At 64.7% G+C, this 57,671-nt stretch carries 45 protein-coding genes; 17 read left to right on the forward strand and 28 right to left on the reverse strand.

All coding sequences use genetic code 11. The features are described 5' to 3' along the window. Positions 1 to 279 precede the first annotated feature (279 nt). Both ABID44_RS09685 and ABID44_RS09690 read right to left on the reverse strand, forming a co-directional pair. Positions 280 to 3,369, reverse strand: coding sequence for an efflux RND transporter permease subunit (locus tag ABID44_RS09685; protein WP_354151507.1), 3,090 nt, complete (start codon positions 3,367 to 3,369; stop codon positions 280 to 282). Next, positions 3,366 to 4,571 (reverse strand): efflux RND transporter periplasmic adaptor subunit, encoded by a 1,206-nt coding sequence (locus ABID44_RS09690; protein WP_354151508.1) that lies wholly within the window; start codon positions 4,569 to 4,571, stop codon positions 3,366 to 3,368. Before ABID44_RS09690 ends, ABID44_RS09685 begins: the two co-directional genes overlap by 4 nt. A 122-nt stretch (positions 4,572 to 4,693) precedes the next feature. Between ABID44_RS09690 and ABID44_RS09695 the strand changes: the two genes are divergently transcribed. Further along, complete coding sequence (locus ABID44_RS09695) at positions 4,694 to 5,248, forward strand: TetR/AcrR family transcriptional regulator (RefSeq protein ID WP_354151509.1); 555 nt, start codon at positions 4,694 to 4,696, stop codon at positions 5,246 to 5,248. Between the two features lie 183 nt (positions 5,249 to 5,431). Here ABID44_RS09695 and map read toward each other — a convergent pair whose 3' ends face one another. Continuing rightward, positions 5,432 to 6,184, reverse strand: coding sequence for a type I methionyl aminopeptidase (gene map, locus ABID44_RS09700; RefSeq protein WP_354151510.1), 753 nt, complete (start codon positions 6,182 to 6,184; stop codon positions 5,432 to 5,434). Positions 6,185 to 6,257: 73 nt separating this feature from the next. Continuing rightward, a complete protein-coding gene (mutS, locus tag ABID44_RS09705; RefSeq protein WP_354151673.1) occupies positions 6,258 to 8,909 on the reverse strand; it encodes a DNA mismatch repair protein MutS in 2,652 nt (883 codons plus the stop codon). 206 nt (positions 8,910 to 9,115) lie between these two features. On the opposite strand from mutS, the gene ABID44_RS09710 reads away from it, so the two are divergent. Then, positions 9,116 to 11,395, forward strand: coding sequence for an NADP-dependent malic enzyme (locus tag ABID44_RS09710; RefSeq protein WP_354151511.1), 2,280 nt, complete (start codon positions 9,116 to 9,118; stop codon positions 11,393 to 11,395). A 226-nt stretch (positions 11,396 to 11,621) separates the two neighbouring features. After that, positions 11,622 to 12,992: a dicarboxylate/amino acid:cation symporter gene (locus ABID44_RS09715; RefSeq protein ID WP_354151512.1), complete on the forward strand. Its 1,371-nt coding sequence runs from the start codon at positions 11,622 to 11,624 to the stop codon at positions 12,990 to 12,992. A 77-nt stretch (positions 12,993 to 13,069) separates the two neighbouring features. Here ABID44_RS09715 and ABID44_RS09720 read toward each other — a convergent pair whose 3' ends face one another. The 6 genes from ABID44_RS09720 to ABID44_RS09745 all read right to left on the reverse strand — a co-directional run bounded on the left by ABID44_RS09720 (position 13,070) and on the right by ABID44_RS09745 (position 19,714). Next, a complete protein-coding gene (locus ABID44_RS09720) occupies positions 13,070 to 14,029 on the reverse strand; it encodes a DUF1402 family protein (RefSeq protein WP_354151513.1) in 960 nt (319 codons plus the stop codon). 165 nt (positions 14,030 to 14,194) lie between these two features. After that, positions 14,195 to 15,040 carry a dipeptide ABC transporter ATP-binding protein gene (locus tag ABID44_RS09725; protein ID WP_354151514.1) on the reverse strand — a complete coding sequence of 282 codons (846 nt, stop codon included), beginning with the start codon at positions 15,038 to 15,040 and terminating at the stop codon, positions 14,195 to 14,197. Next, entirely contained in the window at positions 15,037 to 15,885 is an 849-nt protein-coding gene (locus ABID44_RS09730; protein WP_354151515.1) for an ABC transporter ATP-binding protein, read from the reverse strand. The genes ABID44_RS09725 and ABID44_RS09730 overlap by 4 nt, the downstream gene beginning before the upstream one ends. Continuing rightward, positions 15,885 to 16,805, reverse strand: coding sequence for an ABC transporter permease subunit (locus tag ABID44_RS09735; protein WP_354151516.1), 921 nt, complete (start codon positions 16,803 to 16,805; stop codon positions 15,885 to 15,887). Before ABID44_RS09735 ends, ABID44_RS09730 begins: the two co-directional genes overlap by 1 nt. Positions 16,806 to 16,815: 10 nt before the next feature. Further along, positions 16,816 to 17,820: an ABC transporter permease subunit gene (locus ABID44_RS09740; RefSeq protein ID WP_354151517.1), complete on the reverse strand. Its 1,005-nt coding sequence runs from the start codon at positions 17,818 to 17,820 to the stop codon at positions 16,816 to 16,818. Between the two features lie 298 nt (positions 17,821 to 18,118). After that, positions 18,119 to 19,714, reverse strand: a complete 1,596-nt coding sequence (locus ABID44_RS09745) for an ABC transporter substrate-binding protein (RefSeq protein WP_354151518.1) — start codon at positions 19,712 to 19,714, stop codon at positions 18,119 to 18,121. Positions 19,715 to 20,253: 539 nt separating this feature from the next. On the opposite strand from ABID44_RS09745, the gene ABID44_RS09750 reads away from it, so the two are divergent. Further along, a complete protein-coding gene (locus ABID44_RS09750) occupies positions 20,254 to 22,341 on the forward strand; it encodes a long-chain-fatty-acid--CoA ligase (RefSeq protein WP_378226864.1) in 2,088 nt (695 codons plus the stop codon). Positions 22,342 to 22,370: 29 nt separating this feature from the next. Here the strand turns inward: ABID44_RS09750 and ABID44_RS09755 are convergent, their stop codons facing one another. Genes ABID44_RS09755 through pgi form a run of 3 tightly spaced genes read right to left on the reverse strand, consistent with a single transcriptional unit; the run spans position 22,371 to position 25,577 of the window. Next, a complete protein-coding gene (locus tag ABID44_RS09755) occupies positions 22,371 to 23,168 on the reverse strand; it encodes a glutamate racemase (RefSeq protein ID WP_354151520.1) in 798 nt (265 codons plus the stop codon). A 4-nt stretch (positions 23,169 to 23,172) separates the two neighbouring features. Then, the gene (locus ABID44_RS09760; protein WP_354151521.1) at positions 23,173 to 23,910 is read right to left on the reverse strand and encodes an HAD family hydrolase; all 738 of its coding nucleotides are present in this window, start codon (positions 23,908 to 23,910) and stop codon (positions 23,173 to 23,175) included. A 14-nt stretch (positions 23,911 to 23,924) separates the two neighbouring features. Beyond that, entirely contained in the window at positions 23,925 to 25,577 is a 1,653-nt protein-coding gene (pgi, locus tag ABID44_RS09765) for a glucose-6-phosphate isomerase (RefSeq protein ID WP_354151522.1), read from the reverse strand. 309 nt (positions 25,578 to 25,886) lie between these two features. On the opposite strand from pgi, the gene pdxR reads away from it, so the two are divergent. Beyond that, positions 25,887 to 27,377: a MocR-like pyridoxine biosynthesis transcription factor PdxR gene (pdxR, locus tag ABID44_RS09770; protein WP_354151523.1), complete on the forward strand. Its 1,491-nt coding sequence runs from the start codon at positions 25,887 to 25,889 to the stop codon at positions 27,375 to 27,377. 105 nt (positions 27,378 to 27,482) lie between these two features. Continuing rightward, positions 27,483 to 28,973 carry a trimethylamine methyltransferase family protein gene (locus ABID44_RS09775; protein ID WP_354151524.1) on the forward strand — a complete coding sequence of 497 codons (1,491 nt, stop codon included), beginning with the start codon at positions 27,483 to 27,485 and terminating at the stop codon, positions 28,971 to 28,973. Positions 28,974 to 28,980: 7 nt separating this feature from the next. Here ABID44_RS09775 and pyrC read toward each other — a convergent pair whose 3' ends face one another. The 4 genes from pyrC to aceA all read right to left on the reverse strand — a co-directional run bounded on the left by pyrC (position 28,981) and on the right by aceA (position 32,554). Then, positions 28,981 to 30,075, reverse strand: a complete 1,095-nt coding sequence (gene pyrC, locus ABID44_RS09780; RefSeq protein WP_354151525.1) for a dihydroorotase — start codon at positions 30,073 to 30,075, stop codon at positions 28,981 to 28,983. A 210-nt stretch (positions 30,076 to 30,285) separates the two neighbouring features. Then, positions 30,286 to 30,660, reverse strand: coding sequence for a response regulator (locus tag ABID44_RS09785; RefSeq protein ID WP_354151526.1), 375 nt, complete (start codon positions 30,658 to 30,660; stop codon positions 30,286 to 30,288). 329 nt (positions 30,661 to 30,989) lie between these two features. After that, on the reverse strand, positions 30,990 to 31,232 hold the full coding sequence (locus ABID44_RS09790) for an SMc00767 family acetate metabolism repressor (protein WP_354151527.1): 243 nt from the start codon (positions 31,230 to 31,232) through the stop codon (positions 30,990 to 30,992). Between the two features lie 35 nt (positions 31,233 to 31,267). Next, the gene (gene aceA, locus ABID44_RS09795) at positions 31,268 to 32,554 is read right to left on the reverse strand and encodes an isocitrate lyase (protein ID WP_354151528.1); all 1,287 of its coding nucleotides are present in this window, start codon (positions 32,552 to 32,554) and stop codon (positions 31,268 to 31,270) included. 248 nt (positions 32,555 to 32,802) lie between these two features. On the opposite strand from aceA, the gene ABID44_RS09800 reads away from it, so the two are divergent. The 6 genes from ABID44_RS09800 to ABID44_RS09825 all read left to right on the forward strand — a co-directional run bounded on the left by ABID44_RS09800 (position 32,803) and on the right by ABID44_RS09825 (position 39,684). Further along, entirely contained in the window at positions 32,803 to 34,221 is a 1,419-nt protein-coding gene (locus tag ABID44_RS09800; RefSeq protein WP_354151529.1) for a helix-turn-helix domain-containing protein, read from the forward strand. A 110-nt stretch (positions 34,222 to 34,331) separates the two neighbouring features. Beyond that, positions 34,332 to 35,285: a DMT family transporter gene (locus ABID44_RS09805; protein WP_354151530.1), complete on the forward strand. Its 954-nt coding sequence runs from the start codon at positions 34,332 to 34,334 to the stop codon at positions 35,283 to 35,285. Between the two features lie 235 nt (positions 35,286 to 35,520). Next, the gene (locus ABID44_RS09810; RefSeq protein WP_354151531.1) at positions 35,521 to 36,618 is read left to right on the forward strand and encodes a polyamine ABC transporter substrate-binding protein; all 1,098 of its coding nucleotides are present in this window, start codon (positions 35,521 to 35,523) and stop codon (positions 36,616 to 36,618) included. 129 nt (positions 36,619 to 36,747) lie between these two features. After that, positions 36,748 to 37,887: an ABC transporter ATP-binding protein gene (locus ABID44_RS09815; protein WP_354151532.1), complete on the forward strand. Its 1,140-nt coding sequence runs from the start codon at positions 36,748 to 36,750 to the stop codon at positions 37,885 to 37,887. Positions 37,888 to 37,895: 8 nt separating this feature from the next. Further along, positions 37,896 to 38,861 carry an ABC transporter permease subunit gene (locus ABID44_RS09820; protein WP_354151533.1) on the forward strand — a complete coding sequence of 322 codons (966 nt, stop codon included), beginning with the start codon at positions 37,896 to 37,898 and terminating at the stop codon, positions 38,859 to 38,861. A gap of 1 nt (position 38,862) precedes the next feature. Beyond that, complete coding sequence (locus tag ABID44_RS09825) at positions 38,863 to 39,684, forward strand: ABC transporter permease (RefSeq protein WP_354151534.1); 822 nt, start codon at positions 38,863 to 38,865, stop codon at positions 39,682 to 39,684. 15 nt (positions 39,685 to 39,699) lie between these two features. Here the strand turns inward: ABID44_RS09825 and ABID44_RS09830 are convergent, their stop codons facing one another. Continuing rightward, positions 39,700 to 40,101, reverse strand: coding sequence for a ketosteroid isomerase-related protein (locus tag ABID44_RS09830; protein ID WP_354151535.1), 402 nt, complete (start codon positions 40,099 to 40,101; stop codon positions 39,700 to 39,702). An 87-nt stretch (positions 40,102 to 40,188) separates the two neighbouring features. Here ABID44_RS09830 and ABID44_RS09835 point away from each other — a divergent pair, with 87 nt between their 5' ends. Further along, positions 40,189 to 40,776 (forward strand): GNAT family N-acetyltransferase, encoded by a 588-nt coding sequence (locus ABID44_RS09835; RefSeq protein WP_354151536.1) that lies wholly within the window; start codon positions 40,189 to 40,191, stop codon positions 40,774 to 40,776. Next, positions 40,776 to 41,651 (forward strand): carbon-nitrogen hydrolase family protein, encoded by an 876-nt coding sequence (locus tag ABID44_RS09840; protein WP_354151537.1) that lies wholly within the window; start codon positions 40,776 to 40,778, stop codon positions 41,649 to 41,651. Before ABID44_RS09835 ends, ABID44_RS09840 begins: the two co-directional genes overlap by 1 nt. On the opposite strand, the gene ABID44_RS09845 is transcribed toward ABID44_RS09840, so the two are convergent. From ABID44_RS09845 to hutI, 5 genes are read right to left on the reverse strand one after another with little or no spacing between them, the layout of a single operon-like run. Continuing rightward, positions 41,635 to 42,228, reverse strand: a complete 594-nt coding sequence (locus tag ABID44_RS09845) for a HutD/Ves family protein (RefSeq protein ID WP_354151538.1) — start codon at positions 42,226 to 42,228, stop codon at positions 41,635 to 41,637. The genes ABID44_RS09840 and ABID44_RS09845 overlap by 17 nt on opposite strands. Positions 42,229 to 42,236: 8 nt before the next feature. Continuing rightward, the gene (gene hutU, locus ABID44_RS09850; protein WP_354151539.1) at positions 42,237 to 43,910 is read right to left on the reverse strand and encodes a urocanate hydratase; all 1,674 of its coding nucleotides are present in this window, start codon (positions 43,908 to 43,910) and stop codon (positions 42,237 to 42,239) included. Between the two features lie 11 nt (positions 43,911 to 43,921). Next, positions 43,922 to 44,728, reverse strand: coding sequence for an N-formylglutamate deformylase (gene hutG / locus ABID44_RS09855; protein WP_354151540.1), 807 nt, complete (start codon positions 44,726 to 44,728; stop codon positions 43,922 to 43,924). A gap of 1 nt (position 44,729) precedes the next feature. Further along, on the reverse strand, positions 44,730 to 46,265 hold the full coding sequence (gene hutH, locus ABID44_RS09860) for a histidine ammonia-lyase (protein WP_354151541.1): 1,536 nt from the start codon (positions 46,263 to 46,265) through the stop codon (positions 44,730 to 44,732). Positions 46,266 to 46,285: 20 nt separating this feature from the next. Then, on the reverse strand, positions 46,286 to 47,527 hold the full coding sequence (gene hutI, locus ABID44_RS09865; protein WP_354151542.1) for an imidazolonepropionase: 1,242 nt from the start codon (positions 47,525 to 47,527) through the stop codon (positions 46,286 to 46,288). 137 nt (positions 47,528 to 47,664) lie between these two features. Between hutI and ABID44_RS09870 the strand changes: the two genes are divergently transcribed. Further along, complete coding sequence (locus tag ABID44_RS09870) at positions 47,665 to 49,008, forward strand: formimidoylglutamate deiminase (RefSeq protein ID WP_354151543.1); 1,344 nt, start codon at positions 47,665 to 47,667, stop codon at positions 49,006 to 49,008. Between the two features lie 75 nt (positions 49,009 to 49,083). Continuing rightward, a complete protein-coding gene (gene hutC, locus ABID44_RS09875; RefSeq protein ID WP_354151544.1) occupies positions 49,084 to 49,809 on the forward strand; it encodes a histidine utilization transcriptional repressor HutC in 726 nt (241 codons plus the stop codon). A 15-nt stretch (positions 49,810 to 49,824) separates the two neighbouring features. Here hutC and nadE read toward each other — a convergent pair whose 3' ends face one another. The 4 genes from nadE to asnB are packed head-to-tail and all read right to left on the reverse strand — an operon-like array spanning position 49,825 to position 54,558. Further along, positions 49,825 to 50,805: an NAD(+) synthase gene (gene nadE, locus ABID44_RS09880; protein ID WP_354151545.1), complete on the reverse strand. Its 981-nt coding sequence runs from the start codon at positions 50,803 to 50,805 to the stop codon at positions 49,825 to 49,827. A gap of 3 nt (positions 50,806 to 50,808) precedes the next feature. Next, entirely contained in the window at positions 50,809 to 52,341 is a 1,533-nt protein-coding gene (locus ABID44_RS09885; protein WP_354151546.1) for a class I adenylate-forming enzyme family protein, read from the reverse strand. A gap of 8 nt (positions 52,342 to 52,349) precedes the next feature. Beyond that, the gene (locus ABID44_RS09890) at positions 52,350 to 52,610 is read right to left on the reverse strand and encodes an acyl carrier protein (protein WP_354151547.1); all 261 of its coding nucleotides are present in this window, start codon (positions 52,608 to 52,610) and stop codon (positions 52,350 to 52,352) included. A gap of 43 nt (positions 52,611 to 52,653) precedes the next feature. Further along, entirely contained in the window at positions 52,654 to 54,558 is a 1,905-nt protein-coding gene (gene asnB, locus ABID44_RS09895) for an asparagine synthase (glutamine-hydrolyzing) (protein WP_354151548.1), read from the reverse strand. A 278-nt stretch (positions 54,559 to 54,836) separates the two neighbouring features. On the opposite strand from asnB, the gene ABID44_RS09900 reads away from it, so the two are divergent. Further along, positions 54,837 to 55,559 (forward strand): L,D-transpeptidase, encoded by a 723-nt coding sequence (locus ABID44_RS09900; protein ID WP_354151549.1) that lies wholly within the window; start codon positions 54,837 to 54,839, stop codon positions 55,557 to 55,559. Between the two features lie 83 nt (positions 55,560 to 55,642). Here ABID44_RS09900 and ABID44_RS09905 read toward each other — a convergent pair whose 3' ends face one another. Next, a complete protein-coding gene (locus ABID44_RS09905) occupies positions 55,643 to 57,505 on the reverse strand; it encodes an AsmA family protein (protein WP_354151550.1) in 1,863 nt (620 codons plus the stop codon). Positions 57,506 to 57,671: the final 166 nt, after the last annotated feature.

The raw sequence follows: 57,671 nt of genomic DNA on the forward strand, positions 1-57,671 counted from the left end.
AAATCGCCGTCCTTCATGCCCGTCGCACGCCACAAACCACGGGCCCCGGCCATGTTGCGGCCATGCGTCGTCGTACGAGAGCGATAGGGAGGCATTCAAATTTCCTTGGCTGTTTTGGCTGCAGCGCCTTGCTTGCTGTCTGACCCTGTAAAATAGGGCGGCGGCACTCCATATGCCATCTTTTTCTGCCGCGCCGCCGTTGCGCCACAAGGACGCGGGACTTTCAAAAGAAACAGCCCGGACCGGGCCGGGCTGTTTCTTTTTCGTGCGAACCGCGCCTCAGTGGGAGGGGGCGGGCTCGGTCTGCGGCTGCGGGGCGTCATGGGCATAGGCGTCGCCATGATCCCTGCTGGCCAGGAAGGTGTAGAACATCGGCACGACGAACAGCGTGAACATGGTGCCGATGAGAATGCCGGAGAAGATCACCAGACCCATGGAGTAACGGGCCGCGGCGCCGGCGCCCTGGGCGGTGATCAGCGGCACCACGCCCAGCGCCATCGCCGCCGTGGTCATCAGGATCGGACGCAGGCGCACCTTGGCCGAGGCCACGATGCCCTCGCGCCGCGACAGTCCCTGTTCGGCGCGCAGCTGGTTTGCGAACTCCACCAGCAGGATGCCGTGCTTGGTGATCAGGCCGATCAGCGTGATCAGGCCGACCTGAGTGTAGATGTTGAGCGTGCCCAATCCCAGATTAAGCGGTATGATGGCTCCGAAGATCGACAGCGGCACCGACATCATGATGATGAGCGGATCCCGGAAGCTTTCGAACTGGGCGGCCAGCACCAGATAGATCACGACCACGGCCAGCGCGAAGGCGATCATGATGGTGTTGCCCTGCTCCTTTTCGAGACGGGACTGGCCCGAATAGTCGATGAAGAAGCCGTTCGGCAGCGCCGCCTGGGCGATCTGCTCGATCGTCTGCACGCCCGTGCCGGTGGTTACGCCCGGCACCGGAAGAGCCGCGATGGTCGCCGAGTTCAGCTGGTTGAACTGATCGATCGAAGCCGGCGACGAGTTGGTGGAAATCTTCACCACGGTCGACAGCGGAACCATCTCGCCAGTGGAGGCGCGCACGAAGAAATCGCCGAGACGTTCGGGATTGTTGCGATACTCCTGCGGCACCTGCGGAATGATGTCGTAGGAATTGGAGTCGCGGTCGAACTGCGCCACCTCGGCGCCGCCGACCAGCAGGCCGAGCGTCTGGCCGATCTCGCTGATCGGGATGTTCATCGCGGCGGCGCGGTCCCGGTCAATGGTGACGGTGATCTGCGGCGCGTCGAAGGACAGCGAATTCTGGACGATGATGAACCGGCCCGAAGCCTGCGCTTCCCGCCTGATCTGCTCGGCCACCTCGTACACCTGGCTGGCTTCGCCCGTCGACTGGATGACGATCGAGATCGGCAGGCCGCCGCCGGCGCCCGGCAGCGAGGGCGGCGCGAAGACCAGAGCCTCGACGCCCGCCACCTTGCCGAGCCGACCCTGAATATCGGTCTGAAGCTCCTTTTGCGAACGGGCGCGTTCGGCCCAATCCTTGAAGGCCCAGATGGCGAAGCCGCTGTTGGTGCCGCCGCCGATGCCCACCACGGAGAAGGCCGCGCGCAATTCCGGCAGGTCCTTGGTCAACTCATACGCCTGATCCAGATAGAGGCTGGTGTAGTCGGAAGTCGCATAGCGCGGCCCGGTCACCAGTGAGAACAGCGCGCCCACATCTTCTTCAGGCGCCAGCTCGCTGGACGTCTTGAAGAACATGAAACCCGTGACCGACACCAGCGCGATGACGATCATCAGCGTCACCGGCCGATAGTTCAGCGAGCCGGAAACCAGCCGCTCGTAGCGGTTGGCGATACGGTCGAAGGTGCGGTCGACGAAGGCTGCGAAACGGCTGGGGTTGCCGGACTTGAGCAGGCGCGCCGACATCATCGGCGTGACTGTCAGCGCGACAACGCCCGAAATCACCACCGCCCCGGCAAGCGTCACCGCAAACTCGCGGAACAGCGCGCCTGTCAGGCCGCCGGTGAAGGCCAGCGGCGCGAACACGGCGGCCAGCGTGATCGTCATCGACACCACCGGCCCGGTGATTTCGCGCATGCCGACGAAGGCTGCGTCCATCGGACTCAACCCCTCCTCCATGTGGCGGTGGATGTTCTCCACCACGACGATGGCGTCGTCGACCACCAGGCCGATGGCCAGAACCATGGCCAGCAACGAGAGCAGGTTGATCGAATAGCCCATCAGGAAAAGGAAGAAGCCGACGCCGATCAGCGACAGCGGGATGGTGATGACCGGCATCACCACCGACCGCAGCGAGCCGAGGAACAGCAGGATGACGAGGATGACGATGATCACCGCTTCGCCGATGGTCTTGAAGACTTCCGTGATCGAGGCGCTGATCTGGTCGGTCGCGTCATAGACCAGCGTGATGTTCATGTCCTGCGGCAGGCTGGCCTGAATGTCGGGCAGTTCGCGCTCGACCGCCGAGGCGGTGTCCAGCGGGTTGGCCGACGGCGTCGGGAAGATGCCGATGAAGGTGCCGGGCTGACCGTTGAACACCACGCGCGTGTCGGTGCTTTCGGCAGCCAGCTCGACCCGCGCGACGTCGCCCAGTCTCACCACGCCGTTCTTGTCGTCGGATTTGAGCGGCAGGGTCGCGAAGGATTCCGGCGTCTGCAAGGTGGAGCGCAGCGTGATCGACTGCGCCACATACTCGTTTTCGGTCTTGCCCGGCGCGGCCAGGAAGTTCGAGCTGTTGATCGCGCCCACCACATCGGCGGCGGTCAGCCCGCGCGCGGCGAGGCGGATGGGGTCGATCCACACACGCATCGAATAGTTCGCGGCGCCCAGAACCTGAACCTGTGCAACGCCCTCGATGGTCGACATGCGCGGCCGCAGCACGCGTTCAATATATTCGGTGAGCTGCTCCGAGCTCATGTGCGGGTTCTGCACGGCCAGATACATGATGGCGAACTGCTGGCCGGTGCCCTTGACGATGGTCGGGTCCTTGGCCCCGCTCGGCAGTTGCCCGCGCACCTCCTGCACCTTGGACATCACCTCGGTGAGCGCCGTGTCGGGGTTGGAGCCGAGCTTCATCTGCACGGTCACCACCGACGACGACGGCATGCTCTGCGAGCTGACGTAGTCGATGTTTTCCGTGGTCGCCACGGCCTCGGCGATCGGGGCCGTGATGAAACCCTGGATCAGGTCCGGGTTCGCGCCCGCATAGACCGTGGTGACGGTGATGACGGTTTCGTCGACTTTCGGATATTCACGGACCGACAGATTGAACAGGCCCTGGAAGCCGAGCAGCAGGATCAGCAGCGCGACAACGGTCGAAAGGACGGGACGTCGGATGAAGAGCGCAGAAAAGTTCATTCGCCGTTGCTCCGCGGCTGTCCGGCCCTGGACGGGTCAATGGTGTTGTCGACTACGACCGGTGAGCCATTGTTGAGACGGTTCTGGCCGGCTGTGACGACTTCGTCGCCGGCCTCCACGCCGCGCGTGATTTCCACCCGGCCATCGGAGCGCCGGCCGATGCCGACGAAGACCTGCGTGACGGCGAGCGAAGGCCCGGCTTCCGCCGCGGCCTCTTCGGCCGGCTTTTCCTCGCCAGCCGCCGCGACCGCCTCGCCAGTCTCGGCCGTCTTTGGCTCGTTCGTGGCCTTGTCGGCTGACCGAACGACATAGACATAGTCGCCGTAGAGACTGCTGATCAGCGCGGTCTGCGGCACGGCGATGATGTTGTCCTCGCTCGGCAGGATGACGCGCACCTGCACGAACTGGCCGGGGCTCAGATGCCCGTCCCCGTTGGAGATTTCGGCGCGCACCGACACCAGCCGGCTGGCCGGGTCGATCTTGGGATCGATGCCGGTGATGACGCCCTTGTAGGGCATGTCGTCGCCGGTCAGGCCGAACAGCACCTCCTGGCCGATCTTCAGGTCGGGGAAGCGTTGTTCCGCAACGGTGAAGTCGGCGCGCAGCGTATCGAGATCCTGCAGCGTGGCGACCGGGTTGCCGGGGGCGACATACTGGCCTTCCTCGATGCGTGGAATGCCGATGGTTCCGGAGAAAGGCGCCTTCAGCAGCTTCTGATCGAGGACGGCTTGCAGCTTGGCGACCTGCGAGATCGACGTCTGCCAGCTGGCGCGGGCGGAATCGAGCGTGGCGTCGGTGCCGACGCCGCGCTTCTGCAGAGCGACGGCGCGGTCGAGCGCCTGCTTGTCGAGCGCTTCCTGTGTCCTGCCCACCTCGAGGTCGGCCTTCTGCACGGCGTCGTCCAGCCGCACCAGTTCCTGGCCCTGCTCGACCTTTTCATTGGCCTTGAACAGGATTTCCTTGACGATGCCGGTGGTCTCGACAGTCAGGTCGACGCCGCTCGCGGCCGAGACGGTGCCAATGGCCTCGATGCTGGGCCTCCAGGTTATCGGCTCGACTTTCGCGGTCGACACCGTCAGCGGATTGACCGGCATATTGGCGAAGAAGTCCTCGATCGCCTTGTCGCGGAACAGGTTGAATCCGACGATGCCCCCGCAAACAATCACAAGCAGGATGAATGCGATGATGAAGCGCTTGATCAAGGTAGTCCCTCTCGGTCGTCTGTTCTGAATTCAGATTCGGACGGCTTGCGTAAATTCGGGCTCTCTACTGTACCGTCTGGACGGTATTGTCAATTGGGTTTAAGCTTCGTATGGGAGCTCTCATGAAACCCAGAAAGTCCAATTCACGCGATAAAATCCTCGCGGCGGCAGCCGATGTAGCGCGAGAAGCCGGCCCCGGCAATCTTTCGCTCGACGCTGTCGCCAGCCGTGCAGGTATATCGAAAGGCGGTCTGCTTTACAATTTCCCGAGCAAGGCGAAGCTCATGCAGGCCTTGGTGGAGCAGCATCTGCAGGACTTCGCCAGCGCGCTGGAAGACATCCATTCCGCCGACGGGCGCAAAAACCTGCTGTCCGCCTATATCCGCCTGTCGGTCGAGGAATGTCAGGAGACTGAGGCGTCAGCCTCCTGGATTTTCTCGGCTATCGCTGAAGATCCCGAATTCCTGACGCCAATCAAAACGTTCAAGCGTCAGCTTTTCGAGCGGCTGAAGGCCAAAACTCCCGATTTGAAAGCCCTGCTGGTGACCTATCTGGCGATTGAAGGGCTGCGCAGCATGACGCTTTTCGAGTTCCACACGCTGGAAGACGAAGAGCGTCAGCTCCTCGTCGATTCGCTGCTGGCGCTGGCGGGGACTGACGCCGGTATCGCCGGATAGAGCATTTCCAGCAAAAGTGTGAAACGGTTTTGCGTCCGGAAATGCGTCTAAAATAATAAAGAGATAGAGCATTTTGCAGTCAGACGGAATCGTCTGACGATGCACAAATGCGGCCAGGGAAAGAAGCTGGAGCAGCGCGGGTGGGTTCGTCAGAACGCCCGTCTCTCCAGGCCGCGTATCGGATCAGCCGGGCAGCGTCACCACGACCGGACCGCTGCGCGTGGCGACGACGGTGTGCTCATATTGCACGGTCGGCGCGCGCGGTTCGCTGTAGAGTGTCCAGTCGTCGTCCTCGCCATTCTCGGCCCATTCGGCACCCAAAGATAAAAACGGCTCGACTGTGAAGACGAGACCGTCATTCATGATCCGGCGCTCTGAACGGTCCGGCCATGTGGAAATGGACGACGGTTCCTCATGCAGGGAGCGGCCGACGCCGTGGCTGGCGAGGTTGCGCACCAGCGTGTATCGGTTCTTTTCGGCGAAGGCGCCGATCGCCTTGCCGATGCCGGCCAGCGGTTTGTCCGCGCCCACCTGCGCGATGCCCGTCCACATGGCGCGCTTTCCATCGCGACAGAGACGTTCGACGCTGCGCGAAACGGGCGGCACGATGAACGACGCGCCGGTGTCGGCGAAGAAGCCGTTCTTTTCCGCCGACACGTCGATATTGACCAGATCGCCCCTCTCGATCCGGCGATTGCCGGGAATCCCGTGGGCGATCTCCTCGTTGACGCTGATGCCGGTCGCGCCGGGAAAGCCATAGGTGACCTCGGGGCCGGAGCGCGCGCCAGCCTGCTCCAGAAGCTTGCGGCCGAGTTCATCCAGTTCGGCGGTGGTGATTCCGGGTTCCACAGCCGCCCCCATGGCCCTGAGCGTGTCGGCCACGATGCGCCCGATCTCCCTGAGCGCGTCGAACTCGTCTTCGTTTGAAATGGTCATCGGCCTGGCCGCCTTGCTTTGTCGTTCACCCGCAGATAGGCCGTGAGCCTCGTGGCCGCAAGCCAGCCCGATTTCAACCGGTCGCCAATCCCTTCATCCGGTAGAGGGCTTCCAGCGCCTCGCGCGGCGTCATCTCGTCGGGATGGATGCCGGCCAGCGCCTCTGAAAGCGCGTCGGAACGCGGGGCGGGTTTGGGCGGCTCGCGCTTCATCGCCGCCGAGAACAGAGGCAGGTCGTCGATCAGCCGCTCCGCCTTGCCGGAAACCTCGCCTGCCTCAAGCTGGTGCAGCACCTCTCTGGCGCGCGCCACCACGGCTTCCGGCAGGCCGGCCAGGCGCGCCACCTGCACGCCATAGCTGCGGTCGGCGGCGCCCTTGCCGACCTCGTGCAGGAAGACGACGTCGCCCTCCCATTCCTTGACCCGCATGGTGACGTTGTGAAGGCGGGCAAGCTTTTCCGCAAGCGCCGTCATCTCGTGGAAATGGGTGGCGAACACCGCCCGGCAGCGGTTCTGCTCATGCAGATATTCCACTGCCGCCCAGGCGATGGAGAGCCCGTCGAAAGTGGCGGTGCCGCGCCCGATCTCGTCGAGGATGACCAGTGAGCGCTCGCCGGCCTGATTGAGGATCGCCGCCGTCTCGACCATCTCGACCATGAAGGTCGAGCGGCCCCGCGCCAGATCGTCGGATGCGCCGACACGGGAAAACAGTCGGTCGACCACGCCGATATGGGCTTTCGTCGCCGGTACGAAGGAGCCGGTCTGGGCAAGAATGGCGATCAGCGCGTTCTGCCGCAGGAAGGTCGATTTACCGCCCATATTGGGGCCGGTGAGCAACCAGATCGCCCCGTTCCTGCCATCGCCCTCCGGCGACAGGTCGCAATCATTGGCGACGAACGGACCTTCGCCCGCCCGGCGCAGCGCCTGTTCGACGACCGGATGGCGGCCGCCCTCGATCTCGAAGGCAAGGCTGGAATCGACCTGCGGCCGGCGCCAGTCTTCACGCTCGGCCAGCAGCGCCAGCGCCGCCGACAGGTCCAGCACGGCGAGCGCGCCGGCCCCGGCGCGGATCGCTTCCGCCTCGGCCACCGCCTCCTTCAGCAGCCTGTCGAATACGGCGAGCTCGATGGTGAGTGCGCGCGCGGCCGCATTGGCGATCCGGCTTTCCAGCCCGGCCAGCTCGGTCGTGGTGAAACGCATGGCGTTGGCCATGGTCTGGCGGTGGATGAAGCGGGCCTTGGCCTCGTCCGTGCCGGTCATGACCGCCTGATGGTTGGCCGTCACCTCTATGTAATAGCCGAGCACGTTGTTGTGCCGGATCTTGAGCGCGCGGATGCCGGTTTCCTCAGCCAGATCGCGTTCCATGGCGGCGATGACGCGGCGCGATTCGTCGCGCAGCGCCCGCATCTCGTCGAGCTCGGCGTCGTAGCCGGCGCGCACGAAGCCGCCGTCGCGCCTGATCAGGGGCAGGTCTTCGCCCAGCGCCAGTTGCAGATGCTGCGCCAGTCCTGACGGCAGGGATGCGATGGCCTCCAGCGCCTGCCTGATTTCGGCCGGAGGTTCGGCGCCGGCGAAGATGCCGGCAATGGCTGAGGCCGCCGAAAGCCCTGAGCGTAGCGCGCCGAGATCGCGCGGGCCGCCTCGGTTGAGCGCCAGTCTGGACAGGGCGCGCGGCATGTCGGCCACGCCTTTCAGCGCTGCCCGCACCGTTTCGCCAAGGCGCGGCTCCGTCCGGAAGAAGGAGACTGCGTCGAGACGCGCGGCGATTGCGGCCGGATCGGTCAGCGGCGAGGTCAGCCGCTCGGCCAGCAGGCGCGCGCCGCCGCCAGTCACCGTGCGGTCTATGGCCTTGAACAGCGACCCCTCGCGGCTGCCGGAAAGCGTGCGCAGCAGCTCCAGATTGGCGCGCGTCGCCGGATCGATGAACAGCGTGGCGCCGCTTTCCTCGCGTTCGGGTCGCGACAGCGGCGGCCGCTCCGCCTTCTGCGTCTTCTCCACATAGGCGATGATGCCGGAGATGGCCGACAACTCGGCGCGGCCGAACGCGCCGAAACTGTCCGGCGTCGCCACCTCGAAGAAGCGGGCGATGCGTGCCGGCGCGGAAGTGGAATCGAACAGGCTGGAGGGCTGCGGATTGGCCACCCGTCCGAGCACGTCGAAGGCCGGTTTCAGCGCGGGATCGTAAAAAACCGGCTCGGCCACGATCAGTTCGCGCGGATCGACGCGCAATATGTCGGCGAGCAGGCGGTCCTGCGTGGTTTCGGCAACCCGGAACGCGCCGGTCGAGATGTCGATCCAGGCGAGCGCGCAGGCCTGGTCGGCGGCTCCCTTCACCCGGCCCAGCGCCATCAGGAAGCTGGATTCCGCCGGGGCCAGCAGCTTGTCCTCGGTGATGGTGCCGGGCGTGACCAGCCGGATCACGTCGCGCCGCACCACGGCCTTGGAGCCGCGCTTCCTGGCTTCGGCGGGATCCTCGATCTGCTCGCACACGGCGACGCGGAATCCTGAAGCGATCAGCTTTTGCAGATAGTCGTCGGCCGCATGGACCGGCACGCCGCACATCGGGATGTCCTGTCCCTGATGCTTGCCGCGCTTCGTGAGCACGATGCCGAGCGCGTGCGCGGCCTTTTCGGCGTCGTCGAAGAACAGCTCGTAGAAATCGCCCATGCGATAAAACAGCAGCGAATCGGGATTCGCCGCCTTGATCTCGAGATATTGTTCCATCATGGGCGTGGCGGCGGCCGCCGCCTGGGGTGTTTCAGTCACGCTTTCAGGACGCACTTGTGTCTCGTGGTTCAAGAAACTGTTTCCAAAATTTCTATATCCAGTGGCTTGGCGCTTTACGGCGGGGAAGTGTAGCCTTAATTGCGCAAACTCCACAAAAACAAGCCGCGGTGGAAACACTGCGGCGCCGGTGAGGAAACCTTTAGCATATGCCCAGCAAGATCGAGAACGCGAGCCCCTCAGTCAGCCCCGAGGAGGCGCTGGAGTTCCACGCCCGCGGCCGTCCCGGCAAGCTGGAAATCGTGCCGACCAAGCCGATGGCCACGCAGCGCGACCTTTCGCTCGCCTATTCGCCGGGCGTCGCCGCTCCGGTCAAGGCGATCGCCGAAGACCCCAGCCGCGCCTTCGACTACACCAGCCGTGGCAACATGGTGGCTGTGATTTCCAACGGCACCGCCATTCTGGGCCTCGGCAATCTCGGCGCTCTGGCCTCCAAGCCGGTGATGGAAGGCAAGGCGGTCCTGTTCAAGCGCTTCGCCGACGTCGATTCCATCGATCTTGAGGTCGATACCGAGGATGCGAACGAATTCATCAACTGCGTGAAATTCCTCGGCCCCTCGTTCGGCGGCATCAATCTGGAGGACATCAAGGCGCCGGAATGCTTCATCATCGAGCAGCGCCTGCGCGAACTGATGGACATTCCGGTCTTCCATGACGACCAGCACGGCACCGCCATCATCTCCGCCGCCGGCCTCATCAACGCGCTGGAAATCACCGGGCGCGACATGAAGACGACGAAGCTGGTCTGCAACGGCGCGGGCTCGGCCGGCATCGCCTGCATCGAACTGATCAAGGCGATGGGCTTCGCGCCGGAGAACGTCACCCTGTGCGACACAAAGGGCGTCGTCTGGCAGGGCCGGCAGGAAGGCATGAACCAGTGGAAATCGGCCCATGCCGTGAACACCGACGCGCGCACGCTGGCCGAGGCCATGGATGGCGCGGACGTGTTTTTCGGCCTTTCCGCCAAGGGCGCGCTGACGCCCGCCATGGTGCAGTCCATGGCCCGGAATCCGATCATCTTCGCCATGGCCAATCCCGACCCGGAAATCACTCCGCAGGAGGTGGCCGAGATCCGTACCGACGCCATCATGGCGACCGGCCGTTCGGACTTCCCGAACCAGGTCAACAACGTGCTGGGCTTCCCTTACATCTTCCGTGGCGCGCTGGATGTGCAGGCCACGACGATTAACGAGGAGATGAAGATCGCCGCCGCCCATGCGCTGGCCGAACTGGCGCGCAAGGACGTGCCCGACGACGTGGCCGCAGCCTATCAGGGCAACCGGCCGAAATTCGGCCCGAACTACATCATCCCCGTGCCGTTCGATCCGCGCCTGATCTCCGCCATTCCGCTGGCGGTGGCGAGGGCTGCGATGGAAACCGGCGTGGCGCGCCGGCCGATCGTCAATCTGGAGCGCTATGCGCAGGAGCTTTCTGCCCGCCGTGATCCGATCGCTTCCACCCTCCAGCGCATCTACGACCGCGTTCGCCGCCAGCCCAAGCGCATCGTCTTCGCGGAGGGCGAGGAGGAGCAGGTCATGCGCGCCGCCGTCTCCTACGTCAATCAGGAGCTGGGCACCGCCATCCTGCTCGGACGCGACGACGTGATCAGGGAAAACGCCCGCCACGCCGGCATCGATCTCAACAAGCCCGGTATCGAGATCATCAACGCGCGCCTCTCGCGCCGCAATGCGGTCTATGCCGACTATCTCTACGAGCGCATGCAGCGCAAGGGCTACCTGTTCCGCGATTGCCAGCGCCTGATCAACAACGACCGCAACCACTTCGCCGCCTGCATGGTGGCGCTGGGCGACGCCGACGGCATCGTCACCGGCGTCACCCGCAACTATTCGACGGCGCTGGAGGACGTGCGCCGGGTCATCGACGCCAAGCCCGGCCATTGCGTCATCGGGGCCTCCATCGTGCTGGCGCGGGGCCGCACGGTGATCGTCGCCGACACCGCCGTGCATGACATGCCGAACGCCGAGCAGATCGCCGACATCGCCGAGGAAGCGGCCAGCTTCGCGCGGCGTATGGGCTATGAGCCGCGCGTGGCCATGCTGGCCTATTCCACCTTCGGCCATCCGCAGGGCGAGCGGTCGGAGCGCATCCAGGAGGCGGTGAAGATCCTCGACAAGCGTCGCGTCGATTTCGAATATGACGGCGAGATGGCCGCCGACGTGGCGCTCAACCCTGCCGCCATGCAGCAATATCCGTTCATGCGCCTGAACGGCCCGGCAAATGTGCTGGTCATGCCGGCCTTCCACTCGGCCTCCATCGCCACCAAGATGCTGCAGGAACTGGGCGGCTCCACCGTCATCGGCCCGCTGCTCGTCGGCCTCAACAAGCCGGTGCAGATCGTGTCGCTGAACGCCAAGGACAGCGACATCGTCAACATGGCGGCCATCGCGGCGTTCTCCGCCGGCACATGAAATCTTTTGCGGGCGGCCTGTCTGCGGGTCGCCCGATTTCAGGCGGGAAGCTCAATCAGTGAGAATTGAATTTCATATGCCTCCTTTCCGCGAGAAATAATTTCCCGTTTCCCTGAAAACGCCAAAAACTCATCCGGCGAAGCCTGTCTCGGCGCGTTGTAAATTCCGGTCAATCTCGTAGCGGCGCGCCGGGAAGGCAGTGGCGCGCCTGAAAGAAGGTCCGGACATGTCATCCCCTATCTCCTCGGTTCCGCGCTCCGCGCGCGAGCAAAAACCGCTTTACGCTTCCTTCGGCTTCCAGGTTCTCGTCGCCATGGTGGTCGGCCTTGCGCTCGGCTATGTCGCGCGTCAGATGGGCCCGGACGACGCCGGCGTCGCCAACTGGCTGACGGTGACGCTGTCGACCATCGGCTCGTCCTTCGTCTCGCTGCTCAGGGCGCTGGTTCCGGTGCTCGTCTTCACGGCCATCGTCGCCTCGATCGCCAATCTGCGCGAACTGAACAACGCGGCCCGGCTGGTGTGGCAGACGCTGATCTGGTTCGCCATCACCGCGCTGATCGCCGTGGTTATCGGCATCGCGCTGGGGCTTATCCTTCAGCCCGGCCTGCACACGGCGGTGACGGAAAGCGCGGCGCGCGCACCCTCCACCACCGGCAGCTGGCTCGATTTTCTGAAAGGTCTCATTCCGTCGAATATCCTCGGCCTCTCGGCGTCGACCAGGGTCACCGATGGAAGCGCCTCGACCAGCCTCAGCTTCAACGTGCTGCAGGTGCTGGTGATCTCGATCGCCGTTGGCGTGGCGGCCCTTCGCGTCGGCCCGGCCGCCGATCCGTTCCTCGCCTTCAACCGCTCGTTCCTGAAGGTCGTGCACAAGCTCCTGTGGTGGGTCATTCGCCTCACTCCCATCGGCACCATCGGCCTGCTCGGCAACGCCGTCGCCGTCTATGGCTGGGATGCGCTGGCGCAACTGGGCTGGTATTCGGCGGCCATCTATATCGGCCTGGCGCTGGTGCTGTTCGTGGTCTACCCGGTGCTGCTCGGCGCCAACGGGCTGAACCCGTTGCGCTTCTTCCAGGGCGCATGGCCGGCGATCCAGCTCGCCTTCGTCTCGCGCTCGTCCATCGGCACATTGCCGCTGACCGAGCAGGTGACGGAGAACAACCTCGGCGTGCCGCGCGAATATGCGGCCTTCGCCGTGCCGCTCGGCGCCACCACCAAGATGGATGGCTGCGCCTCGATCTACCCGGCGATCTCGGCCATCTTCGTCGCCCAGTTCTTCGGCGTCGATCTTGGCGTGCAGGATTATCTGCTGATCGCCTTCGTGTCGGTCATCGGCTCCGCCGCCACCGCCGGCCTCACCGGCGCGACCGTCATGCTGACCCTGACGCTGTCGACTCTCGGCCTGCCGCTGGAGGGCGTCGGCCTGCTGCTGGCGGTCGATCCGATCCTCGACATGGGCCGTACGGCGGTGAACGTCGCCGGTCAGGCGCTGGTGCCGACCATCGTCGCCAGGCGTCAGGGCATCCTCGATCAGGCCGCCTATGATCGCGGCGAGATTGTCGAGGCGAGCGACGGCCATCTCGCGCCGGCTGAATAAGCGGGCGGAGCGCCCTTGAAAAAGAAAGGCCGGGGCGGGAAGCCGCGCCGGCCTTCATTATTTTTGAGAAAGCTTTCTCAGAACAGCGCCTTCAGCTCGTCCAGCTTGTCGTTCACCAGCCAGCCATAATAGTTTTCCTGCGGCAGTTTTGGCGGCTGGCCGGCGGCGGCGCGGTTCCCGTTCTCATTCCTGAGCGCCTGTGCCCGCGTTTCGGGATTTCCGATATTGTAAAGCGTGGAGGTGACGCCCGGATTGCCGGAAATGTCGAAGCCGGCGATCTTCTGGTAGGCGTCGATGGAGTTGCGGATCGTCGCCGCCACATAGGGCAGGGTCAGGTCCGGATCCATGATGGTCTTGTAGACGTGGTTGGGATCGCGCACGTCGAGCTTCGGCAGGCCCGAGACCTTGTGCACCATGTCGCTCATCTGGAGGGCGGTCAGCGGGTTGAGCTGGCCGAGACCGAAGGTCTGCCCGGCATAGAGCGGCTGGAAGAAGGTCGCGCCGAACCGGTCGTTCGGGAAGCTGGAGCCGCCCACCGTCTTGCCGCGGAACGATCTGTTCCACACCTGCTCGCGGCATTGCCACAGCGAATAGCTGCCGGCCTTGCCCTCGCAGGCGTCGAACTCGGGCCGCTGCACGAAATCGGATACATCCTCGCCCTTGTAGGAGAAGGTCAGCCGATTGGAGAGGTAGGAGACCGCCTTGACGTAATAGGTCTGGAGCCGGTCATAGGCGTCGACATTATAGGTGTGTTCGCCAACGATGGCGCCGACCATGTGGATCGGATCGATGCCATAGGCCGCCGAAACCTGTTTGATCTTGCCGCGCAATGCGGCGTCGTTCTTCAGCAGCGCGTAGATCTTGCGGTACTTGGCCTGGAAGGTGGTGCTCGTCGCCTGCGTGCGCCGGCTCGATGCGCCCGGAATGGGCGGCTGCTCGACCGAGCGATTGCCGGAAGGCACCACTGTGGCGGCCTGCGCAGGCAGGACGATGGCGGCCGCCAGCAGGGCGATAGCTACGGATATCAGTTTTTTCATGCGTGCCGCCCGAGGATGGATGCGGCACAAATTATGAAAACAGGGCGTCCAAGTCGAGGCCGTATGCTTGCCGCCGGCCTCGCGCGGCGCATGGCGTTGCATAAATGTGGCAATTCGCCCGCGCCGGGGCGGCAGCCGGAGGGCCGCGCGACCGGATTTCATCGCTCAGGCGGCGCTCCTGCGCGCCAGCCTCGCCTTGATGCTTTCCACGTCGGCGCGCGGCGTCGCGGCGAACAGCGTGCGGGTGTAGCTGTGCTGCGGATCGGAAAAGACCTCGTCGCGCGATCCGTATTCCACCGCCTCGCCGAAATACATCACCATCACGTCGTCGGCGATGTAGCGCACCACTGAAAGATCGTGGCTGATAAAGATATAGGTTAGGCCGAACTCGTCCTGCAGGTCGGCGAGCAGGTTCAGCACCTGCGCCTGCACCGACAGGTCCAGCGCCGACACCGGCTCGTCGAGCACCAGCAGCGACGGATTGAGCATCAGCGCGCGCGCGATGGCGATACGCTGGCGCTGGCCGCCGGAGAACATATGCGGATAGCGGTTGTAGTGCTCGGTTCCGAGGCCGACCTTCCTGAGCATGGTCATGGCGCGGTCGCGTCGTTCGTCCGCCTTTACGCCGGTGTTGATGACCAGCGGTTCGCACAATATGTCGCCGATCTTCTGGCGCGGATTGAGCGAGCCATACGGGTTCTGGAACACGATCTGCACCTTGCGGCGCATCTCGGGAGTCAGCGGCGCGCTGGCGATGTCGATCTTGTGGCCCTCGATGAGCAGGTCGCCGGCGGTCGCCGGATCGATCAGCGTGATGATGCGCGCCAGCGTGGACTTGCCGCAGCCGCTCTCGCCGACGATGGCCAGAGTCTTGCCCTTCTCGACGCTGAACGACACGCCCTTGACCGCATGCACGGTGCGGGCCGGGGTGAACAGGCCGCCGCCCACATGATAGTCGCGCCGGATGTCCTTGCCTTCGACGATAACGACGCCCTTGGTGTCTGTGCTCATGGTGCGGCTCCGGGGGCGGGTTCGAACATCATGTCGGAAATGGTCGGCAACCTGTCGCCGACCGCGTTGTCGGGCAGGGCGGCGAGCAGGGCGCGCGTGTAGTTGCTTTTCGGGTTCTCGAACAGGGAAAGCACGTCGGCCTCCTCCATCTTGCGCCCACGATACTGAACGATGACCCGGTCGGCCGTCTCCGCCACCACCCCCATATTGTGGGTGATCATGATCAGCCCCATGCCGTGCTCGGCCTGGAGTTCCATCAGCAGATCCAGAATCTGCTTCTGGATGGTGACGTCGAGCGCGGTCGTCGGCTCGTCGGCGATCAGCAGCTTCGGGTTGCAGGCGATGGCCATGGCGATCATCACGCGCTGGCACTGCCCGCCCGACATCTGGTGCGGATAGGAGCCGAGCCGCTGCTCAGGCTCCGGAATGCCGACCAGTTTGAACAGCTCGATGGCGCGGGCACGACGTTCCGCCCTGCCCATGCCCATATGGAAGCGCAGCACCTCCTCGATCTGGAAGCCGACCGTGAAGCACGGATTGAGGCTGGCGACCGGCTCCTGGAAGATCATCGAGATGTCCTTGCCAACGATCCTGCGGCGCTCGGCCGTGTCGAGGCCGAGGAGGTCGATGCCGTTGAACGCCATGCGGTCGGCCCTGACCGTGGCGGATTTCGGCAGAAGGCCCATCACAGCCAGCATGGCCACCGACTTGCCGGAGCCCGATTCGCCGACGATGGCCAGAACTTCGCCGGGCTCGACCGACAGGTCGATTCCCTGCACGGCCACGAACGGACCAGTGGAGGTGTCGAATGAGACGGTGAGGTTCTTGATCTCTAGAAGCGGCATCACGACCTCTTGAGCCTGGGATCGAGCGCATCGCGCAGGCCGTCGCCGACCAGATTGATTGCGAGCACGGTGATGAGGATGGCGAGGCCGGGGAAGGTGACGACCCACCAGGCGCGCAGGATGAACTCGCGCGCTTCGGCCAGCATGGTTCCCCACTCCGGCGTGGGCGGCTGCGCGCCCATGCCGAGGAAGCCCAGGGCCGCCGCGTCGAGGATGGCGTTGGAGAAGGAAAGCGTGCCCTGCACGATGAGCGGGGCAAGGCAGTTCGGCAAAATGGTCCTGAACATCAGCCGCAGATGCCCCGCGCCCGCGACCTTTGCTGCGACGACATAGTCGCGGCTCTTTTCGGCCATCACCGCCGCGCGGGTCAGGCGCACGAAATGCGGTTGCAGCACCAGCGCGATGGCGATCATGGCGTTGGTGAGGCCCGGCCCCAGAACCGCCACCAGCACCAGCGCCAGCAGCAGCGACGGGAAGGCCAGGATGATATCCATGACACGCATGATCACGGTGTCGACCCAGCCACGGAAATAACCGGCGATGACGCCGACGATGATGCCACCGACCAGCGCCAGCGCGGTGACGATGGTGCCGATGAACAGGGAATAGCGCGTGCCGTGGATGAGGCGTGAAAGGATGTCGCGCCCCACGGGATCGGTGCCGAGCAGGAAGGCCGATCTTCCGCCTTCCTCCCATACGGGCGGCACCAGCACCGCGTCGCGGAACTGGGCGGCGGGCGCATATGGTGCGATCCACGGCGCCAGAAGGGCCACGATCACCAGCGCGATGAACACCCACAGGCCGATGACGGCGCCGCGATTTTCGGAAAAGTAGAACCAGAATTCGGCGAAACGGGCCTTGAACGAAGGATCGGCGCCGATGCCGGCGACGGTGTCCGTGACAGTGCTTGTGTCGGTCATGGCGCCCTCCTCAGTGCCGGATGCGCGGATTGATGAGGCCGTAGAGAACGTCGACGACCAGGTTCACCACCATGATAATGGCGGCGATCAGGAGCAGCCCGCCCTGGATCACGGCGTAGTCGCGGCGGAAGACGGAATCGACCATCCACTTGCCGATGCCCGGCCAGGAGAAGATTGTTTCGGTCAGGATCGCGCCGGCCATCAGCACGCCCACCTGAAGGCCGATCGTGGTGATGACCGGGATCATGGCGTTGCGCAGCGAGTGGATGCCGATGACGCGGAAGGTGGACAGTCCCTTGGCGCGCGCCGTGCGCACATAGTCCTCGCCCAGCACCTCGAGCATGGCCGAGCGGGTCTGGCGCGCGATCACCGCCAGCGGGATGGTGCTGAGTACGATGGAGGGCAGGACGAGGTGGCTGACCGCCGACTTGAAGGCGCCGCTCTGGCCCGACAGCAGCGAGTCGATCAGCATGAAGCCGGTGACCGGCGGGAAGAAGTACATCAGCGAGATGCGGCCCGACACCGGTGTCCACTGCAATATGCCGGCGAACAGGATGATGAGCAGCAAACCCCACCAGAAGATCGGCATGGAATAGCCGACGAGAGCCGCGCCCATCACCGACTGGTCGAAGAAGGAGCCGCGCTTCATGGCGGCGAAGATGCCGGCCGGGATGCCGATGACCACGGCGATGACGATGGCGCAGAACGACAGTTCCAGCGTCGCCGGAAACAGCGAGAAAAACTGGTCTAGGATCGGCCGCTTGGTGACGATCGAGGTCCCGAAATCGCCGGTCAGCACGCCGCCTATATAGTCGAGATACTGGATGGGCAGCGGCCGGTCGAAACCGAGCTGGTGCGTGATCTGGGCATGGCGCTCCGGCGACATCACCCGCTCGCCCGAAAGCAGCGCGACGGGGTCGCCAGGCAGAAGCCTGATGAATGAAAAAGCGATGATGGAGACCCCGATAAAGGTCGGGATCAGGACGGCAAGCCGACCAAGAAGAAAACGAAGCATGACGGACCTTCGCGTTGCCCTTCGAAAGGGGCGCTCTGAAGAGCTTTCCCGCTTGCCCCGAAGGCGTGCGGAACGGCTCTGTTTCCCTGTTGTCTCGCAATCCCGTCCGGAAAGCGGCGTCGCCTTCCCCCGGAATTACCCCCTGGCGCGCCGCGATCCCCGAGAATCCGCTGGCGCGCTTCAGCATCTGGTTCCCAGATGGTCTTTTATCTCTTTATTCCGAAACGGTGCGGGCTTCGGCGGCATGCCTATAGCAAAGGGCGCCCGCATTGCGGGCGCCCCGTTTGCCTGGTCTGTTCTACTCGACGAGGTCGACGCCTTCGAAGGCGAAGTCGCCGAGCGGGCTCTGATGGAAGCCCTCCACTTCCTTGCGCATCGGCACGACCGACAGCGAGTGATCAAGCGTGGCCCATGGAGCCTCGCGCTTGAACACTTCCTGCGCCTGCTCGTAGAGCTTGATGCGCTCGGCCTGATCGGTGGTGGCCTTGGCCTTCACGACGAGGTCGTTGAATTCCTCGTTGCACCACTGGGCGCGGTTGTTGCCGCCCACGGCGTCACAGCCCAGCAGGGTGTGCAGGAAGTTGTCGGGATCGCCGTTGTCGCCGGTCCAGCCGAGGATCACCGCGCCGTCGCGGTCCTTGGCCTTCGAGCGGTCGAGATATTCGGCCCACTCATAGGACACCACCTCGACCGTGACGCCGATCTTGGCGAAGTCGGACTGGATCAGTTCGGCCGCGCGACGCGCATTGAGCATGTACGGACGCGACACGGGCATCGCCCAGACCTTCATGGAGAGGTCGTTGACCCCGGCTTCTTCCAGCATCTTCCTGGCCGCGTCCGGATCGTAGGCGTCGTCCTGGATGGCGTCGTTGTAGGACCACATGGTTGGCGGAATCGGGTTCTTGGCTTCCGTCGCCGCGCCCTGGAACACCGCATCGACGATGGCCTTCTTGTTGATGGCCATGTTGAGCGCCTTGCGCACTTCGACCTTGTCGAACGGCTCCTGGGTGGTGTTGTAGGCGAGGTAGGCGATGTTGAGGCCTTCCTGCTCCATCACCTTGAGGTTCGGGTCGGCTTTCATCGCCTCGACGTCAGCGGCGTTCGGGAACGGCATCAGGTGGCACTCGCCGGCCTTCAGCTTCTGGTAGCGCACGGCGGCGTCGGTGGTGATGGCGAAGACAAGATCGTCGATCTTCTGTTCGCCGCCCCAGTAGTCGGGATTGGCCTTGTAGCGGATCACGGCGTCCTGCTGATAGGCGACGAAGGCGAATGGGCCGGTGCCGAGCGGCTGCTGGTTCATCAGTTCCTTCTTGCCGTCGGCTTCCAGCTTGTCGGAATATTCCTTGGACACGATCGACATGAAGGGCATGGCGAGGTTGGCGAGGAAGGGCGCCTCGGGCTGGTTCAGCGTGATCTTGACGGTGAGGTCGTCAACCTTCTCGACCGACTTGATCAGCGCCGGGAACCCCATGCCGTTGGCGTATTCCCAGGAAGCGCCGGCGACATACTGGTTCCAGGGATTGTTGGAGTTGAGCTGGCGGTCGAAGGAGAACACCACGTCATCGGCGTTGAGGTCGCGCGACGGGGTGAAGAAGTCGGTGGTCTGGAACTTGACGCCCGGACGGATCTTGAAGGTGTATTCCAGGCCGTCGTCGGAAATCTCCCAGCTTTCGGCGAGGCCCGGCTCGGTCTCGGTCGTGCCCGGCTTGAACTCAAGCAGGCGATTGTAGACGGTATGGGCGGCGGCGTCGAACGTGGTGCCGGCGGTGTACATGCCGGGATCGAAGCCTTCCGGCGAACCTTCGGAACAATAGACAAAGGTTTTCGCGTTGGCTGCTCCACCCATGACGGTTGCAGCCAGCAACGCGGCTGCAAGTGTCAGCTTCTTGGTCATTGAGGACTCCCTGATATTTTCCCAAGCCCCATCTGTGTCAGCCTGGTGAAGCCGGCATATAAGCACCGTTTTCCCGGCTTTGGAACTCCCTGTCGATCTGCCCCAAGGGAACGGGAATAAAATTTCTTGCGCCAGCCCTTTTGCGTAATTGTGTAAAAGCTCCGCGCAACATCTCCGACGCTTTATGACTTGAACTGCGCAATCGATGCAGATCACGGCGGAATGGCGCAGGGCGGCTGCAAGAAAGATTCGCAACCGGCTGCCGCAGCGGCACGGCTTGCAAGGCGCGGATTTGTCACCATAGATACAATTGCAGGACGGATGAGGCGGTTCGCCTCCGTGAAGAAGCCGGCAGGGAGACGCCTTCCCAAAGGAGGCGGGCCGGCGGATCATGTTCCCGGAAAGAAACCAGGGAGGACGCATTGGCCAAGGCAACCAGGGAAAAGCCCACCGGCGGAGCGGGCGCGGCAAGGAAAACACCGGGCAAGGTGAAGGCGCCGGAAAAGCCGGAGGCGGCGAAGCCGGCGGTGAAGAAAACCGTGGCGAAAGCTGCGAAGCCCGATATCACGAAGGCGGGGACGTCAGCCGCCGCGCCTGCCAGGGCAAGGGCCGGCTCCGCCGCAGGGAAGGCGTCCCCCGGCAAGGCGGCGGCAAAAAAACCTGCGCGGGCCGCCACCGCGTCAGCGGCCGGAAGCGCTGCGCCGGCTGCACTTAAAGCCGGACCGGCAAAAACGGAGGCGGCGAAGCCGGCGGTGAAGAAAACCGTCGCGAAAGCTGCGAAGCCCGATATCACGAAGGCGGGGACGTCAGCCGTCGCGCCTGCCAGGGCAAAGGCCGGCTCCGCCGCAGGGAAGGCGTCCTCCGGCAAGGCGGCGGCAAAAAAACCCGCGCGGGATGTCACCGCGCCAGCGGCCGGGAGCGCTGCGCCCAAAGCCGGACTGGCGAAGGCCGGCGGCAAGCCGGCCATGCCCTGGCTGGCCAGCTATCCGGCCAACATGCCTGCGGAAATCGGCCCGCTGACGGTGCCTTCGATCGGAGCCCTGCTGGTCGATTCCTGCAAGCGCTATAGCGAAAATCCAGCCTTCGCCAGCATGGGCAGGACGATCTCCTTTGCCGAGCTGGAGCGTCTTTCCGCCTCGTTTGGCGCATACTTCCAGTCCGTCGGGCTGGCGAAGGGCGCGCGTGTGGCGCTGATGATGCCGAACGTGCTGCAATATCCGGTGGCGATGATGGCGGTGCTGCGCGCCGGCTATGTGGTGGTCAATGTCAACCCGCTTTACACGGCGCGCGAGCTTGAGCATCAGTTGCAGGATTCGGGTGCGGAAGCGATTGTGATCCTTGAGAATTTCGCCAGCACCTTGCAGGCCGTGATCGGCAAGACGCAGGTCAGGCATGTGGTGGTCGCCGCCATGGGCGATCTGCTCGGACTCAAGGGCGCGCTGGTCAATCTCGTGGTCCGGCGCGTCAGGAAGCTGGTGCCGGCGTGGTCGCTGCCGGGGCATATCCGTTTCAACGCCGCCGTCAGGATCGGCGCTGCACGTGGATTCCAGCCGGTCGAAGTAGGACCGGACGACATCGCCTTCCTGCAATATACCGGCGGCACGACCGGCGTTTCCAAGGGCGCGACGCTGCTGCACCGCAATGTGCTGTCCAATGTGCAGCAACTGTCCCTTTGGGTTGAGGACGCCTATACGGTGAAGCCGAAACCCGCACGCCAGGTCTATGTGTGCGCGCTGCCGCTCTATCACATCTTCGCTCTGACGGTGAACGGGCTGATGGGCATGCAGCAGGGTGCGCTCAACGTGCTCATTCCCAATCCACGCGATATTCCAGCCTTCGTGAAGGAACTGCGCCACCATTCATTCAACATCTTCCCCGGCCTCAACACGCTTTTCAACGCGCTGCTCAACAATGATGAGTTTCGCAAGCTGGACTTCAGTTCGCTGGTGCTGTCGCTGGGTGGGGGCATGGCCGTGCAGCAGGGCGTCGCCGATCGCTGGAAGGCGCTGACGGGCAATCACATCACCGAAGGCTACGGCCTGTCGGAAACCTCGCCGGTGGCGACGGCCAACAAATGCTCGTCGCCGGATTTCACCGGCACAATCGGGCTGCCGATCCCCTCGACCGAGCTTTCCATCCGCGACGATGACGGCAAGGAACTGCCGCCGGGCGAAGTCGGTGAAATCTGCATCCGCGGTCCGCAGGTGATGGCCGGTTACTGGAACCGGCCGGAGGAGACCGAAAAGGTCATGACGCCGGATGGCTTCTTCAAGACCGGCGACATGGGCTTCACGAATGCGGAAGGCTTCACCAGGATCGTCGACCGCAAGAAGGACATGATCCTTGTGTCCGGCTTCAACGTCTATCCGAACGAGCTGGAGGAGGTCGTGGCCAGTCATCCGGGCGTTCTGGAGGTTGCGGCTGTCGGCGTGCCGGATGAGAGGTCGGGCGAGGCTCCGAAGCTCTTCGTGGTGCGCCGCGACCCCGATCTGACCTCAGAGGCGCTGGTGGCCTATTGCAGGGAAAATCTCACCGGCTACAAGCGTCCCAAATATATCGAGTTCCGCGACGAACTGCCGAAGACCCCTGTCGGCAAGATCCTGAGGCGCAAACTGCGCGATTCCTGATCCGGCCGCCTATGTGCTGGCCGTGACCGTCAATCGATGGTCACGGCGTTCAGGGGGATGTCGACGCCGACCTTGTCCAGCATGGCCCGGAACGAGGCGATGTCGTGGCGTTCGTTTTCGGTGACCAGTCCCGTGATCTGTCCGCTGCCGCCCTGCCGGGGTTTGAGCCCGGCCACGACATCGACGGCCGGATCGAGGAAAACCGCGTCAGGGCGGGCTTTCAGGAAGAAGTCCGCGAGCCAGGGCAAATGCGTGCTCGACAGCGTGAAGACGTCGATGCCGGGATGCCGGTCGCGGGCCTCGTGCATGAAGGCGTCCACGCATTGCTGCGTTCCGGCCGGGTCGAACAGGAAGGCCCCGCTTTCGACAAGCTCCACCATGGGCGAGGCATTGATCGTCGCGACCTGCGCCGGCTGCGCCGTGCGCTCCGCCACGAACCCGGCCAGCATGGGGCTTTCGACCAGAGACCGGACGCCCAATATGCCGACCCGTCCGGTCCGCGTCCGCGAGAGCGCCTTTTCCAGTGGCGGATGCACGCCGAACAGAGGCGGGCCGGGGTCGCGCTGCAATTCTTCCAGCACCATGATCGACGGCGCGTTGGAGGCGATGACGATGGCGCTCGGCCCGAACCGGGACAGGAAGGCGATCGAGCGCCGCATCACCGAAAGCAGTTCCTCGCGCCCCTTGCCGCCATAGGGAAAGCTGGCGCGGTCGGCGAAGTAGAGGATGTCCTGTTTGGGGAACGCCTTGTGGATCTCGGTGACGATGGCGTAGCTGCCGATGCCGGCGTCGAAGACCGCCACCGGCCGGTGCAGGCTGGCGGTCATCCGGCTAGAACACCGCCGTCTTGCGCGGCGTCGCCCGGAGCGAGGCCAGGTAGCCCGGCAGGTCGGCGGCGGATTCCAGCACCACGTCGGCCAGCGAGGACAGCGAGTCGCGTGTTCCCGTGCCCGAAAGCACCCCGATGGCCAGACCGCAGCCCCCCGCATGGGCCATGTCGAGATCGTGGCGGTTGTCGCCGACCATGGCGATCTCGGACGGTTTTAGCCCGGTCAGGTCGCAGAAGGCGCGCACAGTGTCCGGCGCAGGTTTGGCGTTGGCCACCGCGTCATAGCCATAGGCCGCCTCGAACAGCTGGGCGATGCCGAGGGCCGCCAGCGTCTTCTCGCAGCCGAGCGTCGAATCGTTGGTCGCCACACCCAGCCGGTAGGCTTGCGCATGCAGGCTGCCCAGCGCGCCGACGACGCCGGGAAGGGCGACCGCCATGGCTGCGCCCCTGTCCGTGGTGATGCGGTTGAAACGCTCCACCGTTTCAAACTGCGCGCTGCGCGGCAGTTCGGGGAACCACAGCTCGATGATGTCGAGATTGGTGCCGGCGGCAAAGACGGAATCGGCCTTGAAGGTGTGCGTGTGTGGGTCGAGCCCGGCCGCCGCCAGCAGCCTGTCGGCCTTGTTCCTGTCGCCGTCGGCCGCCTCCATCGCCATCAGCTCGGCCACGCCCGACCATGTGGCGTGGAAGTCGACGAGCGTGCCGTCCTTGTCGAACAGGATTCCCTTGATTTCGGCCAAGACTTGCCTCTCCTTCAGTTCGAGCCCTGTTTCTGCCTGAGCTCGAGTATGTGTTTCACCAGACCGGCGGTCGAAGCATCCCTGCCCGCGGCATTCTCCTTGCCCTCCACGACAGGCAGCAACTGAGTCGCCAGTTCCTTGCCGAGCTCAACCCCCCATTGGTCGAAGGAGTTGATGTTGTAAAGCACGCCCTCGACAAAGACGCGATGCTCGTAGAGCGCGATGAGCCGGCCGAGCGTGGCCGGATCGAGGCGTCTGTAGACAATGGTGATCGACGGCCGGTTGCCTGAAAAGACGCGATGCGGCGCGAGCCTGTCCACCTGCGCCGGGTCCATGCCCTTCGCCCGCATCTGCGCGCGGGCTTCGTCCAGCGTGCGGCCCTTCATCAGCGCCTCGGACTGCGCCAGACAGTTGGCGAGCAGCAGGTCGTGCTGGCGCCGCAGTTCCGGCTCATGGCCGTTGGCGGCGACAAGGAATTCGACCGGGATGATGTCGGTGCCCTGATGCAGGAGCTGGAAGAAGGCGTGCTGGCCGTTGGTGCCGGGCTCGCCCCAGACCAGCGGGCCGGTGGGCGTGACGACCGGCGTTCCGTCGAGCGACATGCTCTTGCCGTTCGATTCCATGTCGAGCTGCTGGAGATAGGCGGGCAGGCGCGACAGGCGCTGGTCGTAGGGGATGACGGCGCGGGCCGGATAGCCGCACACGACACGATGCCACCAGCCGACGAGGCCAAGCAGAGCGGGAAGGTTGGAGGAAAGCGGCGCGGTGCGGAAATGCGCGTCCATTTCATGTGCGCCGGCCAGCATTTCGCGAAAGCGCTGCGGGCCGATGGCGATCATCACCGGCAGCCCGATCGCCCCCCACACCGAATAGCGCCCGCCGACCCAGTCCCAGAAGCCGAAGACGCGGGCGGTGTCGATGCCGAAGGCGGCGACCAGCTCGAGCGCCGTGGAGACGGCGGCGAAATGATGCGCGACGGCCTTGTCGCCCAGCGCCTTCCCGATCCAGCGCTTCGCGGTCTCCGCGTTGGTCATCGTCTCGACGGTGGTGAAGGTCTTGGACGCGACGATGACGAGCGTGGTTTCGGGATCGAGCGCTTGCAGCGTGTCGTGGATATGGGCGCCGTCCACATTGGAAACGTAATGGGCGCGCGGGCCGTCATGATAGGGCGCAAGCGCCAGCGTCGCCATGACAGGGCCGAGATCGGAGCCGCCGATGCCGATATTGACGATGTCGGTGATCGCCTTGCCGGTCGCGCCCCGCGCCTCGCCGCTGCGGATGGCGTTGGCGAAGGCGCTCACGGCGTCCAGCACCGAGGCGACATCCGCGCCGACCGCCTGTCCATCGACGTTTGGTCCGGTCCCGTCCGGATTGCGCAACGCGGTGTGCAGCACGGCGCGGTCCTCGGTGATGTTTATGTGGGCGCCGCCGAACATGGCGTCGCGCCGTGCTTCCACGCCGGCTGCCGCCGCCAGTTCGCCAAGCAGGTTTATGGTGGCGTCATCGACCGCGCATTTCGACCAGTCGAGCAGCAGGTCGCCATCGGTGGCGGACAGCCGCGCAAAGCGGCGCGGGTCCGAGCGGAAGGCGGCGCGGACGTCCACCTTTTCGGTGCTGTGGCGCTGGCGAAGTTCGGCAAGGATTGGGTCGAAAGCGGAACGGTCCACGGGCATCTCCGGTGATGGTTCGAGAGGGCGGCCTGCCGCCCGGATCGGTTCGGATCGGCTTGGAAGGGAATGTAGGGCGTTCCTCCCGCCGGTGGAACTCCCCTTGCGCCGGTTCCGGCCGCCTTGGGCGTCCATCTTTATCGGATCGATTTTAAATCGGTTCAATCGGTATTTCGGGCCGGAATCCGGTCGATACATCACTGGCATAAATCGATAGGATCAGAAAAATTGATTGGCTTAATTGCTTGTGCCAAGCGACACTCCACTGGTCCACACCGCTATAAAAGACTGTCCACCGGGGAGGTGATCATGTCCCAGCGAAACGACGCGGCCATCTGGTCGGGCCTTTTCCGCATATCGGCAGATTCGGGGCAAACCCTTCAGGCGCAGATCAGGCAGGCCATCGTCGCCGCCATTCTCGACCGTCAGATCGCGGCCTCCATGCCGCTGCCCTCGTGCCGCATACTGGCCGAAAAACTTGGCGTGGCGCGTGGCACGGTGGTGCTGGCGTTCCAGCAGCTCGTCGATCAGGGTTTCCTGATAGCGCGGGAGCGGCGCGGCCATTTCGTCAATCCCGACGTGCTGGCCACGCCGGCCAGGCCCCAGAAGGCGCCGGAGCAGTCCAACGAGATCGACTGGAAGGCGCGCCGCCGCATCGCCGCTTCCGACATGCCGCCGCCCAATAAGCACGAGAACTGGATCAAGTCGTCCTACCCCTTCGTCTACGGCCAGTTCGATCCGGGGCTGTTCCCGACCGCGGAATGGCGCGAATGCAACCGCATGGCGCTGGCCGTTCTGGAAATCCGCAACTGGGCCTCGGACATGGTGGACCGCGACGATCCGCTGCTCATCGAGCAGATTCAGGCGCGCCTGTTGCCGCGCCGCGGCATCTTCGCCAATCCCGACGAGATCATCGTGACGCTGGGGGCGCAGAATGCGCTCTACATGCTCGCCACGCTGCTGATGGCCAAGGGCTCCAAGGTGGCGATGGAAGACCCCGGCTATCCCGATGCGCGTTCCACCTTCCAGCTTGCCGGCGCCGAGACCGTCCCGGTGCCGGTGGATCAGTCGGGCATCGTCACCGAAGCGATCCCCTCCGACGCCGGGTTCGTCTTCATCACGCCGAGCCATCATTGCCCGACCATGGTGCCGCTGTCGGAGGAGCGCCGGCAGGACCTTCTTGCCCGTGCCGATCGCCACAACCAGATCATCATCGAGGACGGTTATGACAGCCAGTTGCTGGACGACGCGCCGCAGCAGGCGCTGAAAAGCGTCGATCGCTCGGGCCGCGTCATCTATGTCGGCTCGATGTCCAAGACGCTGGCGCCCGGCCTGCGCCTGGGCTACATCGTCGCCTCCGCCGGGCTGGTCTCGGAACTGCGCGCCCTGCGCCGCTTCATGCTGCGCCACCCGCCGGCCAACAACCAGCGCGCCGTCGCCCTGTTCCTTTCGCTTGGGCATCACGAGGCTCTGGTGCGGCGTCTGTCGAGCGCCTTCGAGGAGCGGCGCAAGCGGTTGCGGCAGGCTGTCTCGGCTTTCCTGCCCGAATGGCGTTCGGAGCATCCGGGCGCGGGCACCTCGTTGTGGCTGGAAGCGCCCCGGGGCGTCAACGCGCGCGACCTGGCCGCCGCCGCGGCCAGCCGCAGCGTCATCATCGAGCCCGGTGATCGCTATTTCGGCTTCGCCGAGAAACCGTCACGCTTCGTGCGGCTTGGCATTTCCTCGATCGCCCTGCAGCATATCGAGCCCGGCATCCGCGAACTGGCCACGGCCGCCGGCCGCCGGCCCGCAGCCGCCTGAGCCATTGCTTTGGCACAGAAGCCGGACGCCCATGGCACATCGTCGCCGGTTGGCTGGACTGCATAGTCTTTGCAGGGAAGGTTCCAGCCAGCGGGAGATGCGGCGATGAAGACGAACCCGTCGGCCGGCGAGGCGTTACGCGCTTATGGGGCCGGCTACCGCCCATTGAGCGAGCGCGATATTGAGCGCATTCATGAATCGGTGCTCACCGTTCTGGAAACCGTGGGCCTCGCCGACGCCATCCCTTCCTGCATCGACGCATTGACGGGCGTCGGCGCAATCGCGGGCGCGGACGGGCGCATCCGGTTTCCGCGCAATCTCGTGATCGACACCATCAGGCGTGCGGCCCGCAACATCACGCTTCACGGGCAGAATCCCCGACATGACCTGCGGCTTGACGGTGTCGGCGTCCATTTCGGCACGGCCGGTGTGGCGGTGAACGTCGTCGATGCGGAGCAGCGCAGCTACCGTGAGTCGCGCCTTCAGGACATCTATGACGCGGCCCGGCTGGTCGAGGGCCTGGACCACATACATTTCTTTCAGCGACCCATGGTGGCGCGCGATCTCGCCGATCCGCTGGAGCTGGATTTCAATACGCTCTACGCCTGTGTCAGCGGAACATCCAAACATGTCGGCTCCTCCTTCACGGTACGGGAGAATGTGAAGCCGGCGCTGGAAATGCTGCACATGATCGCCGGCGGCGAGGAAAAATTCCGTGCCCGTCCCTTCGTCTCCAATTCCAGCTGCTTCGTCGTCTCGCCGATGAAGTTCGCCGAGGACGCCTGCGGCGTTCTGGAAGAGTGCGTGAAGGGCGGCCTGCCGATCCTGTTGCTGTCGGTCGGGCAGGCGGGCACCACCGCCCCGGCCGAGCTGGCGGGCGCGGTCGTGCAAACCGTGGCCGAGGTGCTCGCCGGTCTCGTCTACGTCAATGCGCTGAAGCCCGGCCATCCCGCGATCTTCGCCGCCTGGCCCTTCGCGTCCGATGCGCAGAGCGGCGCTATGGCCGGCGGCTCGCCCGAGCAGGCCCTGCTCGGGGCGGCCTGCGCCCAGATGGCGCGCTTCTACGATCTGCCGGGCAGCACCGCCGCCGGCATGACCGATTCCAGGCTGCCGGACAGCCAGTCGGGCTATGAAAAGGGCATCACCGACATGCTGGCCGCCCTCAGTGGCGCGGACCTCGTCTATGAGGCGGCCGGCACGCACGCCTCACTGCTCGGTTTCTGCCTGGAAAGCCTGATCATCGACAACGACATGCTGGGGCATTGCCTGCACAGCCGCGCCGGCATGACGGCCCGCGAGGACCAGCTCTCGGTCGCCCTGATAGAACAAACCTGTCTTGGCGGCCCCGGCCATTATCTCGACCGTCGCCCGGCCTCGGAGCAGGCCCGCCATTTCTATCCGCTGCTCGGGGAACGCTGGTCGCCGCGCGAAGGGGAAGGCGATGGCGGTCCCGACATCGTCATGCGCGCCGTGGCGGAAAAGCGTCGTGTTCTCGCCGGGCGTTTCCCGCGCCATGTGCCGCGCGCCCTTGACGAGCGTCTGCGCGTCCGCTTCGGTGACCTCATTCGCCTGCCGCGCAGCGCGATGGGTCACTGAAAATGCTTCAGGGTTTCGTCCCGCCGACCGACCAGGGCAGCGTCTCCCCGCCACGGAACACCACAATGTCCTCGTCGCCGATTGGCACGGCGGCCACGGCGACGCCGGGTTTTTTCACCAGCGTGACCGTGCCTCTGTTCGGCTCCAGCCCGTGGAAGCGGGGCCCGTTCAGCGACGCGAAAGCCTCGAAGCGGTCGAGCGCGCCCTCCTCATCGAACACCTGAACATAGGTCTGCAGGGCGGTGACGCCTCCGAACACGCCGGCCGAGCAGCATTCGGCCTGCTTGGCGGAGCGCATATGGGGAGCGCTGTCGGTGCCGATCATGAAGCAGCTTTCGCCGGAGGTGACGGCTCTGCGAAGCGCCAGACGATGGCTCTCGCGCTTGGCCACCGGCAGGCAGTAGAGATGCGGGCGCAGGCCTCCCTGGAAAATCGAGGTGCGGTTGATGACCAGATGATGGGGCGTGATCGTCGCCGCCATGCGCGGCGCATGGGCGCGCACGATGTCCACCGTGCCAGAGGTGGTGGCGTGCTCGACCACGACCTTGAGGCCGAGATGCCTTTTCAGCATCGGCAGGAGCGTGTGTTCCATGAACACCTCCTCGCGGTCGAAGATATCGACCTCCGGGTCGGTGGATTCGCCATGGATCAGCACCGGCATGCCGATCTTCTCCATCCGCTCCAGAACCGGCGCCAGCCCGGCGAGGTCGGACACGCCATGGCTGGAATTGGTGGTGGCGCCCGCCGGATAGAGCTTGGCGGCGATCCACCCGCGTTCGGCGAAGCCGCGCTCGATCTCGTCGGGATCGGTGTTGTCGGTGAGGTAGCAGGTCATGAGCGGCTCGAAATCCGAGCCCTCGGGGCGGCCGGCCAGGATACGGTCACGGTAGGCGTGCGCATCCGCCACCGTCACCACCGGCGGCACGAGGTTGGGCATGATGACGCCGCGCGCGAACTGCGCCGCCGTGTAGGGCAGTACGGCCCTGAGCATGACGCCGTCGCGCAGGTGGACATGCCAGTCGTCCGGGCGCGGAATGGTGATCGACGGCGCGGCGTCCGCCTGATGATCGGCGCCGGTTTCGAAAAGCGCGTCGATGGTCATGGGCAATCCTCTTCGCCTGCGGTGCTGCGCGGCGCGGAGCTCCGCTTCCGCCGCCTTTTTGACCATGCGATATACATCGCCTTGCGGCAATTGGCAGTGCGCTTGGCCAGACTGCGGCAAAAAATTCGGCCCGCATATGTTTCCTGGCGGTGGTGAGCCGGAGCGCGGTGGAGGCTGGAAAGACCGGACGCCTGCAGCGATCGCGGTCTTTCAGGTTGCAAGCCGGCTGAGCACGGGTTGCAACTGTTCGGGCGTAATCGGCTTGGCGACGACCGCATCGACAGGACTGGAGAGCAGGGGGTTCCCGGATGGCGCCATGCGTGTCGACAACAGCACCAGCGCGGGCCTGAGGCCAGCCGTCTCACGGCGTAGCGCCGCAAGCGCCGGCATGAGGGTTTCGCAGTCACGGTTTTCGGGGCCGCCATCGAGAACGACGATGCCCGGCAGCACTGAACGCAGGGTTTGCATGGCGGATTCGGGCGATTCGACGAGCGGCCTCAACCCCAGACCTTCCACGATCTTCGCCACTACCACCTGGGTGATGCGCGAGCGGCCGACGACCATCACCCGCGAGAGGTCGGCCATGCCGCCCTCATCCACATACGTGCCGCGTCCGGAAACAGCGCTGCCGTCTTGATCGAAGTACGAAGACAATCCGATCTACACCATCTGCTCAATGCAGGGTTGAAGTCATGCTCCTTTTGAGTGACGCCGCTTCCACTGTCAAGCTAATAGCAGATTGGCATAAAGTGGTATGACGCCCGCACGGCGGGACAGGTGAGCTGAACGAAAATCGCCCCCGCAGCGGCTGCGGGGGCGACTTGTGGGCAGGGAGCCCTGGGATGGACCGTGTCGCCACGGTCCGGCCGCCGTCCCTGCTTGCGAGGCGTGCGGGGCGGCGGTTTGGTTGCGGCTCAGTTGTTGTGAGCCTGGGTGACGATCACCGGAATGAGCAGGTCGCCCCAGTTGCCTTCGCCGCTGTGATGGCGGGCCGAGCGGACCAGTTCGACCGACACGCCGGCCTCGACCGCCTTCATCACGGACTGGTTGAGGCGATGCAGGTCGTTGGCCAGCATGCGGATGGCTGCCTGCTGGTCGGTGTTCATGGCCGAGGACTGCTCCTCCGCCCTTTCCTTGACTCGCGTGATCGGTGCCATTTCGGTTCTCCCCTGAATGATGGCCGTCGGGTTGATTATTCCGCAGCCGGGCGGAACTGTTCGGTTTCGGTGGACCCGCCCATGGCGGTCGTCGAGGACGTGCCGCCGGTGATGGCGAGCGACACGGCGTCGAAATAGCCGGTGCCGACTTCGCGCTGGTGCTTGGTCGCCGTGTAGCCGTTGGTTTCGGCCGCGAATTCGGCTTCCTGCAACTCGGAATAGGCCGCCATCTGGCGATCCTTGTAGCCGCGCGCCAGCTCGAACATGCCGTAGTTGAGCTGATGGAAACCAGCCAGCGTGATGAACTGGAACTTGTAGCCCATGGCGCCCAGCTCGCGCTGGAATTTGGCGATGGTGGCGTCGTCGAGGTTCTTCTTCCAGTTGAAGGACGGCGAGCAGTTATAGGCCAGCAGCTTGCCAGGATGCGCCTTGTGCACGGCTTCGGCGAACTTCCTCGCCTGTTCCAGATCCGGCTTGCCGGTCTCCATCCAGATCAGGTCGCAATGCGGCGCATAGGCGATGGCGCGGGCGATGCACGGCTCGATGCCGTTCTTCACCTGATAGAAGCCTTCCGTGGTGCGGCCGGCGTCGTGGTCGACGAAGGGCTGGTCACGCTCGTCAATGTCGGACGTCAGCAGCTTGGCGGCCTCGGCGTCGGTGCGGGCCACGATCAGCGTCGGCGTGCCCATGACGTCGGCGGCGAGCCGCGCGGCGTTGAGGTTACGGATATGGGCCGCGGTCGGGATCAGCACTTTGCCGCCCAGATGGCCGCATTTCTTCTCCGAAGCGAGTTGGTCCTCGAAGTGGACGCCGGCGGCCCCCGCCTCGATGAAGGCCTTCATGATTTCGAAGGCGTTGAGCGGTCCGCCGAAGCCGGCCTCGGCGTCGGCCACGATCGGCGCGAACCAGGTGTCGACCGACAGTTTGCCTTCCGCTGTCTCGATCTGGTCGGCGCGCTGCAGGGTGCGGTTGATGCGCTTCGCCAGTTCCGGCGCGGCGTTGGCCGGATAGAGCGACTGGTCGGGATACATGGCGGACGCCGTGTTGGCGTCGGCGGCGACCTGCCAGCCCGACAGATAGATGGCCTTCAGACCGGCGCGGACCATCTGCATGGCCTGGTTGCCCGAGAGGGCGCCCAGCGCGTTGACGAAGTCTTCCTCATGGATGAGCTTCCACAGCCGGTTTGCGCCGTTTTCGGCCAGCGTGTACCTGATCTGCACCGAGCCGCGCAGCCGCTTCACGTCTTCCGGGGTATAGGGGCGCTCGATGCCATCGAAGCGGCCTTCCGGCGCGGAGGGGACGAGGTTGTAAAAATCGGTCATGTACGGCTCCCGCAGTTCGGTTATCAAGATGCCGGCCCCTGCTTTTCGCTAATATCGGCGTATGCCGGCACGACCTGATTTACATTGCAGCGCAAAACAAGCGAGAAAAACCGGGTTTTTCAGCCAAAAATAAAGGAAAACCTGTGTTGTGTTTGACAAAAGCGGTCTGTAAAAATGTAAAGAATGTAAATTTGGTCTAAGGCGGATTTCCGCGTCAAATGTTGTAAAATCGTGTAAAAATTGTCGCCATGGCTGACCAGAAGATCTTTGCCGGACCCCGCATCCGCCGTATTCGCAACGCCAGGGGGCTGACCCAGACGGCGATGGCCGAAGGGCTTGCCATCTCGCCCTCCTATCTCAACCTGATCGAGCGCAACCAGCGCCCGCTGACCGTGCAGCTCATCCTGCGGCTGGCGTCCGTCTACAAGGTCGAGCCGGAGGAGTTGCAGGCGGAAGCCGGCGGCTCGATCGCGGCATTGAGGGAAATGTTCGCCGACCCGCTGCTGGCCGGCGAATTGCCGGGTGAGCAGGAACTGGTCGAGGTGGCTGAGGCCGCGCCCAATGCGGCGGCGGCGATGATCAAGCTCTACCGCGCCTATCGCGAGCAGGCCGAGCGCCTGTCGGACCTCAACGAGTTGCTGGCGCGCGAGGGGCGCGCCACCGCCCTGTCCGGCGCGCGCCTGCCCATGGACGAGGTGCATGAGGTGTTCGAGCGGCGGCCGAACCATTATCCGGAGCTTGAGGAGGAGGCCGAGGCCTTCGCCAGGCTGCTGGAGCCGGGCGATGACCTCTATGGCGCGCTGAAGGCCTGGCTGAAGCGCGAATATGGCGTCACGGTCCGGGTGTTGCCGGTGGCGACCATGCCCAACTGGCGTCGCCGTTATGACCGCCATTCGCAGCGCCTGTTCCTGTCGGAGCGGCTGTCGCCCTTCGATCAGTTGCGCGAAGTCGCCATGGAGGCCTGCCTGATGCGCATGTCCGTGGCCGTCGCGGCCGGGATCGGGGCGCTCAAATTGTCGAGCGACGAGGCGAGGCGGCTAGCACGGTTCGAGCTCGGGCGCTATGCCGCCCACGCGCTGATGATGCCCTATCAGCCATTTCTCGCCGCCGCCCAGCGCGCCCGCTACGATGTCGATGTGCTGCGCTCGCGCTTTTCCGTTTCCTTTGAACAGGCGGCCAACCGGCTCACCATGCTGCAGCGGCAGGGCAGCGCCGGCGTGCCCTTCTTCATGCTGGAGGTCGACAATGCCGGCCATCCCTTCCGCAAGGCGGGCAGCGCCGGCTTTCCGCACAGCCGTTTCGGCGGAGGCTGTCCGAAGCTCGCCGTTCACGCCGCCTTCACGCAGCCGGGACAGATATTCGTCGAAGCGGTCGAGATGCCGGACGGCGCCGAGTTCCTGTGCATGGCGCGAACGCTGGAGGGGCCGCAAGGCGCCTTCAACGAGCGGCCGCGCCGCACCGCGCTGCTTCTCGGTTGCGATATCGCCTACAAGGACGAGGTGGTTTACGGGGCGGCTCTGCCTGACTCCGGTTCCCGGACCCCGGTCGGCCCCGCATGCCGGTTGTGCGAGCGCACGGGTTGCCTGTCGCGCGCGGCTCCGCCGGTCACGCGTCCCCTCGGGCTCGATGAGATGGTGACGGGCCTCAGCGCCTTCGACTTCCAGTAGCAAGGGCTGTCAGGCCAATGGTTGGGGGCGTTCTGGACCTTCCCGGGCTTGCACCGCGCCGTTAAGGGTGCGGGGGGACAGGTCCGGCGTTGCGCTTCGGGGAGGGCGGCATGACCGAGTTGGCATCACCCGCATCTGCCGCCGACGCCGGATCGTCGGCGCGCGCGACACGCCGCGGCGCCCTGCTGGTCTTTTTCTCGGCGCTGCTGTGGAGCCTTGGCGGAGCCATCGCCCGCTATATCGAGGCGCCTGATCCGTGGGCCGTCATCTTCTGGCGCTCGCTGTGGGCGGCCGCTTTCCTCATCGCCTACATGGTCTGGCGGGATGGCTGGCGCGGCGCCATGCGTCTGTTTCGGGACATGGGGTTGCCGGGGCTGGCCGTCGCCGCCTGCTTCGCCACCGCATCGACCTGCTTCGTGGTGGCGCTTTCCCACACCACCGTCGCCAACATCCTGCTGATACAGGCCGGCGTGCCGCTGATCGCGGCGCTGTTCGGCTGGATCGCCTTGCGCGAGAAGGTGTCGGGCGGCACATGGGTGGCCATCTTCTTCGTCATCGTCGGCGTGGCGGTGATGGTGTCGGAATCGCTCGGCGGCTCGGTTTCGCCGATCGGCGACGGGCTGGCGCTGGCCATCACCTGCGCATTGGCGACGGCCACCGTGATCACGCGCCGCTTTGCCCATGTGCGCATGACCCCGGCGACCTGCCTCGGCACCATATTCGCCGCACTGCTGGCGCTGACGCAGGCTTCCCTTCTTGAAGCGTCCGGGCGCGACATGGTCTTCCTGTTCGCCTTCGGGGTTCTGAATCTCGGCCTCGGCCTCGCCTGTTTCGCAACTGGCGCCCGCATGATCCCCGCCGCCATGGCGGCGCTGCTCGGCACGTTCGAGACCATATTGGGGCCGGTATGGGTGTGGCTGGCTCACGCGGAGGTTCCCTCCGGACGGACGCTGATCGGCGGCGGCATCGTGTTCGCCGCCCTGCTCGTGCATATTGCGCGGGAGTTCCGGCGTCATTCGCAGCCGCGACGACCCGGCGTCACCGGCCTGCCCGCGCCGAACTGACGGCGGCATCCGATCCGCCCGACTGCCCATTGACAAAGCCTCCGCGCGCCGGGCAGGCTGGGTGAAAGGCAACAACGAGACAGGCCGATCTTGCCCTTGTTCGCACCATCCCGTCATCGTCCGGCAGTCGAATGCTGCTTGTTGATCTGCCGAAGCCTCAATAGATTGAAAGACATGTCCGGCGGCGACGCAGAGGCGCGGCCGACAGGGGAACATTTGGCAAAGGGAGTTTCTCATGCAGCGTAAAACAAGTCTGCTTCTCGCCACCACGGTGCTGGCGTCGGCTTTCGCCTTCGCAGCCGGGGCGCAGGAGCGCGTCGTCAACGTCTACAACTGGTCCGACTACATCGATTCCTCGATCATCGACGATTTCACCAAGGAAACCGGCATCAAGGTCGTCTACGACGTTTACGATTCCAACGAAATCCTGGAAACCAAACTGCTGGCCGGCGGCAGCGGTTACGATGTCGTGGTTCCCACCAGCAGCTTCCTCGCCCGCCAGATCGAGGCCGGCGTCTACCAGAAGCTCGACAAGTCGAAGCTGCCCAATCTGGAGAACATGTGGGACATGGTGAGCGAGCGCACCGTGGTGTTCGACCCCGGCAACGAATATTCGATCAACTATATGTGGGGCACGGTCGGCATCGGCTACAACGTCGCCAGGATCAAGGAGGTGCTGGGCGTCGATGAAATCGACAGCTGGGCGGCTGTGTTCGATCCCGAGCAGGCGGCCAAGCTGAAGGATTGCGGCATCAACTTCCTCGATTCGCCCACCGACATGATCCCGGTTACGCTGGCCTATCTCGGCCTCGATCCCGACAGCCATGAGCCCGACGACATCGCCAAGGCCGAGGAAGCGCTGCTCAAGGTCCGCCCCTTCGTGCGCAAGTTCCATTCTTCCGAGTTCATCAACGGTCTCGCCAATGGCGACATCTGCATCGCGGTCGGCTGGTCTGGCGACGTCTTCCAGGCGCGCGACCGCGCCGAGGAGGCCGACAACGGCGTCGAGCTGAACTATGTGATTCCGAAGGAAGGCACGCAGATGTGGTTCGACCAGATGGCGATCCCCGCCGATGCGCCGCATCCGGCGGAAGCGCACGAGTTCCTGAACTACATGATGAAGCCGGAAGTCATCGCGAAGTCCTCGAACTATGTCTACTACGCCAACGGCAACAAGGCCTCGCAGGAATTCCTCGACGAGGGCGTGCATGACGACCCGGCCGTCTATCCCCCCGACGACGTGATGGCCAAGCTGTTCGTCAACACGCCGCTCGACTCCAGGACCCAGCGTCTGTTCACCCGCACATGGACGAAGGTGGTGACCGGACAATAAAGACAGCGCGAGCCCCGGTCCTTCGCCGGGGCTCGTTGCCGTTCATCGTCTCAGTTGAACAGGAACATGAAGCGCCCGGGCGGCTTTAAAGGATAATGTGATCTGTCGTCCGGCGGGGGAGAGCGAAGCATGAAGTCACTGGGCAGCATCCGCAGGGATTTCGCGCCGTGGAGCGATCCGCAGGCGAAACCCTATATCAGGTTCGAGAACGTCACCAAGCGCTTCGGCGACTTCACCGCCGTCAACAACCTGTCGCTGTCCATCTTTGAGCGCGAGTTTTTCGCCCTGCTCGGCGCTTCCGGCTGCGGCAAGTCCACGCTGTTGCGCATGCTGGCCGGCTTCGAGGAGCCGACCGCCGGGCGCATCCTGCTCGACGGACAGGATTTGCGCGGCATCCCTCCCTATCGCCGCCCCGTCAATATGATGTTCCAGTCCTACGCGCTGTTCCCGCATATGAGCGTGGAAAAGAACATTGCCTTCGGCCTGAAGCAGGAGGGCATGCCCAGGGCCGAGATCGACAAGCGGGTGGCGGAAATGCTGAAGCTGGTCAAGCTGGAGCGCTTCGCCGCCCGCAAGCCGCACCAGCTTTCCGGCGGCCAGCGCCAGCGTGTCGCGCTCGCCCGCTCCCTCGCCAAGCGCCCGAAGGTGCTTCTGCTCGATGAGCCGCTCGGCGCGCTGGACAAGAAGCTGCGCGAGGAGACCCAGTTCGAACTGATGGACCTGCAACAGGAACTCGGCCTGACTTTCGTGGTCGTCACCCACGATCAGGAAGAGGCCATGACGATGGCCGACCGCATCGCCATCATGGACAGGGGTGAGGTCATGCAGGTGGCGACCCCCGCCGAAATCTACGAGGCGCCCAATTCGCGTTTCGTCGCCGGCTTCGTCGGCAACGTCAACCTGTTCGAGGGCAATGTCGCCGAGCGCAACGACAACACCGTGCGCATCACTGGCGGCAGCGGGGCGCAGATAGTGGTGGAGAATGTCGGCGAAGCGGCGAAAGGCAACGAGGTCGCCTTCGCCATCCGGCCCGAAAAGATCAGGGTTTCGTCCCGCCGGCCGCAGGACATGGCGAATGCGCTGGAAGGCGAAATCTACGACATCGCCTATCTCGGCGACATGACAGTCTATTACGTCAAGCTCGACGACGGGCAGATCGTGCGCGCCTCCATGTTGAATGCGGCGCGGGTCGTCGACGACCCGCTCACCTGGAGCGACCGCGCCTGGGTTTCCTTCCGGCCCGACGCCGGCGTGGTGCTGACGAGATAGGGGCGGCCATGTCGAATCTCGCCGTTTCCGCGTCCGCCGCCGCTCCGGCCCAGAAGACCCTTCTTGCGCGCCTGGCGTCCGGCTTCACCGCGCGGCTCCTCATTCTGGTTCCCTACGCCTGGCTGCTGTTCTTTTTCCTCATTCCCTTCGTCATCGTCTTCAAGATTTCGCTGTCGCAGAGCGCGATCTCGATGCCGCCCTATGCGCCGGCCCTCAATTTCAGCACAGGCTTTTCAGGACTGTGGAGCGCGCTGAAGGAATTCAGTTTCGAAAATTATATCTGGCTGACCGAGGACCCGCTCTATTTCAACGCCTATATTTCCAGCGTCGTCATAGCCGGCATATCGACCGTGCTCACGCTTCTGGTCGGCTATCCGATCGCCTATGGCATGGCGCGCGCGCCGGTGTCGCTGCGCCCGACGCTGCTGATGCTGGTCATACTGCCGTTCTGGACCTCGTTCCTGATCCGGGTCTACGCGTGGATCGGCATCCTGAAGCCGGAGGGGCTGCTCAACCAGTTCCTGATGGGCATCGGCGTCATCTCCACGCCGCTGGTCATCATGAACACCTATACGGCGATCTATATCGGCATCGTCTACTCCTACCTGCCCTTCATGGTGCTGCCGCTCTATTCCTCGCTGGAGAAGATGGACAACTCGCTGATCGAGGCCGCGCAGGACCTTGGCTGCCCGCCGACCACCGCCTTCTGGAAGATCACCTTCCCGCTGTCGCTGCCGGGCGTCATAGCCGGTTGCCTGCTGGTGTTCATCCCGGCGGTCGGCGAGTTCGTCATCCCCGACCTGCTCGGCGGATCGCAGACGCTGATGATCGGGCGCACGCTGTGGAACGAATTCTTCGCCAATCGCGACTGGCCGGTGGCCTCGGCGGTGGCCATCATCCTGCTTTTGATGCTGGTCATCCCGATTGTTCTCTTCCAGCATGCGCAGGCCCGCGCCCAGGAACAGGATCGCTGACATGAACGCCACCTGGAGCCGTTTCAACATCGTCTCGATCGTGCTGGGTTTCGCCTTCCTCTATTTGCCGATCGTGCTGCTGGTCGTCTTCTCCTTCAACGCGTCGCGACTTGTCACCGTGTGGGGCGGATTCTCGACACAGTGGTACGGGGCGCTGTTCCGCAACCAGGGCCTGATGGACGCCGCATGGGTCACGCTGCGTGTGGGGCTGGTCTCGGCCTCGGTCGCCACCGTGCTCGGCACCATGGCGGCGCTGGTGCTGACACGCTACACGCGCTTCCGGGGCAGGGTGCTGTTCACCGGCATGGTGTTCGCGCCGCTTGTCATGCCGGAGGTCATCACCGGCCTGTCGCTGCTGCTGCTGTTCGTGGCCATCGGCCTCGACCGCGGTTTCCTGACCGTCACGCTCGCCCACATCACCTTTTCCATGTGCTTCGTGGCGGTGGTGGTGCAGTCGCGGCTGATCTCCTTCGACCGGTCGCTGGAGGAGGCGGCGATGGATCTCGGCGCGCCGCCGGTGAAGACCTTCTTCCAGATCACCCTGCCGGTGATCGCGCCCGCCATCATCTCGGGCTGGATGCTGGCGTTCACCCTCTCGCTGGACGACCTGGTCATCGCCAGCTTCGCCTCGGGGCCGGGCGCGACGACGCTACCGATGAAGATCTACAGCCAGGTGCGGCTTGGCGTGACGCCCGAAATCAACGCGGCCTGCACCATCCTGATCGCCATCGTGGCGACCGGCGTGATCGCCGCGTCGATCGTCAACAAGCGCCGCGAGGTGCAGCGCCGGCGCGACGAGCAGGCGGCGCTGCGTCTGGCGTGAGCCGGCCGGCGTCCGCTATGCGCCGACCTGCGCGATCCAGTCGTTGAGGTTGTAGTAGTTTGAAATGCGCGTGACCTTGCCGTCGCGGATTTCAAAGAAAGCGCCGGCCGGCAGCACGTATTTCTGGCCGGCAGCTTCCGGCAACCCCTCGTCGGTCGCCAGATATTCGCCGTTGACGGTGAATTCGGCGGCGCCGCGCGCGCCGTCGGCGCTTTCCATGATGACGATATCGGTGAGCCGCTCGCGGTAGCAGCGGTTCATCTTGTCCATGAAGGAGCGGAAGGTGTCCTTGCCGGTCTGGCGTTCGCCCTGGTTGATATCATGCGCCACGTCGTCGGTCAGCAGGTCGAGGAAAGCTTCCATGTCCTGCCGGTTGAAGGCGTCGTAATAGGCGGAAATGGTGTCTCTGGCGCTCATGGTCTCTCCCTGTTCGCAAACGCAATGGCCAATCCTGCCGGCAAGCCCTATAGCACCCGCTGGAGCTTTGAAAGTCCGGGAGCGACAATGCGTATCGTGGTTCGGCAGGGACCTGAGATCGGGCCTCATATCGACGATCTGGCGCGGCTGCGCATGGAGGTGTTCCGGGCCTTTCCCTATCTCTACGAAGGCTCGCTCGGTTATGAGCAGGCATATCTTTCCACCTATGCAAGCTCGCCCGAGAGCCTGTTCGTGCTGGCCTTCGACGGCGATGCGGTGGTGGGCGTCGCCACCGGCGTGCCGATGGATCAGGAGACCGAGGCGTTCAAGAAGCCGTTTGTCGAGGGCGGCTGGAATCCGGCGCGTATTTTCTATTTCGGCGAATCCGTTTTGCTGCCGCGCTATCGCGGGCATGGCGTCGGCGTGCGCTTCTTCGATGAGCGGGAAGCCTATGCCCGTCGTCTTGGCCGCTTCGGTCTTTGCTGCTTCTGTGCGGTCGAGCGCCCGGCGGGTCATCCGTTGCGGCCGGCGGACTATGTACCGCTCGACACATTCTGGAACAGGCGCGGCTATATGCACCATCCCGAATTGCGCACCGAATTTTCGTGGCGCGATGTCGGCGAGAGTGAAGAAAGCGCCAAACCCATGTCGTTCTGGATGAAGGAGCTGCGTTGATGGTGAAATTCGCTTCCTGCCAATACGCCATCGAGCTGTTCGACGACTTCGAAACCTACGCCGCGCATCTGGAACAGCTTATCGGTGAAGCAGCCGGGGCCGGCGCGCAGTTGCTGCTGTTGCCCGAATACGCCGCCATGGCGATGACCGGATTGCTGCCGGAACCCGAGCGTGGCGATCTGCACAAATCGATCGCCGCCATCCAGCCGCTCGTCCCGCGCTGGCTGGAACTGTGCGGGGCCATCGCCCGCCGCCATGGGGTGTGGTTCTGCCCCGGTTCGGCTCCGGTGCTCGATCCGGACGGCAAGTACCGCAACCGCAGCTATCTGTTCGGACCGGACGGTCTGGCCGGCCATCAGGACAAGATCATCATGACGCGCTTCGAGCGCGAGCAATGGTTCATCTCGGCCGGAACCGAGGGGTTGCGCAGCTTCGACACACCGCTGGGCAGGATCGGCATATTGATCTGCTACGACAACGAATTTCCCATGCTGGCGCGCCGCCTGGCGGAAGACGGCGTCGAGTTGATCCTCGCGCCGAGTTGCACCGACACCGAAGCCGGCTATCATCGCGTTCGCATTGGCGCACAGGCGCGTGCGCTTGAGAACCAGCTTGCCGTGCTGGTATCGCCTACGGCCGGCTTTGCCCCATGGTCGCCGGCGGTGGACGAGAATTTCGGTCGCGCCGCGCTCTATGTGCCCGCCGATTACGGCATGCCGCCGGACGGCGTGTTCGCCGAAAGCGAAGCAGTGGCAACCGAAACCAGCGTGTGGCTGTTTGGTGAGATCGATCTGGAAAAGGTCGCCGCCCTGCGCCGCGAGGGACAGGTGGCCCTCTACCGCGACTGGCCCGAGCAGTTCACGCTGCCGGGCTGATCGTCACAAGCAGGATTTTTGCCTCGGTATTGCGGTTGCTGAAGCTTTCGCCCGCGTCGAGCGCGATTGCGTCGAAACGCTCGATAGCAAGTTCCTGACCGTCCGCTTCAATGGTGGCCGGTGAATTGAACACCACCCAGCCGGCACCCGGCGCGGTGAGCGTCTCGCCGGGGGCAAGCGTCAGACGCCGCATCTCGTGGATGCAGCGGCCGCGCCTTGTCATGATGTTGAGGTCGATGGTCGGCCCGCCGAGGTTGCGGCTGGAGATCGTCCAGTCGCCGGAGAAGGCGAAAGGCGCGCCGCCCTGTGTCAATTCAACCGTGCGCGCCCCTTGCAGGCTCTCAGGCAGCCTCTCAGGCAGATCGAGCGCCAGCCCCGCGCCATCCAGCAGGGCGATGGTGCGGTCGACGCCGGCGAACACCGAAAACGGTCCGTCGGCCTCGACATGGGCGATCGACAGCCGCCAGTCGAAACTGTCGACGTCGCTGCCCGCGGGGAAGGCCGCCACCTCTTCGGTGAGGCCCTGCCCATTCTTCCATGCCATGCGCTTGTGGCCGGCGCGGCGCGCGATCTTCATCGCCTGCCTCAGTTGCCGAGGATGGCCGGCAGGCGCAGGCCCTGCTTCTTCGCCCAGTCCAGCGCGATGTCGTAGCCGGCATCGGCATGGCGCATGACGCCGGTGGCCGGGTCGTTCCACAGCACGCGCTCGATGCGACGGGCCGCGTCGTCGGTGCCGTCGCAGCAGATGACCATGCCGGAGTGCTGCGAGAAGCCCATGCCGACGCCGCCGCCATGGTGCAGCGACACCCAGGTCGCGCCCGAGGCCGTGTTGAGCAGCGCGTTGAGCAGCGGCCAGTCGGACACGGCGTCCGAACCGTCCTTCATCGCTTCCGTCTCGCGGTTCGGCGAGGCGACCGAGCCGGAATCGAGATGGTCGCGGCCGATGACGATCGGCGCCTTGAGTTCACCGTTCTTCACCATCTCGTTGAAGGCGAGGCCGAGGCGGTGGCGATCGCCGAGGCCGACCCAGCAGATGCGCGCCGGCAGACCCTGGAATTCGATGCGCTCACGCGCCATGTCAAGCCAGTTGTGAAGGTGGGCGTTGTCCGGCAGCAGTTCCTTGACCTTGGCGTCGGTCTTGTAGATGTCCTCCGGGTCTCCCGACAGGGCCGCCCAGCGGAACGGGCCGACGCCGCGGCAGAACAGCGGGCGGATATAGGCGGGCACGAAGCCGGGGAAAGCGAAGGCGTTTTCGAGGCCTTCTTCCAGCGCCATCTGGCGGATGTTGTTGCCATAGTCGACGGTGGGGATGCCCATGTCGTGGAAGGCGACCATCGCCTCCACCTGAATACGCATGGACGCGCGGGCGGCCTTTTCGACGGCCTTGGGATCGCTTTCCTGCTTCGCGCGCCATTCGGCCACCGTCCAGCCGAGCGGCAGATAGCCATGCACCGGATCATGCGCCGAGGTCTGGTCGGTGACGATGTCGGGCCGGACGCCGCGCTTGACCAGTTCGGGGAACACTTCGGCCGCATTGCCGATCAGCGCGATGGACTTCGCCTCGCCGGCCTTGGTCCATTCATCGATCTTCGCCAGCGCCTCGTCGAGGCTGTGGGTCTTTTCATCGACATAGCGGGTGCGCAGGCGGAAGTCGGCGCGGGTTTCGTCGCATTCCACTGCAAGGCAGCAAGCGCCTGCCATCACGGCCGCCAGCGGCTGCGCGCCGCCCATGCCGCCGAGGCCGCCGGTGAGGATCCACTTGCCCTTGAGGTTGCCGTCATAATGCTGGCGGCCAGCCTCGACGAAGGTTTCGTAGGTGCCCTGCACGATGCCTTGCGCGCCGATATAAATCCACGAACCGGCCGTCATCTGGCCGTACATGGCGAGGCCCTTCTTGTCCAATTCGTTGAAGTGGTCCCAGTTGGCCCAGTGCGGCACCAGGTTGGAGTTGGCGATCAGCACGCGCGGCGCATCCTTGTGGGTGCGGAACACGCCGACCGGCTTGCCCGACTGCACCAGCAGCGTCTCGTCCTCGTTCAGCGTCTTCAGCGTGGCGACGATGCGGTCGAAATCGTCCCAGGTGCGGGCGGCGCGGCCGATGCCGCCATAGACGACGAGCTCGTGCGGGCGTTCGGCCACGTCGGGGTCGAGATTGTTCATCAGCATGCGCAGCGGCGCTTCGGTCAGCCAGCTCTTGGCGTTGAGCTCGTCGCCGCGCGGGGCGCGCACTTCGCGTTCATTGTGACGGGGATTGGTCATGGTCGGATTCCTCATGAGCGTTTCAGTTCGAACGCGATCTGCTCGATGCGTTCGAGAATGGTTTTCAGGGGCGCGCGCAGCCGCGCGGCTTTCGTTTCGTCGTAGTCGAAGGGAAGGGCTTCGGCAGCGAGATGGGTGGACTGGGCGAGTTCCATCTGGATGGCGTGGACGCCTGTTTCCGGCTTGCCGTAATGGCGTGTCGTCCAGCCGCCCTTGAAGCGGCCGTTGAGGATCGACGTGTAGCCTTCCGCCTTGCCCGCGATCTCCACAACGGCGGCTTCGATCCTCGGATCGCATGTCCTGCCCATGTCCGTGCCGATGTTGAAATCCGGCAGCTTGCCCTCGAACAGGAACGGGATATGCGAGCGGATCGAGTGGCAGTCGTAGAGGATCGCCACTCCGTGGATCGCTTTCACCCGCTCGATCTCGGCGGCGAGCGCATCGTGATAGGGCTTGTGAAAGCGGGCGATGCGGTCCGCAGTATCCGCCTCGGTCGGAGCCTCGCCGTCCTTCCAGATCGAAACGCCGTCGAAATCGGTCTCAGGGATCAGCGAGGTGGTGTTCTGGCCGGGATAGAGGCTGGCGCCGGCCGGATCGCGATTGGCGTCGATGCAATAGCGGTGGAAGGTGGCGCGCACAGTGGTGGCGTCACCGAGCAGGCCCTCATAGAGCGTGTGAATGTGCCAGTCGGTGTCGGCAAGCGTCCGCCCGTTGTCGTTCAGACGAACCCTGATGTCGTCCGGCACGTCCGTGCCGGTGTGCGGCAGGCCGAGAATGACGGGCGAAGCGCCTTGGCGGATTTCGAAAACAGCAGCCATCTCAGCCCTCCAGAGCGGGCAGCAGGCCGGCGGAAACGCTCGCCGTCAACGAACCGTCGGCGACGAGGCGGGCGGCGGCGGCGAGGTCCGGGGCCATGTAGCGGTCGTCTTCCAGCGCGGGAATGGCGGCGCGCAGGCAGGAAATGGCCTTCTGCAATTCCGGGCTGGTGGTCAGCGGCCCGCGCAGTTCCACGCCCTGTGCGCCGGCCAGCGCCTCGATGCCGATGATGTTGAACAGGTTCTCCGTCATCTGCAGCAGGCGGCGCGCGCCGTGGCAGGCCATGGAGACGTGGTCTTCCTGGTTGGCGGAGGTCGGGGTCGAGTCCACCGAAGCTGGATGCGACATCTGCTTGTTCTCGCTCATCAGCGCGGCGGAGGTCACTTCGGCGATCATCAGGCCGGAGTTCAGGCCCGGGTTGCGGGCGAGGAAAGGCGGCAGGCCGTAGGAAAGGGCCGGATCGACCAGAAGCGCGATGCGGCGCTGGGCGATCGCACCGATTTCGCACACAGCGAGCGCGATCTGGTCGGCGGCGAAGGCCACCGGCTCGGCGTGGAAATTGCCGCCGGAGACGACGCTGTCGTCGGACAGCACCAGCGGATTGTCGGTAACGGCGTTGGCCTCGATTTCCAGCGTGCGGGCGACCTGGCGCAGCAGGTCCAGACATGCGCCGTCGACCTGCGGCTGGCAGCGGATGCAGTAGGGGTCCTGCACGCGCTCGTCGCCGTCAATATGGCTCTGGCGGATGACCGAGCCTTCGAGCAGGGCGCGTAAGGATGCCGCCGTGTCGATCTGGCCCCTGTGGCCGCGCAGCGTGTGGATGTCTGCGGTGAAGGGCGCGGACGAGCCCATCGCCGCGTCGGTCGAAAGCGCGCCGGTGACCAGCGCCGCCTGCGCGGCGCGGTGGGCGCGGAACAGGCCGGCCAGCGCCAGCGCGGTCGAGGCCTGCGTACCGTTGATCAGCGCCAGGCCCTCCTTGGCGGCGAGCACGACTGGGGTCAGCCCCGCGCGCTCCAGCGCTTCACGGCCCGCAAGGCGCTTGCCCTCATGAAAAGCCTCGCCTTCGCCCATCATCACGGCGGCGAAATGGGCGAGCGGGGCAAGGTCGCCGGACGCGCCGACGGAACCCTTTTCGGGGATCAGCGGCACGACGCCCTTTTCCAGCATGCCCTCGATCAGTCGCACCAGCTCCAGCCGCACGCCGGACGCGCCGCGCCCCAGCGACACAAGCTTCAGCGCCATGATGAGGCGCACGACATTATCCGGCATCGGAGCGCCGACGCCGCAGCAATGCGACAGGATGAGGTTGCGTTGCAAGGTGGCGGTGTCGGCGGTGTCGATCTTGATCGAGGCGAGCTTGCCGAAACCGGTGTTGACGCCATAGACCGGCTCGTTGCCGGCGGCGATGGCCGCGATGCGCGCCGCCGCCTTCTCGATACGGGCGTCGAAGCTGCGGTCGAGAACGGCATTCTCGCCGTTCCAGTAGATCGCGGCCAGATCGGCCAGCGGCACCGAACCGGGATGAAGCGTGATGGTCATGTGCGGGTTCCTCAAAGGTGTCAGATCGTTGCGTCGCGGCTCGTTACGTCATGACCGGCGCGGATGCGGGCGTGCAGCGGGTTGAAGCCGATGCGGTATACGAGCTCGGCAGGCTCGGCGATGTCCCAGATGGCGAGGTCCGCCTGCTTGCCGGCTTCCAGCGTGCCGATGGTATCCAGTTTGCCAAGCGCACGGGCCGCCTCGCGGGTTATGCCGGCCAGGCACTCCTCAACGGTGAGCGCGAACAGCGTCGCGCCCATGTTCATGGTGAGCAGCAGCGAAGTCAGCGGCGAGGTGCCGGGATTGTTGTCGGTGGCGAGCGCCATATGCGTGCCGTGCTTGCGGAACAGCTCCACCGGCGGTTTCTTCGTCTCGCGGATGAAGTAGAACGCGCCCGGCAGAAGCACCGCGACCGTGCCGGCTTTCGCCATGGCGGCGGCGCCTTCATCGTCCGTATATTCCAGATGGTCGGCCGACAGCGCGCCATAGGAAGCGGCCAGCGCCGCGCCGTGCAGGTTGGAGAGCTGGTCGGCATGCAGCTTCACCCGCAGGCCGAGTTTTTTGGCGGCGTCGAACACCAGCCTCATGTCGTCGGGCGAGAAGGCGATGCCTTCACAGAAGCCGTCTACGGCATCGACAAGACCCTCGGCATGGGCGGCTTCCAGCCCCGGCAAAACCACCTCGCGCAGGAAGTCGCCATTGCGGCCCCTGTATTCGGCCGGCGTCGCATGCGCTCCGAGATAGGTGGTGGCGATGGAAACGTCGCGCTTGTCGGCGAGCTTGCGTGCGGCGCGCAGCATCTTCAGCTCGTCGGCGACGGTCAGGCCGTAGCCGGATTTGATTTCGATGGTGGTCGCGCCTTCGGCCAGCAGCGCATCGAGGCGCGGCAGGCTCTCGCCGACCAGCGTGTCCTCGTCGGCGGCGCGCACATTGGTGACGGAAGAAACGATGCCGCCGCCGGCCCGGGCGATTTCTTCATAAGAAGCGCCGGCCAGCCGCATCTCGAACTCCCGCGCCCTGTTGCCGGCATGGACGAGATGGGTGTGGCAATCGATCAGGCCGGGCGTAATCCAGCGGCCTTCGCAATCGATGGTTTGCGCGCCGGAAAGCTCGGCGGAGGGCAGATCGGCGGCGGGACCGACGAACAGTATCTTGCCGTCCCGCGCCACGATGGCTCCGTCTTCGACAATGCCGAGCCCTGATCGGGCGGAATCGAGCGTCGCCAGCCGCGCATTGGTCCAGATGCGGTCGCCATTTGCCATTGGTGATCTCCCCGACAAGCTTTTCGACTGGCGCGTTGCGCAAGCTTTCTGTTGCTGATATGTATATACTTAATCGAAATCGGCGCAAGCCAAAAAGTCAAGTCCGCGAGCCGGCGGCAGCGATCCGGGAGATAGTCATGACGGTCATCCACGCAGAGAACGCGCTTCTGCCGGAAGGTCTGGCGCGCGATGTGCGCATCACTTTCTCGGATGCGGGAATTGAAGGCGTGGAGAAGGGTGTCGCTGCGCAGGCGGGGGACGAACGCCACCGCTTCGTGACGCCGGCGATGGCCAACCTGCACAGTCATGCCTTCCAGCGGGCGATGGCGGGATTGGCCGAGACGCGCGGACCGGGGGCGGACAGTTTCTGGAGCTGGCGCACCGAAATGTACCGCGTCGCGCTGTCGATGACGCCGGAGCAGGTCGAGGCGGTCGCCGCTCAGCTTTACATGGAGATGCTGGAGGCGGGTTTCTGCCGGGTGGGTGAGTTCCACTATCTGCATCACGACAAGGACGGTTCGCACTATGCCGATCCGGCTGAGATGGCGGCGCGTATCGCCGCCGCCAGCACCGAGGCCGGCATCGCGCTTACCTTGCTTCCGGTCTTCTACGCCCATTCCGGCTTCGGCGGAAAGGAACCCATCGAAGGCCAGCGCCGCTTCATCCATGATGTCGATGCCTTCGCGCGGCTGATGGAGCGGTCGGAAGCAATCGTTTCCGGTCTGCCGGGCGCTGTGCTCGGCGTCGCCCCGCACAGCCTGCGAGCCGCGACGCCGGAGGAACTGAAGGAGATCGTGCCCTTCGCCAAAGGCGGGCCGGTGCATATCCATGTCGCCGAGCAGGTGAAGGAGGTGGAGGACTGCCTCGCATGGTCAGGCAAGCGCCCGGTGGAATGGCTGCTCGACAACATGCAGCCCGACGATCGCTGGTGCCTGATCCATGCCACCCATATGACGGGTGACGAGACGGTGCGCATGGCCAAAAGCGGCGCGGTCGCGGGTCTTTGCCCGATCACCGAGGCCAATCTCGGCGATGGTGTATTCGAGGCCCCTGTCTTCCTCGCCGCCGGCGGTCGTTTCGGCGTCGGTTCGGACAGCAACATCCTGATCTCTCTGGAGGAGGAGCTGCGCACGCTGGAATATTCGCAGCGCCTGCTGCGCCGCTCGCGCAATGTCGTGGCCGATCCCGGTCAATCAACCGGATTGAACATTTATAGCCAGGCGCTCGCCGGCGGCGCGCAGGCGCTTGGCGCGGCAAGCGGTATCGAGACCGGAAAGCCCGCGGACCTTCTGGGTCTCGATCTGTCGGATGTCGGTTATTTGCCGGCTGAAAAGATTTTCGATCATTTTATTTTCGCGCGCGGTATCGGCGTCGACAGCGTCTGGGTTGATGGCGCGAAACAGGTCGAAGGCGGGCGTCACCGCAAGCGCGACGCGATCGCCGCACGTTTCGCGGGCGTAATGGCTGAGCTGTCGGCCTGAATATTGCCAGAAAAAGATTTCGATTGGCGGGCTGACAGAGTAGGGAGGCTCAGGCAGCATAAGAGTGAAGGCGACGTGGCGAACGGAAACGGCAAGGACACGACCCTCCATCAGACGATCCTGAGCGAGATCGAGGGCCGTATCGTCTCCGGCGAATGGCCGCCCGGTTTTCGCCTGCCGTTCGAGGTCGATCTGGCCGGGCACTACGGCTGCTCGCGCATGACCGTGAACAAGGTCATGACCCAGCTCGCCAAGGCGGGCCTGATCGAGCGCCACCGCAAGGCCGGCAGCTTCGTCACCAGGCCGCGCGCGCAATCAGCCGTGCTGGAGCTGCACGACATCGAGGCCGAGGTGAAGTCGCTCGGGCTGCCCTATGGCTACAGCCTCGTATCCCGCAAGCAGAGGCCTTCCAATGGGGAGGACCGGCGGCTGATGGAACTGGCGCAGGCGACGCCGATGGTCGAATTGCTTGCCGTGCATCGCGCCGGAGGCAAACCGTTTTGCGTGGAGCAGCGTCGCATCAACGCCGGCGTCGTTCCGGAAGCGACGGCGACCGATTTCACGGTGAACGCACCGGGCGGCTGGCTGATCGCGCAGGTGCCGTGGAGCGCTGCCGAAAACCGAATTCAGGCGATCACCGCTTCCGCCGAGATCGCGCGCCTGCTCGAACAGCCCAGGGGCGCGGCCTGCCTCGTGGTCGAGCGGCGCACCTGGAGCCATGCCGGGCCGGTCACCTTCGTACGGCTGACCTATCCCGGCGACAGCCACACGCTGGTGGCGCGCTTCGCGCCGGCCTCGTAAAGAGCGGGCTTTCCGTCAGAGCGGAACGACCGTCTGCGGCGGCAGATGCAGGTAGCGCGCCGCCTTGCGCTTGGCGGCGATGTCGTTCCACACCAGTTTCACCTCATCCTCCGTCAGCGAGACGGCCTTCGCCACTTCCGCCGCCGCTATGTTGTGGTTCAGTCCGTAGAGACACAAATCCATCCGGTCATAGGGCAGGGCGAAGTAGAATTCCTCCTGCGTCTGCGCCAGCGAATAGGTGTCGGTGGTCGGCGGGCGGCGGCGCACTTCTTCCGGCACGCCCAGATACTCGGCCAGCTGGTACACCTGGCTCTTGTAGAGATGGGCGATTGGCTTGACGTCCGCCGCCCCGTCGCCATTCTTGACGAAGAAGCCCTGATCGTATTCGAGCAGGTTCGGCGTGCCGATCACGGCATAGTTCAGCCGGTCGGCATGGTAATATTCGAACTGCTTGCGGGTGCGCTGCTTCATGTTGGTGGCGGCCACGATGCCGAGATAGACATGCGCCGGCAGGCGATGCTTGCGGATTTCGCCTTGCGGGGTCTGCACCACGAGCGAGGAAATGTTGAAGCCCGAGGTGGTGAGCGCGTTGGCGAACACGATCTTGTTGCTCCAGCCCGGCCCGTAATGGGGCTCCATTTCGCGGATGAAGCCGTCGCGCCGTTCGTAGCAGCCCATCGCCGCAAGCGTCGGGCCGATGTCCTCGACGGCGCCATCGAGGCCGAAGGTATCGGCGACCAGCCGTCCAAGACGCAGGCTGAGCGGGTCGGAATCCTGTTCGGGCATGAACAGGCAGAATACGTTCTTGGGGCCGAGCGCGCGTGCGGCGAGGGCCGCGCATACGCTGGAGTCGATGCCGCCTGAAAGGCCGAGCACCAGCCCGCGCCGCCGCACCGCGCCGCGCAGTTGCGTTCTCAAGGCTTCGACGATGCGCGCCGTTTCAGAAGCGGCGTCGATGTTGAGCGTTCTTTGTGAAAAGGCCAGTCCCCCCAGCATCCTTCAATCCCCACTTTCTACAAGCAGCCTGCGGGCGATCTTGCCGCTGGCGGTTTTCGGTAATTCCGAGTGAAATTCGATTGCCTTGGGAACCATGAAATCAGGAAGGCTGCGCGCGCAATGGCGCAGCAGATCACGTTCTGTGAGGGAGGAACCGGAAGCGACGACCGCCGCATGCAGTATGGTGCCCTGCACCGGATCCGGCCGGCCGAACACCACGGCCTCGACCACGCCGGGGATGGCGCATAAGGCGGCCTCCACCTCACGCGGGGCCACTTTCTCCCCGCGCACCTTGAGCATGTCATCCTTGCGGCCGACGAAATAGAGGAACCCTTCCGCATCGGTGCGAAACAGGTCGCCCGTATGCAACTGGAGCCGTCCCGTAGCCGGATCGGGGCGCAGGGCTCGCTGCGTCGCCTCCGGATTTTCCCAGTAGCCGAGCATCAGATGGGGTCCGCGCACCACCAGTTCGCCCACCGTTTCCGGCGCAACCGGACGGTCCTGCTCATCGACCACCGCAATCTCCGTTCCGGGAATGGCCGTGCCGACCGAACCGTTTCTTCTGTCGAGTTGGTCCGGCTCCAGATAGGCTGCGCGCGCGCATTCGGTGAGCCCGTACATGCAGTAGAGCAGCACGCCCGGAAAGAGCTTGCGCAGGCCTTCCACATGGGCGGGCGGCAGCGGGGCGGCGGCGTTGGTGAGATAGCGCAGCGCAGGCAGCGCTCCCGGCTCCAATTCCTTCATGGCAAGCAGCATGGCGGCGATGGTCGGCACCAACGGCATGCCGGTCACATCCTCAGCACGCGCTTTTTCCAGCACCGTATGCGGGAAGGCGAAATTGCGCTCCAACACCAGATGCGCGCCTGTGCGCACGCAGACAAGAAGCTGATAGAGGCCGTAGGTGAAGGCAAGCGGCAACGGGCACAGCACCACGTCGCTGGCGCGGTGGTCCAGATAAAGGGCGATGGATCGGGAAGCCGCATCCATGGCCGAATGGCTCATCATCACGCCTTTGGGCCTGCCGGTTGACCCGGAGGTGTAGATGATCATGGCCAGTTCGCTGTCATCGCCGGTTTCCGGCGGCGCTCCATCGCCATTTTCGACAAGCTCGCCGAACGACAGGGCGCCTTCCGGCAGCGCGGCGGGCGCGTGCGTCGAAACAATGAAGGGCTTTGCGGCGAGCCCGGCCGAAGCCTCGCTGCAAAGGCCGATGAATTTCGCCTGAGTGAGAATTGCGGCGGGACGCGCGTCCTGAAAAATGTGGGCTGCGCCGCCCGTCTTGAGCTGTGGGTTGATCGGGCAGAAAACCGCTCCCGCCTTGAGTGCGGCGAATATCGCGATGGTTGCTTCGGCGACGTTCTCCATCAGCACGGCTATCCGGTCGCCCTGCCTGACGCCTTCTTTCGCCAGCGCCGCCGCAAGCCTGTCGGACTGCGCATCCAGCTCGGCATAGCTCAGGCGGGTATCGCCGGCGGTGACGGCGATCTTGTCCGGCGCGGAAAGCGCGCCCTGCCTGAGGAATGCTTCGACGCGCATGGCCGGCCTCAGCTCACCGCCGCGCGCTTGCGTTCGATGAAGGCGGCGATCCGTGAGACCGAGTCCAGGTTGGCGGGCGCGATCTCGGCGTCGGACATGGCGATGCCGAAGCGCTCCTCGATGAAGGAAACCAGTTCCAGCACGCCGGTTGAATCGATGACGTCATGTTCGATCAGGGACTGATCGTCTCCTGAAAGCGCGTCCTGATCGCCGAACAGGAAATTGTCCACGACGAAGATGCGCACCTGACTTTGAGCGGTTTCGGACATGGAATGAGCCTTTCATGCTTAAATCTGGCCGTCACTGGCCCAGTTATGGAAATTCATCCGACAAAAGCTGCGTGGAAAGCACGCCGACGAAGGCGGCGTTGTCCCGAAAGCCGTTCAGCCCGCTTCGCCGGCTCTTGTCGAGAAGACGGCCGGTCATGGCCGGATTGAACAGGCCCTTTGCCGAGACGGCCCCGGGCGACAGCAAGTCCGCGACGTAGTTCGCTTGTCCGAAGGAGGCGCTGTCGGGCGCGCGGTAAGGCTGCTTGCGCCGACGCGCTATGGCGGGCGGCAGCATGTCGGCCGCAGCTTCCCGCAATATATGCTTTTCCTGAAGAACCCTGAGCTTGGCGCCGGGCGGCAAACGCGCGCCGAATTCCACCACCCTGTGGTCGAGGAAGGGAAAGCGCGCCTCGACGCCATGCGCCATCGCCATGCGGTCGCCCTGACTGGCCAATATGTAGCCGGGCAACAAAAAGCGCGTTTCGAGATAAAGCGCCTGATGAAGGGGACGCCAACGCCGGAAGCTGTCCGGCAGAAGCGAAGCAAGCTCCTCCGCCGCGTCGTAGGAGCCGAGTTCGGCGCGCAGGCCGGCCGAGAAGAACATCTTCGCGCCGGCCGTGGTGCGGAAGCGGGGCCGGTGCGAGAACAGCGGATCGTTGGTCTCATCCCTGTCAACGCCGAAAAATGCGGCCAGGTAATCCGGCGTCTGCTGCTGAAGCGATGGCAGATAGGGATAGATCCTGCGAAACAGGCTGGGGCGGCTCTTCGAGCCTGGCTGGCGGGCGCAGAAACGGCGTATGGACGCTTCCCTGAAGAGATCGTAGCCGGCGAATATTTCGTCGGCGCCCTCACCTGAAAGGACGACTTTCACCCCCTGTTCGCGGACGGACCGGGCGAGCCGGTACATCGGGGCCGGGGCCGTGCGCAGCAGGGTGCGTTCGGCATAGCGGACGACCGAAGGAAAGACGCTGGCTATATCGGCGGATCGGCAGGCGACTGCGTGGTGGGTGACGCCGAGCGCGTCCGCCATGGTTTGCTGCCAAGCGCTCTCATCGAACTCGGGATCCTCAAAGGTGATCCCGAAGCTGCGCAGCCGGCCGGGAGCCATGCGTGCGGCGATGGCGGTGATCATCGAAGAATCGAGCCCGCCGGAAAGCAATGAGCCGACCTCGACATCGGCGCGCAGGCGAATGCGTGTCGAATCTTCGAGCAGGGTCCGCAATTCCTCGACAAGCTCGCCATGCGGACGATCGTCTTCGTCGCCGCTGTCGGGGAAGGAGAGGGCCCAGTACGGCCTCGTGTCCGCCTCGCCATCCTCGATGATCATGAGGTGGCCGGGCGGCAGTTCCGAAATTCCCCTGAAGCTCGTGCGCGGTGCGATCGGAGCCCACAAGGTGAAGATCTGGTCGAGAGCGACAGGGTCGAGCCTGGCTTCCACACCTGGCACGGCGAACAGGGCCTTCACCTCGGAAGCGAAGTAAAAGCGGCCCTGACGCCAGGTGTAGAACAGAGGCCGTACGCCCATGCGGTCGCGCGCCAGCACCATGCGGCGGCGCTTTGCGTCCCATATCGCAAAAGCGAAATCGCCATTGAGATGGTTCACGCAGTCCGGCCCGTATTCCTCGTAGAGCTGAAGCAACACCTCGGTGTCGCTGGCGGTTCTGAAATGCCGGCCGCGCCCTTCGAGCATGGCGCGCAGTTCGATATGGTTGAAGATCTCGCCATTGTAGGTGATGTGCAGAGAGCCATCGCCGCCGGCCATCGGCTGCGCGCCGTCGGGCGAGAGATCGATGACGGCGAGCCGCCGGTGTGCAAACCCGAAGTCGTCGTCGATATGAATGCCCGCGCCATCCGGTCCCCGATGGGCGAGAGCGGCGCTCATGCCATGCAGCAAGCTGCGGGAATCATCCTTCCGCAACTGGCCGAGATAACCGGCTATGCCGCACATTTGACGCGTGCTGCGAAAGCCTGCGGGATCGAACGCTTTTCGTCGCCGCACGGAGCGGCCACGAAATTGTTCTGCGCCGACAAAGGCCGGACATCGCTTGTCAAGTCTGCACCCGGAAGTTGTTTTTTGTTCAGACGCGACACTAGGTCCCGAATACTAACAACCCGTCAAACCGGACGTGTACCGCCATGGGCGTCGCCGCACAGGCTTAAGGTGTGCTTAAGGCGGGGCCGCTTGACAGTGCGGCAGAGAGAAGACTTGAAAAGGAACTGCGAACCTTGAGTGAACGAAGCAGCCCGGTCGCCGGTCTCACGCGGCGAGCCTTTGTCATCGGCGCCAGCGCAGCGACACTTGCCGGCTGCGTCTCTGTGGGGCCGCCTTCATCCCCGCCTCCCGCCGCGGTTGGGGCGAAGCCTAAGCAGGTGCGCCCCGCGATGTATGACGCCCTGCCCCAGGAGCAGTTCCCGGTTCCGGCGGTCGATATCTCGAAGCTGGACGAAAGATTCTGGCGCACCGAAATCGATTACGACACGCCGGAAAAGCCGGGAACGCTGATCGTCGATACGCCGGCGAAATATCTCTATCACGTCAGGCCGGGCGGGCGGGCGACGCGCTATGGAATTGGCGTCGGCCGCGACGGCTTCTCATGGGCGGGGCGCGCCATCATGGCCTATCGCCGCGCATGGCCGCGCTGGACGCCGCCGGACGAAATGGTGGCGCGTCAGCCCGAACTGGAGCCCTACAGCATCGCCAATGGCGGCATGGGGCCAGGCCTGCGCAATCCGCTCGGCGCCCGCGCCCTTTACATCCACAAGGACGGCAGGGACACGCTCTACCGCATTCACGGCTCGCCGGAGGAACGGTCGATCGGCACGGAAGTGTCTTCCGGCTGCATCCGCCTGATCAATCAGGATATCATCCACCTGCATGACAATGTCAGGGACGGCAGTCCTATCGTGGTCATCCCCGACCCGGCCAAGCGGCATCTGCTGGCGGTTTAGCGCAATTCCAGCGGAACTGCGCCGCGGTTTTGCGTTCGGAATCGCGTCCGAACAGAGAATTAGGGCATCTTCACGATTTGGCGTCAATTGGGGCCGGCGATCGGGGAAACGAAGGGCGCTGTCCAGCTTCCCCCGACGAAGAACTGGGTCTGTCTGTCGGGCGGTGCGGGAGTTTCGGCGCTTTCGCCATTAGCAGCCGTCGCCGGTTGTTGGTTCGAAACGCCTCCCGTCAACGCCAGCCCGCGGCCGGCATAGGGCATGATTCCGGTAAGCCACAGGCGTGAGGACCCCTGATTGGCCTGCGCCTTCTCGATGCGGACCACGCCCTTGGCCACGTTCGCCTTGAACTCCGCGCCGTCGATCGGCACGCTGCCGTTGGCGACGTCGTCAAGCGGGAAGAAGCCGCCTTCGGCGTTGCGTTTGAGGAAGGCGGCGAGATCGAGCCCGGAAAGCGCGCCCGGTCCGAAGGTGGCTGAAATGGAGCCGTCCGCATTCTCCATGACGGAGTCCCACCCCTTGCCCGGGCCCTTGAGGATCACGGACACCGTGCCCTTTCCGGTCGGCATCAGGCGGGTCATGCCGATGGCGGCGCCGAAGGCGGCTCCGTTGATGTCCGACGCCAGCAGCCGCATCTCGGCCTGGGTGCCGCCGGGGGTTCGGTCGAAGCGGATGCCGGTCTGGATATTGCCGCCGAATGCCGCCGCGTCCGATACGTCGAACACCGACAGCCCGTCCTTGACCTGTATGGTGGCGGCAAGCGCGGCCAGCGCAATGCCGCCGGCTGTCGCCTTGGCGGCCGAAAGCCTGAGGTCGAGGTTGAGCAGTCCGGCGAGCGTGGCGTCGATGTCGTCCGCGCTCAGCGCGGACGGATTCGCGAGCGGGGCGAAGGCCGAAACGAAGGGGCCGAGATCGAGCGTGTCGAAAGCCAGTGTGCCGGAAAGGATGGGCCGGCCGGCCTCGCCATAGGCCAGATCGAGCGCGCCGGTCCCGGGGTTCTTGTCCAGCGCTATCTGGGCGTTGTCGAATTTCATCCGTTCTGCATCGCCCATGACATGGCTGGACACGGAAATGGCCGAAACGCTCGTGGCGTTGGCCATGCGCATACCCGTCCATTCCATGACGCGCCGCAGCGAAGGCGACTGGAACTTCATGCCGCCTTCGATGAACGGATTGGCCGACAGGCCGGCCTTGCCTTCGAACGACAGGTTGGCGGGAGCCGCCTTGACCGAGAAGGAGAGCGGCGCTGTGCCGCCGGCGGCGAGCAGCAACGGTTTCTGGGTGGCGGCCTCGATGATGACGTTCTCGCCCCGCCAGATCGCCGAGCCGGAAAGCGATGCCGCCGCGCCCGGCGCGGCCCAGTTGGCGCGCGCGCCCACCCCTGTCAGTATCTCCGTGTCCTTGCCGTTGACCGGCGTGACGATGCGTCCGTCGCGGATTTCAACGCTGCCGATGGCGTCCTGAGGCAGCGCCGCAGGGTCAGGTTCCGCTGCTCCGGCCTTGACCATGGCGCGCGCGGTCTCGATGGCGCGGCCGATGTTGCCGCCGTCCGGCATGGGCGGAAGATAGAGCCCGGAAGCTGTGCGCTCGACCCTGATGGTGGGACGGATCAGGCGGGTGGAGGAAAACCTCACCTCGCCGCGCAGCGCCGCCATGGCCGAAAGACCCACCTCGATGCGCTCGGCATAGATGACCGGCTGCCTTTCGGCGTCGCTCCATTTCGACAGGGACACCTGCGTCAGCACGGCGTTGAGCTGGGGCCAGACTTCGATCTGCGGGGAGCCGGAGATGGTGACCCGATAACCGGTCCAGCGGCTCATTTCCCAGGCGATGCGATCGCGCACGATGCGGTTTGAAGCGACGTAAGGCAGCGCAGCCACCCCCACCGCCGCGACAGCCGCCGCGATGCTAAGCGCCCATATGCCACGCCGGATCCAGCTCGACGTCATCTTGCCCTTTCCGCATCACGTCAGGTGGGCGCAAGGTGTACCCCGTGGCTGACGCATTTCAAGTGTTTATGGCCGCCTCATGACGTATTGCGCACTTGCGCCTGTCGCCATCGCCAAACTTGCGGTTCACGGATGCAGTGTGCTTAACGTGTAGCACATCAAAACC

This window comes from Aquamicrobium ahrensii (genome assembly GCF_040545755.1).
GTDB classification, from domain to species: Bacteria; Pseudomonadota; Alphaproteobacteria; order Rhizobiales; family Rhizobiaceae; genus Mesorhizobium; species Mesorhizobium ahrensii.

Excerpts from the sequence above, each read along its gene's own strand:
- ABID44_RS09685 (WP_354151507.1), bottom strand. The coding sequence starts at position 3,369 with ATGAACTTTTCTGCGCTCTTCATCCGACGTCCCGTCCTTTCGACCGTT.
- ABID44_RS09695 (WP_354151509.1), top strand. The coding sequence starts at position 4,694 with ATGAAACCCAGAAAGTCCAATTCACGCGATAAAATCCTCGCGGCGGCA.
- map (WP_354151510.1), bottom strand. The coding sequence starts at position 6,184 with ATGACCATTTCAAACGAAGACGAGTTCGACGCGCTCAGGGAGATCGGG.
- mutS (WP_354151673.1), bottom strand. The coding sequence starts at position 8,909 with ATGATGGAACAATATCTCGAGATCAAGGCGGCGAATCCCGATTCGCTG.
- ABID44_RS09710 (WP_354151511.1), top strand. The coding sequence starts at position 9,116 with ATGCCCAGCAAGATCGAGAACGCGAGCCCCTCAGTCAGCCCCGAGGAG.
- ABID44_RS09715 (WP_354151512.1), top strand. The coding sequence starts at position 11,622 with ATGTCATCCCCTATCTCCTCGGTTCCGCGCTCCGCGCGCGAGCAAAAA.
- ABID44_RS09720 (WP_354151513.1), bottom strand. The coding sequence starts at position 14,029 with ATGAAAAAACTGATATCCGTAGCTATCGCCCTGCTGGCGGCCGCCATC.
- ABID44_RS09725 (WP_354151514.1), bottom strand. The coding sequence starts at position 15,040 with ATGAGCACAGACACCAAGGGCGTCGTTATCGTCGAAGGCAAGGACATC.
- ABID44_RS09730 (WP_354151515.1), bottom strand. The coding sequence starts at position 15,885 with ATGCCGCTTCTAGAGATCAAGAACCTCACCGTCTCATTCGACACCTCC.
- ABID44_RS09735 (WP_354151516.1), bottom strand. The coding sequence starts at position 16,805 with ATGACCGACACAAGCACTGTCACGGACACCGTCGCCGGCATCGGCGCC.
- ABID44_RS09740 (WP_354151517.1), bottom strand. The coding sequence starts at position 17,820 with ATGCTTCGTTTTCTTCTTGGTCGGCTTGCCGTCCTGATCCCGACCTTT.
- ABID44_RS09745 (WP_354151518.1), bottom strand. The coding sequence starts at position 19,714 with ATGACCAAGAAGCTGACACTTGCAGCCGCGTTGCTGGCTGCAACCGTC.
- ABID44_RS09755 (WP_354151520.1), bottom strand. The coding sequence starts at position 23,168 with ATGACCGCCAGCCTGCACCGGCCGGTGGCGGTCTTCGACGCCGGCATC.
- pdxR (WP_354151523.1), top strand. The coding sequence starts at position 25,887 with ATGTCCCAGCGAAACGACGCGGCCATCTGGTCGGGCCTTTTCCGCATA.
- ABID44_RS09775 (WP_354151524.1), top strand. The coding sequence starts at position 27,483 with ATGAAGACGAACCCGTCGGCCGGCGAGGCGTTACGCGCTTATGGGGCC.
- pyrC (WP_354151525.1), bottom strand. The coding sequence starts at position 30,075 with ATGACCATCGACGCGCTTTTCGAAACCGGCGCCGATCATCAGGCGGAC.
- ABID44_RS09785 (WP_354151526.1), bottom strand. The coding sequence starts at position 30,660 with ATGGCCGACCTCTCGCGGGTGATGGTCGTCGGCCGCTCGCGCATCACC.
- ABID44_RS09790 (WP_354151527.1), bottom strand. The coding sequence starts at position 31,232 with ATGGCACCGATCACGCGAGTCAAGGAAAGGGCGGAGGAGCAGTCCTCG.
- aceA (WP_354151528.1), bottom strand. The coding sequence starts at position 32,554 with ATGACCGATTTTTACAACCTCGTCCCCTCCGCGCCGGAAGGCCGCTTC.
- ABID44_RS09800 (WP_354151529.1), top strand. The coding sequence starts at position 32,803 with ATGGCTGACCAGAAGATCTTTGCCGGACCCCGCATCCGCCGTATTCGC.
- ABID44_RS09805 (WP_354151530.1), top strand. The coding sequence starts at position 34,332 with ATGACCGAGTTGGCATCACCCGCATCTGCCGCCGACGCCGGATCGTCG.
- ABID44_RS09810 (WP_354151531.1), top strand. The coding sequence starts at position 35,521 with ATGCAGCGTAAAACAAGTCTGCTTCTCGCCACCACGGTGCTGGCGTCG.
- ABID44_RS09815 (WP_354151532.1), top strand. The coding sequence starts at position 36,748 with ATGAAGTCACTGGGCAGCATCCGCAGGGATTTCGCGCCGTGGAGCGAT.
- ABID44_RS09820 (WP_354151533.1), top strand. The coding sequence starts at position 37,896 with ATGTCGAATCTCGCCGTTTCCGCGTCCGCCGCCGCTCCGGCCCAGAAG.
- ABID44_RS09825 (WP_354151534.1), top strand. The coding sequence starts at position 38,863 with ATGAACGCCACCTGGAGCCGTTTCAACATCGTCTCGATCGTGCTGGGT.
- ABID44_RS09830 (WP_354151535.1), bottom strand. The coding sequence starts at position 40,101 with ATGAGCGCCAGAGACACCATTTCCGCCTATTACGACGCCTTCAACCGG.
- ABID44_RS09835 (WP_354151536.1), top strand. The coding sequence starts at position 40,189 with ATGCGTATCGTGGTTCGGCAGGGACCTGAGATCGGGCCTCATATCGAC.
- ABID44_RS09840 (WP_354151537.1), top strand. The coding sequence starts at position 40,776 with ATGGTGAAATTCGCTTCCTGCCAATACGCCATCGAGCTGTTCGACGAC.
- ABID44_RS09845 (WP_354151538.1), bottom strand. The coding sequence starts at position 42,228 with ATGAAGATCGCGCGCCGCGCCGGCCACAAGCGCATGGCATGGAAGAAT.
- hutU (WP_354151539.1), bottom strand. The coding sequence starts at position 43,910 with ATGACCAATCCCCGTCACAATGAACGCGAAGTGCGCGCCCCGCGCGGC.
- hutG (WP_354151540.1), bottom strand. The coding sequence starts at position 44,728 with ATGGCTGCTGTTTTCGAAATCCGCCAAGGCGCTTCGCCCGTCATTCTC.
- hutH (WP_354151541.1), bottom strand. The coding sequence starts at position 46,265 with ATGACCATCACGCTTCATCCCGGTTCGGTGCCGCTGGCCGATCTGGCC.
- hutI (WP_354151542.1), bottom strand. The coding sequence starts at position 47,527 with ATGGCAAATGGCGACCGCATCTGGACCAATGCGCGGCTGGCGACGCTC.
- ABID44_RS09870 (WP_354151543.1), top strand. The coding sequence starts at position 47,665 with ATGACGGTCATCCACGCAGAGAACGCGCTTCTGCCGGAAGGTCTGGCG.
- nadE (WP_354151545.1), bottom strand. The coding sequence starts at position 50,805 with ATGCTGGGGGGACTGGCCTTTTCACAAAGAACGCTCAACATCGACGCC.
- ABID44_RS09885 (WP_354151546.1), bottom strand. The coding sequence starts at position 52,341 with ATGCGCGTCGAAGCATTCCTCAGGCAGGGCGCGCTTTCCGCGCCGGAC.
- ABID44_RS09890 (WP_354151547.1), bottom strand. The coding sequence starts at position 52,610 with ATGTCCGAAACCGCTCAAAGTCAGGTGCGCATCTTCGTCGTGGACAAT.
- asnB (WP_354151548.1), bottom strand. The coding sequence starts at position 54,558 with ATGTGCGGCATAGCCGGTTATCTCGGCCAGTTGCGGAAGGATGATTCC.
- ABID44_RS09905 (WP_354151550.1), bottom strand. The coding sequence starts at position 57,505 with ATGACGTCGAGCTGGATCCGGCGTGGCATATGGGCGCTTAGCATCGCG.